The following is a 56,827-nucleotide window of genomic DNA, read 5'->3' on the forward strand; positions in this document are numbered from 1 at the left end:
AAACGTCTGGGAATGATCGCGCCGGAAACCGTGGCGCTGAAAATCATCAACCCGATGCGTTTTTGCCTGTTTATGTTCCGTCCGCTGGTGTGGTTCTTTAACGGCGGCGCCAATATCATTTTCCGCCTGTTTAAAATTCCGCTGGTGCGTAAAGACGATATCACCTCTGACGACATTTACGCCGTGGTAGAGGCCGGAGCGCTGGCCGGCGTGTTACGTAAGCAGGAACATGAGCTGATTGAGAACGTCTTCGAGCTGGAGTCGCGTACCGTGCCTTCTTCCATGACCTCGCGTGAAAACGTGGTGTGGTTTGATCTGCACGAAGATGAGAGCAGCCTGAAAGAAAAAATTGCCCGCCATCCTCATTCGAAGTTCCTGGTCTGTAATGAAGATATTGACCATATCGTGGGTTACGTCGACTCCAAAGAGTTGCTGCTGCGCGTGCTGGGTAACCAGAGCATGACGTTGAATAGCGGTTTGCAAATCCGTTCAGCGCTGATTGTTCCCGATACGCTGACACTGTCAGAAGCGCTGGAAAGCTTTAAAGCGGCCGGGGAAGACTTCGCGGTGATCATGAACGAGTATGCGCTGGTGGTCGGTATCATCACCCTCAATGACGTCATGACGACACTGATGGGCGACCTGGTCGGTCAGGGGATGGAAGAGCAGATTGTTGCTCGTGATGAAAACTCATGGCTGGTGGAGGGCGGTACACCGATTGATGATGTGATGCGCGTCCTGCATATTGATGAATTCCCGCAGTCCGGTAACTACGAAACGATAGGCGGCTTTATGATGTTTATGCTGCGTAAAATCCCCAAGCGTACCGACTTCGTGAAATTCCACGGTTTCAAGTTTGAGGTGGTGGATATCGACAGTTACCGCATTGACCAGTTGCTGGTCACACGCATTGATGCGCGGCCCACCGTGCCGGCATTGCCGAAAGATCCTGAAGAGCAAGCGTAAGGTCACTGGCGTTCCGGCTGGCTGATCTCACCCACAAAAAAGGCGCTAAAAGCGCCTTTTTTTTCAGTTAAATTCGGTCTGTAACCGCAGAACCTGCCGGTTTACTTCCGACATCACACTGTAGTGCTGCTTATCTTTGACGCGCGGGATGAGGATCTTGCCCTTATCAAATTCAAACGCGCCGACATCCTTGATATACAACCTCCCACGAAACAACGTCTTAACGTATTTCGCAACCTGTAACGGGTTATATTTTTGGAAGATTTTCATTCTGAATCGACTCCTGAAACATTAACTACGCCTCGTCGTGGCCAAGCCGGACACGAACCGGTGAAACGCAAAGTGCCATAACTATAGAACATCGTTTGCTTCCAATGTTCCTAAAATTGAATTTTTTTACTGTGTTTACAGATCATGACAGAACTCTCTGTTACCTGACCGTACACACACAGTATAAACCTTCAATTAGTGGTGAATTGTGCGATGTGTTGCAAAGATGTTATCTCGATGAGACAGCAGCATCATCCGCACATATTATTTCAGTAGTATGACTAACTGATCTGACCACTCAATGTGCTGGAGCAATCATGACTACCGTTCGTAATTTCGCGCTCACTCTCTCTCTGTTGCTACCTTTTGCTGTCGCCGCCCATAACATCAAGGCCGATCAGCGCGTTCCGCCAGTCGGCGTTGCCGATAAGGGGGAGCTGTTCTATCAGCAGGATCAGTTTAGCTACAGGAACTGGAACAGCGCCCAGTTGGTGGGAAAAGTGCGGGTTATCCAGCATATTGCTGGCCGCTCTTCGGCTAAAGAGCAAAACGCCGCACTAATCGAAGTGATCAAGGCCGAGAAATTCCCCCATGACCGTTACCAGACGACCACTATCGTTAATACTGACGACGCCATCCCCGGTACCGGCATGTTTGTGCGCAGCAGTATCGAAACGAATAAGCAGCAGTTCCCGTGGTCGCAGTTCATCGTCGACAGCAACGGGGCAGTACATCACGCCTGGAAACTGGCAAGCGGCGGTTCGGCGATTATTGTGCTGGATAAAGAGGGGCGGGTGCGCTTTGTCAAAGAAGGTGCACTGACACAGGATGAAGTGAAAAAAGTGAGGGCACTGTTGAAAGCCTTGCTGGCTTGATATCGCCATCACAGATAGCACCTGAGTACCGATTGATTTTTCGGTACTCAGGTGTGGTGCACGGGTCAAAAAATTGACACGCGGAACCCCGGATTAAGGAAGGATTCGCGGGGCGTGTAATCCAGCGTTTTCCCCTGCCAGTCTGTGACATGAGCACCCGCTGCCAGCGCTACCGCATGACCAGCCCCGGTGTCCCAGATATTGGTCGGTCCGAAGCGTGGATAGAGCTGTGCTTTGCCTTCTGCCACCAGGCAGAACTTTAGCGATGAACCAATCGCAGTGGTCTGATGCTCCCCCATCTGCGCCAGGTACTCTTTCAGTTCCTCATCAGAACTGGCATGAGAACGGCTGATCACCACCAGCGGTGGACGCGCATCCTGTATTTTAATCTGCTCTTTATGGCCGCCTTCTTCTTTCCAGGCTTTGCCATCGGCCGCAGAGTACATCACTTCCAGTACCGGCGCATAGACCACGCCCAGCACCGGTTTGCCCTGCTGGATCAGCGCAATGTTCACAGTGAATTCACCATTACGTTTAATAAACTCTTTGGTGCCATCCAGCGGATCGACAAGCCAGTATTGCTGCCAGTGCTGACGCACGTCCCAGCCAGCAGGATCTTCTTCTGACAAAATCGGGATTTCGGGAGTGAGCGCCGATAATCCGGCAACAATCACTTTATGCGCAGCAATATCCGCCGCCGTCACCGGTGAATCATCCGCTTTGCGCACCACATCCAGTGGAGCCTGCCCGTCATACACCCGCATAATCGCGTCGCCTGCTTCACGTGCCATCTGGCAAATTTGTTCTAACACTCTCCACCTCCTGATCGCCTGCCGTTACCACGGCCGCCTGAGCCAATCCTGTTAAAAGGATAGCAGTTTGCTCCGCAGGGCGTTTAACCGCAGGTCACCCCTGGGGTTAGCCATTTGTTTTCAACAGGATAACGTACCTTCTACCCGGGAACACGGTTTCCTGTTATTTTCTGCTTTTTTTCCATCCCCTCTTAACGCGGTGAGTCAAACTGGCGACGGAGTGGGTTAAATCCGCGACTTGCATCACAATTTCCTGTAATGGCACGACACAATTTCACACTATTCTGAGATGGTGACGAATGTTTAAACCGGAACATAAAGGGAGTATGCATGTTCAAATCTTGCCTTACGCTGACCGCGCTACTGGTCAGCCATTCACTGGCCGCCGCCACGGTGGATTTCCGCCTGCTGGAAACCACCGATCTGCACAGTAATATGATGGATTTCGATTACTACAAAGATCAGCCCACCGAGAAGTACGGCCTGGTGCGTACTGCTTCGCTAATCGCCAGCGCCCGTCAGCAGGTGACGAACAGCGTACTGGTCGACAACGGGGATGTGATTCAGGGCAGCCCGCTCGGTGACTATATGGCGGCAAAAGGTCTGCAGGAAGGCGACATTCATCCGGTTTATAAAGCGATGAATACCCTGAACTACAGCGTGGGCAACCTGGGTAATCACGAGTTCAACTACGGCCTCGACTATCTGAAAAAGGCGATTCACGGCGCGCGTTTTCCCTATATCAATGCCAATGTTATCGACGTTAAAACCGGTAAACCGCTGTTTACGCCCTATTTGATCAAACCCGTTGAAGTACGCGATCGCGAAGGGAAATCCCATACGCTGAAAGTCGGCTACATCGGCTTTGTCCCACCGCAGATTATGACCTGGGATAAAACCAATCTGACCGGCAAAGTGACCGTTGACGATATTACCGCCACCGCGAAAAAGTGGGTTCCTCAGATGCGAAAAGAGGGAGCCGACCTGATTGTGGCCATTCCACACTCCGGGCTCTCCAGTGAGCCTTACCACGCGATGGCCGAGAACTCCGTGTATTACTTAAGCCAGGTGCCGGGCATTGATGCGATTATGTTCGGCCATGCTCATGCGGTCTTCCCCAGTGCCGATTTTGCTGACATCAAGGGGGCTGATATTCAGCAGGGTACGCTGAATGGTATTCCGGCGGTCATGCCGGGCATGTGGGGCGATCATCTCGGGGTGATTGATCTGGTGCTGAACAATGACCGCGGAGGCTGGCAGGTGAGCAGCGCCCGGGCTGAAGCCCGCCCGGTGTATGACAAGACGGGCAAAAAGTCGCTGGCAGCTGAAGATCCCGCCCTGGTGAAGGTGCTGGCGGACGATCATGCTGCTACACGTGAGTTTGTCAGCCAGCCGATCGGGAAATCGGCAGATGTGATGGCCAGCTATCTGTCGCTGGTGCAGGACGATCCGACCGTACAAATCGTCAATAATGCCCAGCGAGCTTATACCGAACACTTTATTCAGGGCGACCCGGACCTTGCTCACCTGCCGGTGCTGGCAGCCGCTGCCCCGTTTAAAGCCGGTGGCCGTAAAAACGATCCGGCAAGCTATGTTGAAGTGGATAAAGGACAGCTGACCTTCCGCAATGCGGCCGATCTTTATCTCTATCCCAATACGCTGGTGGTGGTCAAAGCCAGCGGTGAACAGGTTAAACAGTGGCTGGAGTGTTCCGCCGGGCAGTTTAATCAGATTGATGTCCACAGCAGTAAACCGCAGTCGCTGATTAACTGGAATTTCCGTACCTATAACTTCGATGTCATTGATGGCGTGAACTATCAGATCGATGTGACACAGCCTGCGCGCTACGATGCAGAGTGCGGTCTGATCAATGAAAAGGCCTCGCGCATCCGCCACCTGACCTTTAACGGTAAAGCGATTGATCCGAAAGCAACCTTCCTGGTCGCGACCAATAATTATCGTGCCTATGGTGGAAAATTCGCCGGCACCGGGGATAAGCAGATAGCCTTTGCTTCACCGGATGAAAACCGTTCGGTGCTGGCCGCTTATATTGGCGCGCAGACAAAGGCACAAGGCGAGGTGAAACCGCAGGCAGATAATAACTGGCGGCTGGCACCGATTCACAGCAGCACGCCGCTGGATATTCGTTTTGAAACCGCACCGGGAGAGAAAGCCGCTGCGTTTATTCGCAGCCATGGACAATATCCGATGAAGCAGGTGGGAACGGATGAGATTGGGTTTGCTGTCTATCAGTTAAAACCGTAACGGTGACAGACGCCCGGTCGCATTAAGCGCCGGGCGTGTGCAGGGTATTACAGGATTTCCAGCAGTTCCACTTCAAACACCAGGGTGCTGAAAGGCGGGATGGATGCGCCGGCACCACGCTCGCCGTAAGCCAGATTGTGAGGGATCACCAGTTCCCATTTGGAACCCACCGGCATCAGCGTCAGGGCTTCAATCCAGCCAGGGATAACACCGCTGACCGGGAACTCAGCCGGCTCACCGCGCTGTACGGAGCTGTCGAACACGCTGCCGTCGATCAATTTACCGGTATAGTGGACACGTACGCGATCCTGACGGGATGGGATAGCGCCCTCGCCCTGTGCCAGCACGCTGAACTGCAGACCGCTCTCAGTGCTGCTGACGCCTTCACGCTGTGCGTTATCTTCCAGGAACTTCTGACCTTCCACTGCCATGGCCTTCTGACGTTCCTGACGGACCGCTTCAGCACGCTCGTGCACTTCACGCAGGGCGCGATGAACGACATCAACAGGAACGGATGGGGCATTCCCTTCCAGCGCATCGCGCAGACCTGCCAGCAGTGCTTCCGGCAGCAGACCCTGCAAGCCAGACTCCTGTAACTGTTGACCGACCTGTAAACCGATACCGTAACTTGCTTGCGCTTCAACGCTGTCAAAAGAAGGGGTTGTCATGGATTTTCCTTTCATCATTGATAAAACCGAAGACGAAGCATAACAGCGCAGACAACGGGCGTAAAATCCCATCTTCCACTGGTGACTTTTCGGCAGGAAACAGAAACAATAACGCTACTCACTATTCCGCACCCTGCAGGGTGCTTAAGCCTGTACTGGCTATCACTCGGGTTTCACGAGATCCCCCGCTGATAGTTCGTATTGGTTCAGCAATATGTATTCAGAGGTTTAAATGGGCCAGACTGCCCGCAGGCGCAGGAAGAAGCCGCTTTTTATTGCCAGAATGAAACAGTGGATAATGAAAAGCTCACCGTTCGCGCGAGTGTCGCGCCAGGAGGAAGAAACCATGCCAAATGCATCACGCTTATCGCCGTGGTTCAGCCGCCTCTGGCATCTGCCAGATGAGGTTCGCTGGATGGACCCGCTTCCCGCGCGCCACCGACGCGGGATTATTGCAGCTGTGCTGGTGATTTTGCTGGCCTTCCTGTGGCCCGCTCCCCAGCGCAGCGTGGCCCCGGTAACCCCGATTCAAAGCGGATCGGGTACTGACGTGCCGCTACAGGCAGAAATAACGGACACCCCTGCTCCCACTCCCGCTCCTGCCGTGACAACACCGCAGCCGGACGCTCAGGGCGAGTGGCGTGATTTCACCATTGCCTCCGGACAGACACTGGCACAGCTGTTCCGCGATAATAATCTGCCGGTGAATGATGTGTTTGCTATGGCGCAGGTGGAAGGTGACGACAAGCCGCTCAGTTCCCTACATGCGGGACAGGGGGTGAAGATACGTCAGAATGCCCAGGGCGTCGTGACCGGATTAACACTGGAGGGGACGAACGGAGAGATTCTGTTTACCCGACAGCCCGACGGGACGTTCTTAAAAGCGCAGTAGGAAACAATCCCCAAAATCGGCTGGCTATTAAAGCAGCCACATTGCAGGCAACAAACAAAAACGCCGCCCCGAGGGGCGGCGTTCTTTCATGCGATACCGAGGCGATTAAGCTTCAGGAACGATGTTTACAGTCAGTTTAGCGAAGACTTCGCTGTGAACCTGGAAGTCCACTTCGTGCTCACCGGTAGTACGCAGAACGCCGTTCGGCAGACGAACTTCGCTCTTAGACACTTCAACGCCAGCTGCAGTAACTGCATCAGCGATGTCGCGGGTACCGATGGAACCGAACAGTTTACCTTCGTCGCCTGATTTAGACGCGATGGTAACGGTGCCCAGTGCATTGATTTTCTCAGCACGTGCATTAGCTGCAGACAGAACGTCAGCCAGTTTGGCTTCCAGTTCTGCACGGCGCGCTTCGAAGAATTCAACGTTTTTCTTGGTAGCAGGAACAGCTTTGCCCTGTGGTACCAGGAAGTTACGAGCGTAGCCCGCTTTAACGTTGACCTGATCACCCAGGCTGCCCAGGTTTGCTACTTTATCAAGCAGAATAACTTGCATTACCTTATCCTCTTAAAGTCGTTAATGGACAGTTGCCGTTACTGATGACGATCAGTGTACGGCAGCAGGGACAGGTAACGCGCGCGCTTGATAGCACGAGCCAGCTGACGCTGGTATTTTGCGCGAGTACCGGTGATACGGCTCGGTACGATCTTACCGCTTTCAGTGACATAATTTTTCAGCGTTGCGATATCTTTATAATCGATCTCTTGAACGCCTTCCGCTGTGAAACGGCAGAACTTGCGACGACGGAAATAACGTGCCATTTGGCTAGTCTCCAGAATCTATCAATTCAATCTGCTCGGCATGCAGTACGAGTTTGTTCAGACCGTTGCGCCCTTGATGGCTGCAAATAAAACCCTGAACAGTAAGCTGCGTGCCGACCGTTATACTTTGAGTAATGGCCTGATGAGCTTTGCCGCTGATAATCACCGGCATTCGACACCAGGCTTGCCGGTTAAAACCGGCTTCCACCTGCTCTGAACGATGCTCAAGCACGAACTGGCAGTGTGGAATTCCTGACGGGCTGACTTTTCGCGTTGGTGCCTTGCACACAGTGCCAGACAGCGTCAGTCGGTTAGCCGTCACGGAAATTACTCTTCAGAATCCCCAGCATCTGCATCATCAGAGGTTTCGTTAGCAAAATCTTCACGACGCTCACGGCGCTCGTCTTTCGCTTTAACCATCGGAGATGCTTCAGTTACCGCGTGCTTAACGCGCATAACCATGCTGCGGATAACGGCGTCGTTGAAGCGGAAGTTAGTTTCCAGCTCATCGATCGCTTCCTGCGGAGCTTCAACGTTCAGCAGAACGTAGTGGGCTTTGTGCAGTTTATTGATCGGGTAAGCCAGCTGACGGCGGCCCCAGTCTTCCAGGCGGTGGATCGTACCTTCTGCACCAGTGATGGTCGCAGAGTAGCGCTCGATCATGCCAGGAACCTGTTCGCTCTGGTCAGGGTGAACCATAAATACGATTTCGTAATGACGCATCGAATTTGCTCCTTACGGATTATTCAGCCTCCTGTCGGGGTCAACCGCGGCCCATGGAAGCAAGGAACGTTATAAGCCGTGACCTGACAACTATCGGGTCACAACCTGAGAATGCGGCTGAAAAATTGACGCGTAATCATACTTGCGAGGGGTAACGAACACAAGGTAAAGATCGGTATTTAGCCCACTATTTCAGGCAGCACGAAAAATGGCCGACCTTCCGGGCCGATCATCTTCCCACCGATGACAAATGCTGTTTAAAAAACGTCGTCATCGCCGTTAATGCCGGGGGGGTGATACGGTGCCCGATGCCTTTCTCGGTCAGAAACGTCAGATTGCGGTTTTGCCCGCTGTCACGCAGTGCTTTTTCCAGCCGCACGCTTTCTGCCGCCGGCACCACCTCATCGGCCTCGCCGTGCCACACCAGCAGCGGCCGGCTGGCGAGCTTTTCTAACTGATGGCTGACTTCGTACTCATCCAGCGGTGCCAGCCGGGCAGCCAGCGCGTGATGCTCATCGGGTGTCTTTGCGACCAACGGTGGAAACAGTGTCTGCGCCAGCTGACTGAAATAGCCGGACCCCATCATGCAGGCTGCACTGTGCAACTGAGGATAACGCGCCAGCGCACCCAGCGCCGTCATCCCCCCCATGGATGCCCCGGCCACCGCCAGCCGCGAACCGTCCACCCACTGCTGTTGACGCAGCGCCTGTTCAAGCGCCGGAAGTTCATCGATATTACTGCGCAGGATCTCCCAGAAATGGGTTGACCGCCGTTCGGCATCACCGTCATACCGTGCACCGTGCATAGCGGCGTCGGGCAGTATGGCCCGAAATCCAGCCTGTGCCAGCGCGACAGCAAAATACGCGTAAACCTCTTTTGAAGAGGTATAGCCATGCCAGAACAGCACGGTGGGTAACGGGGTGTCCCGCTGTCCCGCCGGGAACGCATGTAAGCATTCAATACCGGCTAAACATTCTGTGTTTACTTCAATCATTCCCTCTTCCTGCCATTGTCAGTGGGCGCACGCGTCATGACGAGCGACGGTTTCGCCAGTGAATGCCGCATCGGATGCAGGCGTTCACGATCCTGTCAGTTTACCCCCTTAGTTTATGGGGTAAATTTTCCCATTATCCTGCCGTTAACCCATACCAGAACCTAACGAATAAAGGCATAACCATGAAACGTCTCTCTCTCAAGACATGGAGTCTGGGCGTAAAACTTTCGGTACTGACCTCGGTGAGCGTCGCGGTACTGTTTATCATTTTAACCCTGACACTGAGCCACAATGCAGCAAAACAGGTCCATACGCTGACGGAGGCGGATATGGAAAACCAGGTGAACGGCATTGGCGATATGGCCAGTATGTTTAACACCACTCTCAGCGAAGAAGTCAGCAACTACACGGCCTTATTCCAGAGTTTTTTACCGAAACGCTTCTCTCTGGATGAGTCCCAGCAGATCACCGTGGGTGACCAGCAGACCCCAACGCTGCGCGCCGGACTGCGTACGCTGAACCTCGACCAGGTACTGGTTGATGATTTTAAAGATCGCACCGGCGCCATTGCCACTATTTTTGTTCGCACTCAGGGCGATAAATTTATCCGTGTTTCCACCTCACTCCGAAAAGAGGATGGCGAACGGGCCATCGGCACCCAGCTTGACCCTAACAGCCCCGCCTGGCAGCCCATTCAGAAAGGTGACATTTATCGCGGTGTCGCCCTGCTGTTTGGCAAACGCTACATCACCCAGTATCAGCCGGTGCGTGATGAGACAGGCCGGGTGATTGCCATTCTGTTTGTTGGAGTGGACATCAGTAAACAGTATGCCGTGATCCGTGAAAAAGTGCTGGCGAAGCATCTCGGCGACAGTGGCAATTTCTACGTGCTGAACCGCACAGCAGGCAAGCAGCACGGCCACTATCTGTTTCACCGCACTCTGGAGGGGAAACTCCCCGAGCTGCCACAGGCGGTACAACAGCAGCTCCTGACGCAGCCCCAGGGCAAGCTGGAGGTGACTGACGACAAAGGCATGGAGAAAATTCTCGTCTGGCAGTACCTGCCGGAATGGAACTGGGTGGTCGTCGGCGACGTCGATAAAGCCAGTCTGCTGGCCCCGGTTCAGCAGACGCGTAATCTGTTCCTGCTGATTGGTGCGGCGCTGGTCGCGGTGTTCGCCATCATGTTTATCTGGATCACGCGTATCTGGCTGAGTCAGCCCCTGCAGCAGGTGATTACGCTGGCACAGCAGTATGCGGCGGGCAATCTGCTGGCAACGCTGGAGACACGGCGCCAGGATGAAGTGGGCCAGTTGATAGTGGCGATTAACGGCATTGGTGACGGGCTGGAACGTGTGGTGGCTCAGGTACGCCATGCCGCAGATGAAATTGCCAGCGGCACCGAAGCCATTGTCTCCAGTAGCAGTAATATCAGTGAGCAGATCAGCCGACAGGCCAGCAGCGTGGAGGAGACCTCCGCCAGTATGGAGCAACTGGGTGCCACGGTAGAACAAAATGCCGGCAATGTGACCCAGGCGCTGCAACTGGTTGGTGAAGCGGCAGAAGCCGTCAGCCACGGCTCGGCTACTGTCGGCCAGTCAGTGCTGACCATGTCCGATATCAAAACGGCCTCTCAGGGGATTGCCGACATCACTCAGGTGATTGAATCTATTGCCTTCCAGACCAATATCCTGGCACTGAATGCGGCAGTAGAAGCGGCGCGTGCCGGCGAAAACGGTAAAGGCTTCGCCGTGGTCGCCGCCGAAGTGCGGGCGCTGGCGCAGCGTAGTGCGCATTCCGCCAAAGAGATCGACCATTTGATTGCCGACTCTCTGCGTAAGGTCGTTCAGGGCCATGACCTCTCTGAGCAGACCCGACAGGCGATGGACAATATCACCGGGCGCATGGAGCAGGTCAAAGTACTGATGAGAGAGATTAACGTGGCTTCACATGAGCAGTCGACCGGTATCGGTCACGTGAATATCGCCATGGCGCAAATTGGCCAGGCTACCCATCAGAGCAGCGAACTGGTGATGCATTCCGAGCAGACGGCACAGGAGCTGAGTCGTAAAGGACATCACCTTAACGAGTTAGTGCAGGTGTTTAGTGTTAAGTCATAAAACTGGCTTACACTCAAAGTGGGATTTGTTTTGAGAGGATGACTATGCGTCCGATACCTGCTTTGCTGTTTGTTCTGTTACTGAGTGGCTGTAGCGTGCTGAACAGCACGCCGCAGCCCCCCCCGCCCCCTGCCGCGCAGGCAGCAGAGATCAGCCGCGCGCAGAGTAGCAATCTGCCACGGCTGGGCAGTGCCAGCGTCACTGTGCGCGGCTCCCCGGATGATGCAGAACGCGCGCTGGCAGCAAAGGCTAATGCAGCCGGTGCGCGTTACTATCAAATTCTGTTGGTCAATGAAACCGTGGCGCCCGGCATGTGGTACGCAAGCGCTATTTTCTACGGCGCATCAACTGGCACCGGTGGCCCGCAATAGCAGACGCTGACACACTTTTTGCGACAGCGTAAAGCCAGAGTCGGGGCCCAGCTGCTGGCGGCACCAGGCATCGGCTAACGGGGGTTCAAGATGGCGCAGCACCTGTTCTGCGATGACCAGGTTAACGAGCTGTGTCACCAGATAGTGCGCCTGAGCTTCCTGTGGCCTGCGCAATGCTGCTCTGAGCTGACGCCAGCGTTGATCGACGTAGCGGTTCTGCCCTTTTACGCCGTCCATCAGCCGTCCCACCCCCTCAACGGCAGCAGGCTGCTTCATCAGCACACGCAGAACATCAAGGCACATTACGTTGCCTGCCCCCTCCCAGATGCTGTTCACGGGCATCTCCCGATAGAGGCGCGGAAGTTCACTCTCTTCGCAATAACCCACACCCCCCAGCACCTCCATCGCCTGTGCCACCATGCCCGGCCCGCGTTTGCAGATGACATATTTGGCGGCGGGTGTCAGCAGGCGGCAATAGCTGCGTTGTTCTTCATCGGCGGGCTGTGACCAGGCGCTGGCGAGGTGCATCAGGAAAGCGGTTTGCCCCTCCAGCCGCAGAGCTTCAGAAGCTAACCACTGGCGCATCAGTGGCTGATCGACCAGGTTTTTTCCCTGAACCTGACGCTGGTGCGCGTGGTACAGGGCGATCGAATAGGCCCGGCGCATCAGACCATGGCTTCCCAGCGCGCAGTCAAAACGGGTATACCCTGCCATTTTCAGGATTTGCCGCACGCCCTCACCTTCCTCCCCGACAAGCCAGGCGCTGGCATTGAGGAACTCCACCTCTGCGCTGGCGTTCGCGCAGTTGCCGAGTTTGTCCTTCAGGCGCTCAATCTGCACGGCATTCCGGGTGCCGTCCGGCAGCAGACGCGGCAGGAAAAAGCACGACAGCCCTGCTGAAGCCTGCGCCAGCACCAGATGAGCATCGCTCTGCGGTACAGAGAAAAACCACTTATGGCCGATGAGGCGATACTCTTCTCCGCTTCCCCGGGATGCGACCGGTTCGGCGCGTGTGGTATTGCTGTATACATCTGTCCCGCCCTGCTTCTCGGTCATGCCCATCCCTATCAGCAGGCCGCTTTTTTGTTCACCTGGCTGCTGATGCGGATCGTAACGGTCTGACAGCAGGCCAGGCAGCCAGCGCTGAAAAGGGGCTGGCAGGTGTTGCTGTAATAACGGGATCGCTCCGAATGTCATGGTCACAGGACACAAGGTACCGGCTTCCACCTGCGCGTGCAGCAGAAAGCGGGCCGCTCGCGCCACAAACGCGCCTTCCTGTGCGCCGGCCTGCCACGGCAGGTTATGTACGCGGTTGGCGCACAGCCCCTGCATCAGCAGATGCCAGGCAGGATGAAAGCGCAGATCGTCGAGACGCTGCCCACGGGCATTGTAACGCAGCAGTTCCGGCGGATGACGGTTAGCCAGCCGCCCCAGTTCCAGTGAACCGGCGCTGCCCAGTTGCTGACCGACGGAGGCCAGACGAGCGGTATCCCATCCCGCGCCTTCACGCAGCACGGCTTCACGCAGGGGGGTATCAGAGAGAAACAGATTACTGTGATCCAGAGGGGCAGGCTGATTAAAAACGGTGTGGGTTGTCCAGTCCATTGCGGCATCTTTTGTTAAGGGGCCAGATGCAAGGATAGGACGCAGGGAGGAGAATTCCGGGGCGCAGGTCACGCCCCGGAGAATTTATTTCGCGCTGCGCTGGCGCACCGCTTCAAACAGACAGACACCGGTCGCCACCGAGACGTTAAGCGAAGAAACGCTTCCTGCCATCGGAATGCTGATCAGCTCATCACAGTGCTCACGGGTCAGGCGACGCATCCCCTCTCCTTCCGCACCCATCACCAGCGCCATCGGGCCGGTCATTTTGCTCTGGTACAGAGTATGGTCAGCCTCACCGGCCGTGCCGACAATCCATACGTTAGCCTCCTGGAGCACGCGCATGGTGCGTGCCAGGTTGGTGACGCGGATCAGCGGAATATGCTCGGCCGCACCGCTGGCCACTTTTTTAGCCGTCGCATTCAGCTGGGCTGAACGGTCTTTAGGCAAGATAATCGCGTGGACCCCGGCGGCATCGGCGCTGCGCATGCAGGCACCAAGATTGTGCGGGTCGGTCACGCCGTCCAGAATCAGCAGGAACGGACTGTCCAGGCTGGCCAGCAGGTCCGGCAGGTCGCCTTCCTGATACTGACGGCCCGGTTTCACCCGGGCGATAATGCCCTGATGCACAGCACCTTCTGATTTGCTATCCAGCACCTGCTTGCTCGCCACCTGAATGACAATGCCCTGCGCTTCCAGCGCTTTAACCAGCGTTTGCAGACGACGATCGTCACGCCCTTTCAGGATAAACACTTCCTGGAAACGCTGGGGATCGCTGTCAAGCAGCGCCTGCACGGCGTGGATACCAAAAACAATTTCACTCATGATTCAGTTACTCAACTTTCATATTCAGTAAGCGGGCTGACCGGAAAAGAAGGTCAGCCCCTAAGCTAATGATGACGAATATTACAGGCTGACCGAAGGCCAGCCTCTACGAGAAACAGGTTGCCCTGAACCGCAGGGGTCGACCCTTTTTCAGGCCGACCCTTATCGACAATGTACTGTTGCCGTTATTGTGCGGCGTCGGTTTTTTTCGCCCGCTTCGCGCGGGTGGCAGCCCCGATTTTACGGGTCTTGTCCGACGGTTTGCGGGGTTTTTTCTCTTTCGCTGCAGCAGGCGCCGCGCCGTCAGCGGCTTTCGCCGGGCGGAAAGCACTGTCCGGCTCAAAGTTGGCGCCTTTGCGCGGAGCTCGACGGCGGCTGCCGCTGTTCTTCGGCGCTGCACGCTTTTCGCGTTCGCGTTCGGTTTTCCCTTCACCACGCGGCTTACGGCTGCTTGAGATCAGCGCGAAGTCTATCTTGCGCTCGTCCATATGCACCGCATCAACCCGCACTTCCACCGTGTCACCAAGGCGATAGGTACGGCCACCGGATTCACCAATCAGGCGCTGGCCCACGGCATCAAAGCGGTAGTAATCATTATCCAGCGTCGACACGTGTACCAGCCCGTCAATAAACAGATCGGTCAGACGCACGAAGAAACCAAAGCCGGTGACGCTGGAGATCACGCCGGTAAAGGTTTCGCCTACCTGATCCTGCATGAAGTCACACTTCAGCCAGTCGGCCACATCACGGGTGGCTTCGTCCGCACGACGTTCCGTCAGGGAACAGTGCTGACCCAGTTGCAGCATCTGCGGCATCTCATAATGGTAGCCACCGGTTGGCGTGGTGTTGCCCTGCAACGTCCCCGCCTCTTTGGCCAGCAGGTACTTAATTGCACGATGCAATAACAGGTCGGGGTAGCGACGGATCGGCGAAGTAAAGTGTGCGTACGACGCCAGCGCCAGGCCGAAGTGGCCCCGGTTTTCCGGGTCGTAAACCGCCTGCTTCATGGAGCGCAGCAGCATGGTTTGCAGCATTTCGTGATCCTGACGGCCCGCAATCTGACTCAGCAGTGCAGAGTAATCCACCGGCTGCGGCTTATCGCCACCCGGCAGGGTCAGACCCAGCTCATTCAGCACCGAGCGGAAGCTCTTAATGCTTTCATCACCCGGACGGTCATGGTCGCGGAACAGGGCAGGTTCGTTGTTTTTCTCAACGTAGCGCGCTGAAGCGATGTTCGCGAGGATCATGCACTCTTCGATCAGTTTGTGGGCATCGTTACGGGAAACCTGCTCCACGCGCTCGATACGGCGATCGGCGTTGAAAATAAACTTCGCTTCATCCGTTTCAAACGAAATACCACCACGCTGCTCACGCGCTTTTTCCAGCGCCAGATACATGCGGTGCAGTTCTTCCAGATCTTTCACCAGCGGCTCGTACTGCTGACGCAGTTCCTGATGCCCCTGCAGAATGTTCCACACTTTGTTGTAAGTCAGACGCGCGAAAGAGTTCATCACCGCTTCGTAGTGCTTGTAACCTGTCAGTTTACCGGTCGAGGAGATGGTCATCTCACACACCATACACAGGCGGTCAACTTCCGGGTTCAGGGAACACAGGCCGTTAGACAGCACTTCCGGCAGCATTGGGATCACCTGGGACGGGAAGTAAACCGATGTACCACGGTTAACCGCCTCATCATCCAGCGGCGTGCCCGGGCGCACGTAATAGCTGACGTCAGCAATGGCTACCCACAGGCGCCAGCCGCCACCGCGTTTCCGCTCACAGAACACGGCGTCATCGAAGTCACGGGCATCTTCGCCATCAATGGTGACCAGCGGCAGATCGCGCAGGTCGACGCGGCCCTGTTTCGCCTCTTCCGGCACGTCTTCGCTCAGATGGGCAATCTGTTTTTCCAGCGCTTCCGGCCATTCGTGCGGAATATCATGCGTACGCAGCGCCATATCAACGGCCATGCTGGTCCCCATGTTATCGCCCAGCACTTCAACGACTTTACCCACGGCCTTGCTGCGGCGGGTCGGACGCTGAGTCAGCTCCACCACCACCACAAAGCCCATGCGCGCGCCCATCAACTCATCAGCCGGGATAAGGATGTCAAAGCTCAAACGGCTGTCATCCGGCACCACAAAGCCAACCCCTGAGTCGGTGAAATAGCGGCCAACGATCTGGGCATTACGTGGCTCAACCACGCGCACCACACGCGCTTCACGGCGGCCTTTACGATCGGCACCCATTGCCTGCGCGAGGATCATGTCCCCGTGCATGCACATTTTCATCTGTTCAGCAGAAAGATAGAGATCGTCCTTACTGCCTTCAATGCGCAGGAAACCAAAGCCGTCGCGATGGCCGATCACTTTGCCTTTAAGCAGGTCCAGACGCTCCGGCAGCGCATAGCACTGACGGCGGGTGAACACTAACTGCCCGTCACGCTCCATAGCGCGCAGACGGCGACGCAGCGCTTCAGTCTGCTCTTCTCCACTGATGGAGAGTTCTTCTGCCAGCTCTTCACGGCTGGCCGGTTTTTCACGTTTATCCAGGTGGGCAAGAATGAACTCGCGGCTTGGAATAGGGTTTTCGTACTTTTCAGCTTCTCGTTCCTGAAAGGGATCGTGTGACATCGAGGTTCCTCCGTTGTCAGTTGCTCAGTGAAGGTCGTTCACTCAGCAAAATTTGGTAGAGCGGATTGTTGTCTTCAACCAGATCGGCCAGGGTGTATTGGTCAAGCTCATGCAGAAAACTCTGCAGAGCATCATGCAGCGCTTTTTTCAGGCGGCAGGCTGAGGTGATATGACAAAAGTCACTGTGGCAGTTCACCAACTGCAGCGGTTCCAGCGCACGAACCACCTGACCAATCACGATATCTCCGGCGGGTTGCCCCAGACGGATGCCGCCATTTTTGCCGCGTACGGCAGCAATGTACCCGGCACGACTAAGGTGATTGATAATTTTGACCATATGATTACGTGACACACCGTAAGTGTCTGTCACTTCACTGATACTGGTCATCTGGCCTGCCGGTAGCGAAGCGAGATAGATCAGCGCGCGTAAGCCGTAATCGGTAAAACTGGTTAGCTGCACGATAACCTCAAAGATACAACCGCAGGTGAAGTTGTGATCCGCTCAATAATTTGTATGGTTAACAATGATAATAAACCAGCCGGGGCTAACCGGGCCATTTTATTTAAGGTGAGAACGGCAGAAGGGAACGGCAGGAAACCGGTACTGAATAAAAGCTGGCCGGGCAATGCCCGGCCTGAAACGACATTATGCGTCAAACGGGTCGCGCAGAATCATGGTTTCACTACGGTCCGGGCCGGTCGAAATAATATCAATCGGCACACCGGTCACGTCTTCAACGCGCTTGATATAGTCAAGCGCTGCCTGCGGCAGACCGTCCAGCGTTTTCACACCAAACGTGGTCTCAGACCAGCCAGGCATGGTTTCATAAATCGGTTCAATACCTTCCCAGCCTTCTGCTGCCAGCGGGGTAGTGGTCACTTCACGGCCGTCTGGCATGCGGTAAGCAACGCAGATTTTCACCTCTTTCAGGCCATCCAGCACGTCCAGTTTGGTCATGCAGAAGCCGGAGAGAGAGTTAATCTGAACGGCACGGCGCACGGCAACCGCATCCAGCCAGCCGGTACGACGACGACGACCCGTAGTGGCTCCGAACTCATTCCCCTGCTTGCACAGGAACTCACCGGTTTCATCAAACAGTTCGGTCGGGAACGGGCCTGCACCCACGCGAGTGGAGTACGCTTTGACGATCCCCAGCACGTAGTCAACATAGCGGGGACCAATGCCTGAACCCGTTGCTACGCCACCGGCGGTGGTGTTAGACGAGGTGACATACGGGTAAGTACCGTGGTCGATATCCAGCAGGGTGCCCTGTGCGCCTTCGAACATAATCAGGTCGCCACGCTTGCGCGCGCCGTCCAGCAGTTCGGAAACGTCAACCACCATCCCGGTGAGGATGTCGGCAATTGCCAGGGTATCCGCCAGCACTTTGTCGTAGTCCACTGCGTCAACTTTGTAATAGTTCACCAGCTGGAAGTTATGGTATTCCATCACTTCTTTCAGCTTCGCCGCGAAGGTTTCTTTGTTGAACAGATCGCCCACGCGCAGACCACGACGGGCCACTTTATCTTCATAAGCCGGCCCGATACCACGACCGGTGGTGCCGATGGCTTTCGCGCCGCGCGCTTTTTCACGTGCCACGTCCAGCGCGACATGATACTCAAGGATCAGCGGGCAGGCTTCGGAAATGAACAGACGCTCGCGTACCGGGAAGCCGCGATCTTCCAGACCCTTCATCTCTTTCATCAGCGCAGCCGGAGACAGCACAACACCGTTGCCGATGATGCTGGTTACGTTCTCACGCAGGATGCCAGAGGGAATTAAGTGGAGGACGGTTTTCTCACCGTTGATGACTAGCGTATGGCCAGCGTTATGGCCTCCCTGGTAGCGCACTACATATTTAGCACGTTCAGTCAGGAGGTCAACTATCTTACCTTTACCTTCGTCACCCCATTGGGTGCCCAGTACGACGACGTTCTTACCCATTTTTCAAAATCACCGATTGCTTAAAAAAGGATTCTACCATCGTCATTTCCCTCTTTCAGCAGTTTTAGCATACGATTGCGTACTTTTTTGCCAGTGAGTCGGTTGTACACCCGGGTTTGGCGGGTATTTTTGATTCAACCAGCGCCGCCACGATTAAGCATGTAGTAGATTACTGCACCGGCAACGACCAACCCACCCCCTACCCGCCGCAGCAGGCCATCCGGCATTTGTGCCATCGAAAGGATCATCCGCCGCCAGAGCTTCGGATAGAGCATCGGGCCTAACCCCTCAAATACCAGTACTAACCCCAGCGCCATCCACACCGTTCCATTCATCTCGTTCACTCACTGTCTGGTTTTAACTGAAACATAAAAAAAGGGCCGGAACAAATCCGGCCCTTTCCATTTTCCAACGGGTTAGCGCGTTGTGGTTGACGGACTCTTCATAAAGCGGAAGAAGTCGCTGTCCGGGCTTAACACCATGACATCCTGATTGCTCTTGAAGCTGTTCTCATAAGCACGCAGGCTGCGGATAAAGGCATAGAAGTCCGGATCCTGGCTGAATGCATTTGCAAACAGTTTCGCCACTTCTGCATCGCCTTCACCCTGAGTAATCAGAGCCTGACGACGCGCTTCTGCCAGTGTACGTTCCACTTCATAATCGGCCTGAGCTCTGACTTTTGCTGCTTCTTCCGCACCCTGAGCACGCTGGCTACGGGCAACGGATTCACGCTCTGCACGCATACGTGCATAGATAGCGTCAGACACTTCTGTTGGCAGGTTAATCTGCTTAATACGCACATCCACTACCTGGATACCCAACGCCGCCATACTGTTCGGGTTGATAGGCGGTTCATTGCTGTTGGTCTCGCTCTCTACGCGCTTGGCAACAGAGGCAATGGCATCATCGGCAGCTGGCGTAGCAACTTCATCATCCTGGCCTGCACTACCGGTGTTCAGGGCATCGCGGACATCGGTGGTCAGACGACCACGCGAATCTGTCACGATATCTTTCACATCCAGGCGGCCAATCTCAGAACGCAGACGGTCACTGAACTTACGTTTCAGCAGCACTTCCGCCTGAGAAATATCTCCCCCGCCAGTGGCCAGGTAGTAACGGCTGAAGTCGCTTACGCGCCATTTGATATAGGAATCAACGATCAGGTCTTTCTTCTCTTTAGTGACGAAGCGATCGGCCTGGTTGTCCATCGTCTGGATACGCGCATCAAGTGACTTTACCGACTCCAGGAATGGGATCTTAAAGTGCAGACCTGGCGCGTAGACCAGCGGTTTATTATCTGAATCACGCAGAACCTTGCCAAAGCGCATCACAATGCCACGCTGGCCTTCCTGCACAACAAACAGTGACGCGTACAGCACCACCAGCACAACAATCAATACTACGATTAATGGCTTACGCATCGCTTATTCTCTCCCTTCGCGCTGGGTATCGTTACGCTGAGCATTCACCCGGCGCTGATCCATAATGTCGTCCGGACTGAACGACGAACTGCCGCTGGCGCGTTCGTTACTGCCTGATGCCGGTGGCAGACGCAGCAGCCCACCGCTTGCATCCTGGCTGTTGGCAGACGCCCCCTGGCCACGCATCAGCTGATCCAGTGGCAGTACCATCAGGTTGCTGCCTTTATCATTAACCAGCACCTTGCGGGTATGACCCAGCACGCGTTCCATGGTTTCGATATACAGACGCTCACGGGTAATCTGTGGTGCCGCTTTGTATTCCGGCAGGATACGCGCAAAGCTATCCACTTCACCCTGTGCTTCCAGCGTCACGCGAGACTTGTAGGCACGCGCTTTTTCCAGAATCCCCTGCGCATCACCACGGGCACGTGGCAGTTTGTCGTTGGCATAGGCTTCAGCTTCACGCACCGCCTGCTCACGGTTTTCACGCGCGGCAATCGCATCATCGAAGGAGGCTTTCACATCTTCCGGTGGGCGTGCCGTCTGGAAGTTGACGTCAAGCAGAGTGATGCCCATGTCGTACGGACGAATGGTTTCTTCCAGCTCACGCTGGGTTTCACTACGCACGACGGTACGGCCTTCGGTCAGGATGCGATCCATGGTTGAACGACCGATAACGCCTCGCAGCGCGCTGTCGGTTGCCTGACGCAGGCTGTCATCAGCACTGGTCACCGCAAACAGATAGCGCTCTGGGTTTGTCACGCGGTACTGCACGTTCATTTCAACGCGCACAACGTTCTCATCCGAAGTCAGCATGGTGCCTGAAGCAGACAGCTCACGAACGGCCTCCACGTTCACCGCGCGAACCTGATCGACAAAGGTCGGCTTCCAGTTCAGACCTGGTTCAACCAGATGGCTGAATTTACCGAAGCGTGTCACCACGCCGCGTTCTGCCTCTTTGATGGTGTAGAAGCCGCTGCCCGCCCAGATCACGACCGCAGCCACAGCCACGATACCCACCAGACGCCCGGCATTGCCCGGCTTGCGCTGCGCGCCGCCGTTGCCGCTACCTGACCCGTCACCGCCGCTTTTCTTACCACCGCCCAGTCCGCCGAGCTTATTGCTCAGTTTACGGAAGATATCATCTAAATCAGGAGGCCCTTTATCACGCCCTCCCTTATTTCCCCCAGAGTTGCCGCCTTGATTATTGCTGCTTCCCCACGGGTCGCGGTCCTGTCCGTTATTCCCGGGCTGATTCCACGCCATGTTTATACTCCATTAATTGTGTGTGCGGTGGTATCCCAGGCCGGGATACACGTGTCAGGCAACTATGTAATCGACCAGCGAAGGTTCCTGCTTGCACAGGCGTCGCCAGTCAACGATCGGCATACGCACCTGTAACCCTACGCTGCCATCGTCTTCATTCCACTCTTTTTCTATCGCCTGCAATTGGTAAAAGCGGCTGCGTAGCCGCCCGGCTGCCGCTGGCAAACGCAGATCATACTGAGCAATCTCGCCAGCCAGACGCTCGGTGAGTGCCTGGAACAGCAGCGGAATCCCCTCACCGGTCTGTGCTGAAAGCCAGACGCGAATCGGCAGATTCTCTTCATCACGATCGATACGCGGAACGAAATCATCCAGCATATCGATTTTATTCATCACCAGCAGGCTGGGGATATCATCGGACTCAATTTCTTCCAGCACGACATTAACGGCATTGATGTTGTCATCAATACGCGCATCGGCAGCATCGATGACATGCAGCAGCAGTGCGGCTTCACGGGTTTCCTGCAGCGTCGCTTTAAACGCCGCCACCAGGTCATGAGGCAGATGGCGGATAAAACCGACGGTATCGGCCAGCACCACTTCACCGACGTCCACCACGTCCACACGACGCAGGGTCGGATCGAGTGTGGCGAACAGCTGGTCCGCGACATAGACCTCTGAGGTAGTGAGGCGGTTAAACAGCGTAGACTTGCCGGCGTTGGTATATCCCACCAGCGACACGGTAGGCACATCGGCCTTGTTACGCGCCTGCCTGCCCTGTTCGCGCTGCTTCGACACGCGCTCCAGTCGGGAGAGGATAAGCGTAATACGGTTGCGCAGAAGGCGACGGTCCGTCTCCAGCTGGGTTTCACCCGGGCCGCGCAGACCGATCCCACCTTTCTGACGCTCAAGGTGCGTCCAGCCGCGAACAAGGCGCGTGGCAAGATGGCGGAGCTGGGCGAGCTCAACCTGCAGTTTACCTTCATGGGTGCGGGCACGTTGGGCGAAGATATCCAGAATCAGTCCGGTGCGGTCAATGACACGGCACTCGCACAGCGCTTCAAGATTGCGCTCCTGCGCCGGACTGAGGGCATGATCGAACAGCACCACGGAGGCACCGCTCTCTTTTACCGCTTCGGCTATTTCAACAGCTTTTCCTTCACCGACAAAATATTTGGGGTGTGGCGATTTGCGGCTGCCGGTAACAACACGCAGCGCTTCTACGCCAGCAGAAGACACCAGGGTTTCAAACTCCTGTAAGTCTTCAGTATCTCTGTCTTGCGAGAAATAGATGTGCACCAGTACGGCCTGCTCACCGGCATCATAACGGTCAAACAAACTTTAGACCTCTCAATACTTTGTTAAACCTGCTGCGCGTTGGCCATACTGCGTCAAAACCAGATTCAAAATGCGCGTTCAGCTCACTAAACGGCGTTTTTTGCATGGATTCTCTTAATGACTCAAGCGCAATAAGGAAGCCAGGCGATAAATTCGTTGCCATAAAAACATTGCCAGGACGGGGAACCGGTAACAAAAAACTCCCCGTCCGGGAGGGACAGTCACACTAATTATTCAGCGTCATCACTGTCTTGCTGAGGCTGAGAAGCGGCCCCCTGGTTACTTCCGCTATGATGATAGTTGCTGCTTCCGCCACCCGCATTGTTGCTGTGGTGGGAGACCGGGCGGGACGGAACAACGGTAGAGATCGCGTGCTTATACACCATCTGGCTAACCGTGTTCTTTAAAAGAATAACAAATTGATCAAACGACTCGATCTGGCCCTGAAGTTTGATGCCGTTTACCAAATAAATCGAAACCGGAACACGTTCGCGACGCAGTGCGTTCAAGAACGGATCTTGCAATGATTGCCCCTTAGCCATTCTATCTTTTCCTTATATGCTTGTTGTTTGTAACTTAAGAACCATACGGTTCGAAATATGACGTAAAAAATTTGCGCAAGATAACGCACCAATTGTACACAATCACCCAGGCTTCGCACTAAGAACCTGTAACACGCGGGCATAGGCCGCATCAGGCTGTTCGCTGTCAAGCCAGTGAACATCTTTCCAGCCACGTAACCATGTTATCTGGCGTTTAGCCAACTGCCGGGTTGCGCAAATTCCCCGATAAACCATGTCATCGTAATCAATTTCACCGGATAAAAATGACCACATCTGGCGATAACCAACACAACGAATGGAAGGCATATCCGTATGCAAATCACCTCGTGCAAAGAGCGCCCGAGCCTCCGCTTCAAACCCTGACGTTAACATCTGATGAAACCGCTGCTCAATACGCTGATGGATTAATTCGCGATTCGCGGGTGCGATAGCGAACTGTGCAACATCGTACGGCAGTGGATCGCCCGAAGTTTTAGTCAGTTCCGTTAAAGTTTTACCCGAAATGAAAAAAACTTCCAGTGCTCGCGAGAGTCTCTGGGGATCATTCGGATGAATACGACGTCCAGCAACGGGATCAACATCACATAACTGACGGTGAAGCGCTTCCCAGCCCTCCTCACGCGCCATCTGCTCTATACGCTGACGTACCTCTGGATCGGCCGAGGGCAACGGCGATAATCCTTCCAGCAACGCCTTGTAATAAAGCATGGTGCCACCAACAAGCAACGGAATGTTACCCCGCCGGGTAATATCCGCCATTTCAGCCAGCGCATCGCGCCGAAACTCCGCAGCCGAATAGGCCTCAGAGGGATCGCGAATGTCCAGCAAACGATGAGGCGCAAGACGTCTTTCCTCTGCGGAGGGTTTGGCAGTGCCAATATCCATACCGCGATAGATCAGCGCTGAATCAACACTGATCAGCTCTACCGGTAACGCCTGGCGCAGTGCAATCGCCAGGGCGGTTTTACCGGAGGCCGTCGGCCCCATCAAAAATATTGCCTTAGGCAGGCCAGCCGTGGATTGTTCACTCATGCTTCAGGGCGTTCATCGCCGTTTCAATATCGATGTATTGCAGTAATCCAGAAGGTGGCGATTTCACTAATTGCGGGCAAAGTCGCTCGACTTCTGCCAGCAGGGTAATCGCCTGCGAGTGATTCCAGTGCTGATATTCAGAAACAGACTGACGCGCTAACCACTGCGCCGTCTGGCTTGCTGATACATCCTGCTGCCGGGCCAGATACCCTAACATTTCTGGAATCAAGTTTTGTAAATTTTGTTGGCGTAATGGTAAAGGCACGGCGCGTAACATCACATGATGAGCGTCAAACAGCAGGTCAATGCCCATCAACGCCAGCAAGTCCGACTGCCGCTGCCCCGCCTCACGCTCTGCCTTTTCCAGCTTAAGCCGGACAGGAATCAGCAATGGCTGCGGCTTCAACCCTTCACTACCGGGTTCCAGCTGCATCTGCTTCAACCAGCGTTCAGCCACTGCCAGCGCAATCAGTGCCACACCTGAGCTGCCGTCAACCAGCGCATACTGCTCCTGTATCACGGTCAGTACGCGTCCAAAACTGTGCACGTGCCCGGCAAGCGGGGCCGGTTTTTCTTCTTTTACGCGGGTTTCCGGGGGCGGCTCGTCACGAACGGCGGGTGCAGATGACACCTCTCCGGTCTTCAACAGCTGTTGATAGACCGCGCCCTCGCGTTTCTGATACTGCGGCTCCTGCCGCTGCCAGCGGTTTCCAGCCCGGCTACCCTGGTCCGTCGGCGCGGCGCGCGGCGCAGCAGGGGCCGGTTCAGAGAAGTGATTTCCCCCCGCCGCCTGACGATTCTCTGGCTGCCAGCGCTCGGCAGGCGCGGATGATACATCAGGCAGCGCTTCTGCACCGGTTTCCTGCAGTACGCTGATCACGCCCTGATAAATAAAATCATGCACCAGCCGCGACTGATGAAAACGCACCTCATGCTTTGCCGGGTGAACATTGACATCAACCTGGTGAGGATCAATTTCCAGATAAAGCACATACGCAGGCTGATGTTGATCCCCCAGTTTATCCTGATAGGCCTGACGGATAGCATGGTTAATTAAGCGATCACGCATCATCCGGCCGTTAACATAGCAGTACTGTAATTCGGTCAGTGCCTTAGAGCCCACCGGGTCAGCCACCCAGCCGCGTAAACTCAGATCCCCGTGCTGCCACTCAATGTTCAGCGCATGGGCAATAAACGCCGTACCGCAGATGGCCGCCACGCGCCGCTCACGCTGGGTGTTGTCACTGACACCACGATACTGACGCACCAGCTTGCCGTTATGGCTGAGAGAGATGGCCACATCAAATCGCGCCAGCGCGATACGCCGGATCACTTCATCAATATGGGTAAATTCGGTTTTTTCGGTGCGCATAAACTTGCGCCGTGCCGGCGTGTTGTAGAACAGATCCAACACTTCAAGCGTAGTGCCAACCGGGTGTGCTGCGGGTTTAACGGTGACGGCCTGGTCGCGTCCTTCCGCGTAGGCCTGCCAGGCTTCACTTTGTGCCTCGGTACGGGAAGTCAGGATCAGACGCGACACGGAACTGATGCTGGCCAACGCCTCACCACGAAATCCGAGGCTGATAATCGCCTCCAGGTCATCCAGCGAGGCGATTTTACTGGTTGCATGGCGGGCCAGTGCCATCGCCAGCTCATCTTTATGAATGCCACAGCCATTATCACGAATGCGGATCAGCTTCGCGCCGCCTTTCTCAATATCGATGTCAATGCGCGTAGCGCCTGCATCCAGGCTATTTTCCACCAGCTCTTTCACTACCGATGCCGGGCGTTCAACCACTTCTCCTGCAGCAATCTGGTTAGCCAGCTGTGGCGGTAATACCTGAATGGGCATGATTTGTCCTTTGAAACGGTTGGGCATGGGGCGACCGGGTATTTATCAGGGCGACCGCAAAAATGGCCGTCCCCAACATTATCCGCCCAGGGTTATGAGGTCGGAATTTTTAACGTCTGCCCCAGCATTACATTCTGCGACTTCATCTTATTTGCCTGCTGGATTGCCTGCGGGCTCACGCCGTATTTCGCAGCAATCGCCGTCAGCGAATCCCCCCGCACGACTTTGTGCCTGGCGGGTTTGCGGCTGCTCACTGCCGCCGCAGAAGCCGTTTTACTCCCGGCAGGAACCTTCAGACGCTGCCCCACCCAAACCACATCTTTTTTTAATGTGTTCATGGTACGCAGCGTTTCCATACTGACCCCATAGCTGGCGGCAATACCGGAAAGTGTCTCTCCGCGTTTCACCACATGGCGCTGAACCGCACCGGTATATTCTGTGCTGGCGGGGGCCGGGTTAGCCTGGACTTCAACCGCCGTTGCGGCCTGCAACGGTCGGTTTTCCTCCTTTGGGATGGATTGTAACGGGTGCGCCAGGAAGTAGTTGCGCAGGCCTTTATAAATCGACTCGGCAATCTTCTGCTGGTAAGCACTGCTGCCCAGCAGCCGCTCCTCCGAAGGGTTACTGATAAAACCGGTTTCCACCAGCAGAGAAGGGATATCTGGCGAGCGGAGTACGCCGAGGCTGGCATGTTCCGGCCGGCGCTTGTGCAGCGCGCCGACGCGTTGCAGCTGCGCAATCACTTTCACTGCCACATCATAGCCCACGCGCTGCGAATGCCCGAACTGCAGATCCAGCACAGCCTGGCTGAGGTACGGATCCGCCTGGCTGTTGGCCAGCAGGTCACCGGCACCGCCTAACAGTTCTGACTGTTTCTCATGCTGTTCCAGCCAGCCCGCCATTTCACTGTTCGCACGACGGTTCGACAGCACCCACACGGAAGCACCGGATGCGCTGCGGTTGGGTGCGGCATCGGCGTGAATGGACACCAGCAGATTGGCGTTTTGCTTGCGCGCCACTTCAGAGCGGCCCATGACGGAAATAAAATAGTCGCCGTCACGGGTCATCACGCCTTTAAACATCGGGTCGGCATTCAGCAGCGCTTTTAACTTGCGCGCAATCGCAATCGTCACGTTTTTTTCTTTCAGGCCCCCGCCACCAATGGCGCCCGGATCCTGTCCGCCGTGACCGGCATCAATTGCCACGATCACGGTGTCATTGCTGCTACGAGCGTTGCGTGGGCGCGCCACCTCATTACCACTGCTGACCGACGTCACCGGATTGGCATCAAACGGACTTTTTGGCGGTGCACTGACCGGACGGGAAGGTGACACGCTGCTTACCGCGGCCTGGCGGCTTGCCTGGGATGGCTGCGTGCCGGAAATGGTGAACACCACATTGTAATGACTGCCGTTACGCTGCGTAACCGCCCGGGTCTTACCCCGCTGGGTCAGCTCAAACACCAGCCGGATACTCTGGCTGTCTTTGGCGGTGCTTGACCGGATGCGCTTCACAATGTTCTCACCGCTGAAAGTCAGGGGCAGCCCCTGTACGATACCGCTCTGGCGGATATCCAGCACAACACGATCCGGGTTATGTAACGGAAAGAATGCATACACCGGTTGCCCGGCAAAGCTCAGCGTGACCCGGGCTTCGTTACTGCCATTAGAAACTTTAATATCGGATAAATTCGCCGCCACCGAGCTGAAGGAACAGCAAAACAGGGCCAGCAGGCACCAGGCTTTAAATCGCAGCATCATGCTCCATCCTGTTCAGCCATTATGCGTTGTAACATCGTTTCACCATTGGGGGTGCAGGCGCACAGGCGTGCTTCACGCGCATGTCCCTGATAAGTGAGATGCAGCTCCACATCAGGCTCTGGCAGGATGCCAGCCCCCTGCTGAGGCCACTCAACCAGGCACAGGCTGTCCGGGCCAAAATAATCACGAATGCCCATAAATTCAAGCTCTTCCGGGTCAGACAAACGGTACAGGTCAAAGTGATACACCCGGCGATCTGGCAGAACGTAAGGTTCAACCAGCGTATAAGTGGGACTTTTTACATTTCCCTGATGGCCAAGCGCCTGTAAGAAGCCGCGGCTAAAGGTGGTTTTACCTGCACCGAGGTCGCCATAAAGATAGAGGATCGCCGCGCCTTGACAGGCGCGGGCCAGGCGGGCACCCAGAGCGAGGGTTGCTGCCTCATCGGGCAATGCAATTACACAGGTCATCATTCTTTTGTATTCGAAATCTCAGGATTGACAAACAGATACAGCATCGAGAGCAGGTCGCTGGCTAACATACCGCGCGTACCGCGCTGCTGTGCCACTACGTCAGCCGCCGCTCCATGCACGACGCATCCTGCGCAGGCAGCATCGTACAGTGAGAGCTTTTGCCCTGCCAGACTGCCGATAATACCAGATAACACATCTCCCATTCCCCCACTGGCCATACCGGCGTTACCGACATCGGCAATGGCCATTTCGCCCTGCTCGCTGGCAATCAATGTACCGGCACCTTTCAGGACGACAGTACCACCATAGCGCTTTGCCAGACGGCGTACAGCCAGTAAGCGATCACTCTCAATTTCGCTGACTTTACTGTTCAGCAGCCTTGCGGCTTCACCGGGATGCGGCGTAATAATTCGATTTTGACGTTTATCGGGGCTGATTGCCAGCAGGTTAAGCGCATCGGCGTCCCAAAGCATCGTTTTCTGAGAATTTTCGACCTTTTTCAAGGCGTTCTTACCCCACGCGCCCTGACCGAGACCAGGGCCAATCACGATGACATCCGCCCATTCCAGCCCGGCATCGAGCGTCTTATCCGTCATCTCCTGTACCATAATCTCCGGACGCGCCGTCAGTAAGGGGCCAACGTTTTCAATGTGAGTGAGTACTCGCACCAAACCTGATCCGGCGCGTAATGCGGCTTCTGCTGTCATACGAATCGCTCCGGCAGTTCCGTGATCGCCGCCAATCACCAGCAGGCGGCCGTGATCGCCTTTGTGTGAGGTCGGCCGCCGTGGCGGCAGCCAGGTGGCGAGATGGCCGGCATCATAGCGGGCAATCGGCGCGACCTGACCTCGCAACCACGGATCAAGATTCAGGCTGTGGTAATGCAGCTGTCCGACATGGTCACGCGCTTTACCGGTCAGTAGCCCCGGTTTCAGGGCGATAAATGCCAGCGTATGACGCGCATTAACGGCAACACCCGGGACAGTACCGTTAGCAGCCACTAACCCTGAGGGCACATCCAGCGCAAACACCGGGGCTGAATGGCCATTCATCCGCTCAATCAGCGCATCATAAGGCGCTTCAGGGGTGCGATGAAGCCCGGTGCCGAGCAGTGCATCAACAATCACGTCAACAGAATCAGGCCAGGAAAGGCGTGCATCGTGGATTACGCCACCGGCCGCCAGCCAGTTTTCCCGCGCCTGGCGGGCTTCCTCTGGCGGGTTTTTATTCCCTTCCACAGCAATCAGCGTGACCTGCAGCCCGGCAGCCTGCACCAGGCGTGCTACGACAAAGCCATCGCCGCCATTGTTGCCGTGCCCGCACAGGATCAGCCAGTGCTGCGCCTGCGGCCAGAGCTGCCGTAGTAAGCTGAACGCTGCCTCCCCTGCGCGCTGCATCAGTTCAAACAGTGTGATACCCAGACTGTCTGCCCCCTCACGCTCCAGCCCGGCGACCGCCTCCACAGGCCAGACAGAATAGGGTAAACTGGTACGGTCTTTTTGCTGGTTCAGGTTATTCATGTCGCATCCTCTCGATTTTCATCAACTTGCCCGGGATATTAAACAGTGGGGGCTGGCGCTCGGCTTTCAGCAGGTGGGTATTTGTGATACCGACTTAACGCTGGAAGAGCCCCGTCTTCAGGCCTGGCTGGACAAACAATACCACGGTGAAATGGACTGGATGGCGCGCCACGGGATGATGCGCGCCCGCCCCCATGAACTGCTGCCCGGTACGCTGCGCGTCATCAGCGTACGGATGAATTATCTGCCTGCAAAAGCCGCCTTCGCCAGCACGCTAAAAAATCCCCGGCTGGGCTATGTCAGCCGTTACGCTCTCGGCCGCGATTATCACAAAGTATTACGCAATCGCCTGAAAAAGCTCGGCGATATGATCCGCGAACACTGTAGTGACGCCCAGTTCCGTCCCTTTGTCGACTCAGCGCCGCTGTTGGAACGGCCGCTGGCCGCGAAGGCGGGTCTGGGATGGACGGGTAAACATTCGCTGATCCTCAATCGCGAAGCCGGATCCTGGTTTTTTCTCGGCGAACTGTTGATTGATCTGCCGCTGCCGGTTGATAGTCCGGTCGAAGAGAACTGTGGACGCTGCGTTGCCTGCATCACTACCTGCCCGACAGGTGCCATCGTCGAGCCTTACACCGTCGATGCCCGCCGCTGCATCTCTTATCTCACCATCGAGTTAGAAGGTGCGATTCCGGAAGCGTTTCGTCCCTTGATCGGTAACCGCATTTACGGCTGCGACGACTGCCAGCTGATTTGCCCGTGGAACCGTTACGGGCAGCTCACGGATGAAGATGATTTCAGCCCACGCGCCATCCTGCATGCTCCCCCCCTGACAGAGCTTTTCGCCTGGGATGAAGCAAAATTCTTACGTATTACTGAAGGGTCAGCTATCCGGCGTATTGGTCATTTGCGCTGGCTGCGCAATATCGCGGTGGCGCTCGGCAACGCGCCCTGGGATGAAAACCATCTGAAAGCACTGGAAGCACGTCGCGGTGAGCATGCCATGCTGGATGAACATATTGACTGGGCGATTGCGCGCCAGCTGGCACGACGCGATGAACATACTATTGAAGTACAGAGCAGCCAGCAGAAACGCCTGGTGCGTACGATCGAGAAGGGATTGCCACGTGATGCTTAAATGCACAACAGGGTAAGTTTTCTCCCTGCGGAATCTTTTCCACATGCTGTGAATAAAAATAAAAACTCTTTGTCATTCAAGCGTCACAGAAACAGCAAGTGATCCAGATAACAATTTGAAATATTCACAATTGATTTAAAAACAACGAGTTACAAAAGATATGGAATAACAAGCTGTTTTGTCGCACGCGAAGATCAACAACATAAGCTGTGGATAAGTCTGTTTAAAAGATTTTTGAGCAGGGGAAAACAGGCTATCGCACTGCATCAGACGCTGTGGATAAAAATGAAGGTAATTGAGAAATATTTTTATTTGGAGCGGGAAACGAGACTCGAACTCGCGACCCCGACCTTGGCAAGGTCGTGCTCTACCAACTGAGCTATTCCCGCTTAGGATAAATGCTGCTTTAATGCACTAAAAAGCATGTAACTTATTGATTAATCTGATTTTTATTCCTGCTTTTCACAGGAGAGGTCGCTATTATGGACCTGTTTACGGGTGCTGGCAAGCCTTGCTTCAAAAAAAATTTTCCCGCTCAAAAAAACTGCGCACTGCGTCACTCCGTTACCCGTTATGAGACGATTCAGATCCCCGCCATTTGCAAACCTGCCCGTCAGTCAGTATGGAACTGGCGTATCAAAATGTGCCGATTCAATATCAAACCTCATAATACTGATGACGAAAAAACCATTAGTAATATAACGATATTTTTAATAAAACCACTAACAACAAAAAAATAATTAAATATCGATAGACAATAAATAAACTAATCATTTTATTATAATGGATAAATAACGATACCGATAAGCACACACCCTGATTGACATAAAGCAGTTTATATCGCTACCATTATTCGGTTAAAGCCAAATTTATTACCCGCACCACCAGGAAGAAACAAAACTTTTAAATTACCCCTCCTTTTATTAGGAAATTACTTAAATTAACGGACTATTATCGACATGAATAAGATATTCAAAGTAATTTGGAATAAAAGTGCCCAGTGCTTCGTGGTCTCTTCTGAACTGGCAAAAAGTACAGTTAAAAGTGGACGACAAAAATTAACACCAGCAAGCCAGAAAAGCTCAACGCTGTTTAGCTTTTCGCTGCTGGTCTCATCGCTACTGATGGCCATGTCCGGGTCAGCCTATGCGGTGAACGCAGCACCGCCAGCAAACAGTATTAACCCGGACTATCAGGCAGCAAACGGATTAATCAGCATTGCAGGCGGTGGCAAAGGCAACGCCCATGCAACTGATAATAAAAATGGCCAGAATGATAAGTCCAATAATGACTATGGTATTGCTATCGGAGCCGGCTCTAAAGGATTCTGGGCCAGCGTGGCCATGGGGGATACCGCCGAGGCACAGTCGCTTTACGGCACCGCCATCGGTCCCAAGGCCAACATAGACAACGCCTCGGACTATGCCGTTGCGCTGGGTAATAAGGCCAGCATAAAGACCAGTAACAACGGGGTGGTATTGGGCTCCAATGCCAGTCTTACAGGTGCCGAGAACTCGGTCGCCATAGGAAATGCAGCGTCCGTTAGTGGGGTTAAGAACTCCGTCGCCATAGGCGCAAACTCTACGGCAACCGAAGAAAATACCGTCTCCATTGGTTCTAAAGGGCATGAGCGCAAACTGGTTAACCTGGCTGACGGCGATGTTTCTGCGACGTCTAAAGAAGCGGTTAACGGCAGTCAGCTGAATACGACTAACCTGAAGATTGATGCGTTTGACGGACGAATCAATGACAATAATGCCAATATCGATCTCCTGAATCAGGGAAGTGCCGGCGTCATTCAGGTAACCAAAGATAAAACGACACTGTTTATCGGTTCTGACATTGCAGAAGAAGTAACCACGTTTGATCTGTCCACAACAAAGACTGTAGATGGTGAAGATGTCACAACCAACCGGAAAATGACGGGTCTGCTGGAGGGCATAGTCGAAAAAGATTCCACCGATGCCGTCAACGGCAATCAGCTGTTTAAAACCGAGCAGGAAGTACTGCAAAACACCGGTGATATTACCAATCTGAATACCGGTAAGGCCGGGCTGGTGCAGCTGGAAGGGCAAAATCTGTTCTTCGGCAGCGCGGCGGCCAACGCAATGGTCTTTAATGTCGGAAACCGCACGATCAGCGGTGTGAAAGCAGCCACACTCAGCGCAGACTCAACCGAAGCTGTTAACGGCAGTCAGCTGCATGACACCAATGCCCGCATTGATAAAAACTCCGATGACATTGCCAAACTGGCCGGTAACAGCAGCGGTGGGGGTGCTGGCGGCATGCTGCAAATGAGTGGTGACGGGCAGTCCCTTGTCGTCAGTGAGGCAGGGAAAGGGGCAACCTCGCTCAATTTAGACGGCCTCACCATTAACGGGATTGGCGCAGGCGAGTTAAGTGCGACTTCCACCGAGGCGGTTAATGGTTCTCAGCTGTTTGAAACCAATCAACAGGTTTCTAAAAACACTACCGATATCAGTAAATTAAGCACAGACATCAGCAGTGGTAAAACAGGCGTAACGCAGATTGATGGCGATAAAATCGTCTTCAACGATGGCGGGAAAGGCACAACCACTCTGGATGTCGGCGGGCGTAACGTTGCTAATATCAAAGAGGGTGAGCTGTCCAAAAACTCGAAAGATGCGGTTAATGGTTCTCAGCTGTTTGAGACGAATACTCACGTTGAGCAGAACACGGCAAATATTGAAATTAACCGGACAGATATTAATAAAAACAAGACGGATATTGCCAATAACTCATCAAAAATCACTGACCTTGAAAATTCCTTCTCAGGCATGAATCACTCATTCAGAAGCCTGGCGAAAGAAGTTAACAAGAATAAAAAACGGGCTGATGCCGGGATTGCCGGGGCGATGGCGATGACGGCCATTCCCCATGTGTATTCCGACGACTTCTCTTTCGGTATGTCGATGTCAGGTTACCGGGATCAGGGGGCATTAGCCGCAGGGGTGACGGTGAAAACCAGTGAACATACGGCCATGAAAGTGAACTCTTCCTGGGATACCCAAAATGGCGCTGGCGTTGCCGCAGGTTTTGCCTGGGGCTGGTAAGGCTGATTGAATAATGGCCATCGGGAGGAGTCCCGCTGGCCATAAAAGGTGACTATTTCAATGAAGACCATTATCAACGGCCTGATTATTATTATCATGAGCTCAATCATTTCTACGCTGTGCGCGCTCTACTTATCTGATAATAACAACAGCCTTTTTAAACATTATGATCCCCCTGCAGTCAATAATCAGCACGATAACACTATCGAATTACTGAAAAAATCCGCTATAGCCGGAAATATAGAGTCGCAGTTTACGCTCGGTACTATGTATTATCTGGGACGTCAGGTTCCTAAAGATGATGTTGAATCACGCTTCTGGTTTAATATTGCCTACACAAATGGCAGTCTGGAAGCCGAAGTCAATCTTGCCTCCATGTATAAATACGGTGAGGGTGGGGATAAGGACCTGAAAAAAGCACTTTCACTCTACGCCGATGCCGCACAAAAAGGGTCTCCCGTTGCTTTTTACAGTCTGGGAAAAATGTATCTGACGGGCGACGCTCTGGAGAAAAATGAGCGCTATGGGCTCTCGTTATTACAGGACTCCTGTCGTGCAGGTTACGACAAGAGCTGTCTTCTGCTGCGACAAACATCTCATCCTCATCCGGCGACACCGCAAAAATGACCCTCAGGATCATTTTTGCGGCCGGTGAACGATCAGATCTGCCAGCGTTAAGGGTTCAGCTGCTGCCAGCGCTGATAAACGTTGATCGCATTGCTGCTTTTCTGCTGGATCATCGGCAGGCGACGCTGTTCGATCGGCTTGCTGTACTCTGCATAGAAGGTATTCAGTTCAAAGTACTTGCGGTTATCCTGATAAAACGGTGCATAGTCTTCACGCGTTGTAAGGTAAATCACCTGCTTCGGACTGCAATAGTAGAGTGAGCCAAGGCACATCGGACAGGGGCTGGCGAGAATGTAAATATCGCAGTCACTGAGATTTTCTGTGCCGAGCCGCGTACAGGCCTGGCGGATAGCCAGGATTTCAGCGTGTGCGGTAGGATCGCTGGTTTGTGCCACCAGATTCGGACTTTCTGCAATAATCTCACCGTCACGCACGATCACCGTCGCAAACGGCCTTCCGCCCTCTTCCACGTTTTTCATTGCCAGATCGACAGTACGCTGCACAAAATCCATCATCATCTCCATGTCTGCTCAGAGTAGGGTTAATGGAGATAAGGCTATGGCCGGTTAGCTATAATGTAAAAGACCCATTTATAATGAATGCCATAAGCTGTAATTATAGGAACGCTCATGCTGTTACGTCATATCCACTATTTTCTGGCGGTCGCTGAGCACCGTAGCTTTACCCGCGCGGCGACAGCGTTGCACGTCTCGCAGCCGGCACTGTCACAGCAGATTAAGCAGTTAGAAGAAACCCTGGGCAGCCCGCTTTTTGACCGAAGCGGAAGAGAGATGCGTCTGACCGACGCCGGAGAAACATATCGTCATTATGCGAAGCGGGCCCTGCGCGACCTGGCGGAGGGACAGCGTGCGCTGAATGACGTGGAAAATCTACGGCGTGGAGCATTGCACATAGCCATTAACCCCACCTTCACTCACTACCTGATGGGGCCGCTGGTCGCGTCTTTTCACCACCGTTATCCCGACATTACGCTGGAAATACGGGAAATGCCTCAGGAGCAGATAGAGCAGAACCTGGCGGATGACCGCGTGGATTTAGGCATCGGATTTGACGTACCGGTGCAGACCGGCATCTCCGCTCAGACGCTGTTTACCGAAACGCTGGCGCTGGTCGTCGCCAGCCATCACCCCCAGGCCCGGCATCGCCGTCTGCCGCTTGCGGCACTGGATGAGGAGAAGCTGGTGCTGCTGACGGCTGAATTTGCCACCCGGAGGCAAATTGATCACTGCTGTCGGAAAAACAACCTGAATCCTCAGGTGTTAATGCAGGCAAACTCACTGAGTGCGGTGATTGAAATTATCCGGCGAACCAGGCTTGCCAGCCTGCTACCGGCAATGACAACCCTGGCGCATCCTGATCTGGTGTCCGTTGAACTCACGCCCCCGCTGCTGGAAAGAACGGCAGTGCTTTTACAAAGAAAGGGAGGATACCAGACCGCTGCGGCAAGGGCATTTGCCGTTCTTGCGCAGGAACAGGGAGATGATTTTCAGCAAGGACAGGCATAAAAAAAGAGCCTTTCGGCTCTTTTTTTACTGGTTCACAGAAAGACGAGTCTGTCTGAAAACGAAATTTTGGAGCGGGAAACGAGACTCGAACTCGCGACCCCGACCTTGGCAAGGTCGTGCTCTACCAACTGAGCTATTCCCGCTTGGGTGGTACTGACTACTTAAAATTTGGAGCGGGAAACGAGACTCGAACTCGCGACCCCGACCTTGGCAAGGTCGTGCTCTACCAACTGAGCTATTCCCGCTCTGGGTACCGAAGAAAATTCTTCATCGGTACGGGGTGCGAATTATACGAGTATTTTCCCCCCCCGCAACCCCCGGCATTGAAAAAATTTACTTTTTTTTGCCAAGTGTCGATTAAACCGCCGTTACGCTGATTTTTACAGCATTTCAGGGCTAAAAACAGCGCTTACTGCTTTTTCCCGCTCACCGTAAAATTACAGCTGGATAAAATGCTCGCGATAATAGGCCAGTTCGGCCACTGACTCACGGATATCATCCATCGCCTGGTGGGTCCCCTGCTTTTTAAAGCCCGGCAGGATCTCCGGTTTCCAGCGCCGTGCCAGCTCTTTCAGCGTACTGACATCCAGGTAACGGTAATGGAAGTAGGCTTCCAGCTCCGGCATATATTTGAACAGGAAGCGGCGATCCTGGCCAATGCTGTTACCACAGATCGGTGAACTGTTGGCCGGAACCCACTGTTCAAGAAAGGCAATCGTCGCCCGCACGGCAGCTTCTTCATCGATCTGGCTGGCTTTAACCCGCTCCACCAGGCCACTGTTGGTATGGGTGCGTACATTCCACTCATCCATTAATGCCAGTTGGGCATCTGACTGGTGGACAGCCATCACCGGGCCTTCGGCCAGAATATTCAGATCGGCGTCTGTAACCAGGGTGGCAATCTCAATAATCCGATCCTGCTCCGGGTCGAGCCCGGTCATCTCAAGATCAATCCAAATCAGGTTGTTAGCATTAGCAGTCATAGTACGTCTCGCGTTGGCCGAAGCGGCATAGTGTCGAATTAAGGTGTATGATAGACGTTTTGCCCTGTCAGGGCGAAATATGCAAAACCGGTGTGAGGAACAGTGACTAAAAACAAACTATCCAAAGGTCAGCAACGTCGCGTGAGTGCCAACCACGATCGTCGCCTGAAACAGCGTGCTGATAAACCTGAGCCAGATGACAATCTGTTCGGTGAAGCCCGTGATGGCGTGGTGATCAGCCGTTTTGGTATGCATGCCGATGTGGAAGATGCGGATGGTTCCGTTCACCGCTGTAACATCCGCCGCACCATTCGTTCACTGGTGACCGGTGACCGCGTGCGCTGGCGTCCAGGCGTGGAAGGGGGAGCTACCGTTAAAGGAATTGTTGAAGGCGTACATGAACGTACCTCGGTACTGACGCGTCCCGACTTCTATGACGGTGTGAAGCCTATTGCCGCCAATATCAATCAAATCGTGGTGGTGTCGGCTATTCTGCCTGAGCTCTCGCTGAACATCATTGACCGCTATCTGGTGGCGTGCGAAACACTGGGCGTTGAGCCACTGCTGGTACTGAACAAAACCGATCTGCTGGATGACAAGGGCCGTGCCTTCGTTGATGAGCAGATGGATATCTATCGCCATATTGGCTACAAGGTGCTGATGGTTTCCAGCCATCGTAAAGAGGGCCTGGTGGAACTGGAAGAGGCGCTGACCGGTCGGGTCAGTATCTTCGCCGGGCAGTCCGGGGTCGGAAAATCCAGCCTGCTCAACGCCCTGCTGGGTCTGGAGCTCAGCGCTGCCGAGATCCTCACTAATGACGTCTCCGACAACTCAGGCCTGGGACAGCACACCACCACTGCTTCCCGTCTCTATCACTTCCCGCACGGCGGGGACGTGATTGATTCCCCGGGGGTGCGGGAATTTGGTTTATGGCACCTGGAGCCGGAACAAATCACCCTGGGATTTGTCGAATTCCGTGACTACTTAGGCGGGTGCAAATTCCGTGACTGCAAACATGATACTGACCCCGGCTGCGCCATACGTGAAGCTGTCGAAAAAGGTGAGATCGACGAGTCGCGTTTTGTTAACTATCACCTGATTCTCGATACCATGTCTGAAGTCCAGGCGAAAACCCGCCGCTTTAGCACCGACAAAGACTGACAAAACGGGCCTGATAAACAGGCAGCGGGGCATTAAAAACAGCGTTCACTGCCGGGCAATAGCCTAAAACTGCGGGCGCTGCTACAATCCGCCCCCTTTATTAGCACTGTCCCCTGATTCATCACTTTGCAGAACGGCGCAGCGCGCCTCTGCAGCCTGATCCGGGGGCAGGTATATCTGATTGAGCCAGGAGGCTAACGTGTTCGATCGTATTAAACTCGGCCTGAATAACATACTGCCTAAAAAAGCCCTGACTGAACTGGCCGGCTGGGGTGCCAGCAAACGGGGTGGATGGCTGACCAAAGCCGTGATAGACGCTTTTGTCTGGTATTACAAAGTGGATATGAAAGAAGCGCAGAAACCGGACACGGCCAGCTATCGCACCTTTAACGATTTCTTCGTCCGTCCGCTGCGCGACGAAGCCCGGCCGATTGAAACTGACCCGAATCTGCTGGTTCTGCCTGCGGATGGCGCGATCAGCCAGTTAGGCCATATTGACGGCGAACAGATTTTTCAGGCCAAGGGGCATACCTATTCGCTGGAAGCGCTGCTGGCAGGCAATACCGCGATGACTGAGATGTTCCGTAACGGCGAGTTTGTCACCACTTACCTGGCACCACGTGACTACCACCGTGTTCATATGCCTTGTAACGGGATCCTGCGCGAAATGATCTACGTACCGGGCGACCTCTATTCGGTGAACCCGCTGACGGCCCAGAACATTCCCAATCTGTTTGCGCGTAACGAGCGGGTGATTTGCCTGTTTGATACCGAATTTGGTCCGATGGCACAGATTCTGGTGGGCGCCACGATTGTCGGCAGCATCGAAACCGCATGGGCGGGCACCGTAACGCCACCGCGTGAAGGGGTGATCAAACGCTGGAGCTGGCCGGGTGCAGATGCAGAGGGATCGGTCGTCCTGTTGAAAGGTCAGGAAATGGGGCGCTTTAAACTCGGCTCAACCGTGATTAACCTGTTTGCTCCTGGCAAAGTTAAGCTGGCAGAAAGCCTGACGGCTGAGAGTAAAACCCGTCTTGGCACGACCCTCGCCATCGCACTGCAAAAAGACAGTGCGGAAGACGTCCTCCATCATCCATAGCGGATAATCATGTCACGTCTGATACTCACTCTTTTGTTAGGCTGGAGCTTGCTCCAGCCGGTATATGCCGCCAGCGCACCGGATGCGTCGCAGATCAAACAACAGCTGGAAGAGGCGAAATCAGAGAAGACCTCCGCAAGTCAGACCGCCACCGTCGAGGCCCTGCAGTCCACGCTTAACTGGCTGGATGAATACCAGAAGTCCGTGGATCTTACGCAGGAATATCAGCAGGTCATCGACGATTTCCCCAAACTGTCCCGTGAATTACGCCAGCAGATCGTCACCCTGACGGACAGCAACAAGCCCCTGCGCAGTAATATGAGTGCCGCCGATCTCGATCAGGAGATCCTGCAGGTCAGCAGCCAGTTGCTGGAAGAGAGCCGTCAGGCCCAGCAGGAGCAGGATCGCGCCCGTGAGATCAGCGACTCTCTTTCCCAGTTGCCGCAGCAGCAAACCGATGCCCGCCGCGCGCTGAACGAAATAGAACGTCGCTTACAGGGACAGCCTGCCCCCAACACGCCACTCGGTCAGGCGCAGCTGGCGCAGCGTCAGGCAGAGTCTGCCGCACAAAAAGCCCGCGTGGATGAGCTGGAGCTGGCACAGCTTTCAGCCAACAACCGTCAGGAGCTGGCGCGTATGCGCGCCGAAGTCCACCAGCGTAAAGCCGCCAGCCTGGATGCCTACTTACAGGATTTACGTAACCAGCTGAACAGCCTGCGCCAGCGTGAGGCCGAAATGGCCCTGGCCCGCACCGAACAGCTGGCAGAAAACAGCGGTGATATGCCCGCCGGCATCACGGAACAGTTTCGCATTAACCGCGAACTTTCCAGCGCACTGAATCAGCAGGCGCAGCGCATGGACCTGGTGGCCTCGCAGCAGCGAACCGCCGCCAATCAGACCATCCAGGTTCGTCAGGCACTCAGCACCATTCGCGAACAGTCACAGTGGCTCGGCGTCTCCAACGTGCTGGGTGAAGCACTGCGTGCCCAGGTGGCCCGACTGCCGGATATGCCGAAGCCACAACAGCTGGATAATGAAATGGCCCAGCTGCGCGTGCAGCGCCTCTACTATGAAGACCTGCTCGAGCGCCAGAAATCACTGCGCCAGCTTCGCCAGGATGACAACAGCGACCTGACGCCTGAACAACGCCGTATCCTTGAAGCCCAGTTGAAAACCCAGCGCGAACTGCTGACCTCGCTGCTTTCCGGCTGTGATAATCTGATCCTCGGCGTCACCAAACTGAAAGTGGGCAACAGCCAGCTGGTGGATGCGCTGAATGAAGTCAAAGAAGCCACCCACCGCTACCTGTTCTGGACGGCGGATGTCAGCGCCGTCGACTTCAGCTACCCCATCAACCTCGCGCGTGACCTGCACCGCCTGCTGTCACTGGACACACTGGGTCAGCTGGGCGGCGCGATGGTGATGATGGTGACCAGCCGGGAAACCGTGCTGCCGCTGCTTGGCGCCGTGCTGCTGGTCGGCTTTAGCATCAGCTCCCGCCGCCACTTTCGCAAATTCCTTGAACGCGCCTCCAGTAAAGTCGGCAAGGTTACCCAGGATCACTTCAGTCTCACCCTGCGAACGGTGTTCTGGTCCATTCTGGTGGCACTCCCTTTGCCAGTGCTGTGGGCGGCGCTGGGCTATGGTTTACAACACGCCTGGCCCTATCCGATTGCCATTGCCATCGGTGACGGCGTGACCGCCAGCGTCCCGCTGCTCTGGGCGTTTATGGTCAGCAATACCTTTGCCCGTTCGCAGGGGCTGTTTATCGTCCATTTCCGCTGGCCGCAAACCCGTGTGGCGCGCGCAATGCGTTTCTATACGCTGTGCATCGGTCTGGTAGTACCGCTGATGATGATGCTGATTGCCTTCGATAATCTTGAAGACCGCGAATTCTCAGCCACCCTCGGCCGCCTGTGCTTTATCCTGATTTGTGGTGCCCTGAGCCTGGTGACTGTCAGCCTGAAACGGGCGGGGATCCCGCTGCACCTTGATAAAGAAGGTAACGGCGATAACTTGATTAACCGGATGCTGTGGAATGCGATGATCGCGATCCCGCTGGTCGCGGCCCTTGCCTCCTGTATCGGCTATCTGGCGGCGGCTCAGGCGCTGCTGGCGCGTCTGGAAACCTCGTTAGCGATCTGGTTCCTGCTGCTGGTGATTTACCATATTATTCGCCGCTGGATGCTGATCCAGCGGCGACGTATCGCCTTCGATCGGGCACGCCAGCGCCGGGCTGAGATCCTTGCCCAGCGCGCGCGCGGCGAAGAGGAACTCGCCGCCCAGCAAACCGCTGCCGACAGCGTGGATGTGGAAGAGCCGGTGATAGACCTGGATGCCATCAGCGCGCAGTCATTACGCCTTGTGCGTTCAATACTGACGCTGATCGCACTGGTTTCGGTGATCGTCCTGTGGTCAGAGATCCACTCCGCGTTTGGCTTTATGGAAAATATTCGCCTGTGGGATGTCAGCACCACCGTACAGGGAGTGGAAAGCCTGCAACCGATCACGCTGGGCTCGGTGGTGATTGCTATCCTGGTGCTGGTGATCACCACCCAGTTGGTGCGCAATATGCCTGCCCTGCTGGAGCTGGCGCTGTTGCAGCACCTCAGCCTGACGCCCGGCACGGGCTATGCCATCACCACCCTGACCAAATATATGCTGATCCTGATTGGCGGACTGGTCGGGTTCTCCCTGATCGGCATTGACTGGTCGAAACTGCAGTGGCTGGTGGCGGGTCTGACCGTCGGCCTGGGCTTTGGTCTGCAGGAGATCTTTGCAAACTTTATCTCCGGCCTGATCATTCTCTTCGAGAAGCCGATCCGCATCGGGGACACCGTGACCATCCGCGATCTGACCGGTAGCATCACACGCATTAATACCCGCGCCACCACCATTACCGACTGGGACCGCAAAGAGATTATCGTGCCGAACAAGGCCTTTATTACCGAGCAGTTTATTAACTGGTCGCTGTCAGACTCGGTCACCCGCGTGGTGCTGACCATCCCGGCCCCGGCCGAGGCGAACAGTGAAGAGGTAACCAACGTGCTGCTCACTGCCGCACAGCGATGCAGCTACGTGCTGGAGACACCGCCGCCAGAAGCCTTCCTGGTGGATTTGCAGCAGGGGATCCAGCTGTTTGAGTTGCGCATTCACGCTGCAGAAATGGGGCACCGCATGCCGCTGCGCCACGAGCTGCATCAGCTTATCCTGCGCGGTTATCAGGAGCACGGGCTGGAAATGCCGTTCCCACCGTTCCAGGTGCGTATGGAAACCATCGGACGCAAAACGCCTGCCAGCAACGGCGCGCCTGCGGCTCGTAATTACAAATCGGGCGGGTTGTGATGGCCCGGCACGGGTCAAAGGTGATCATTCAGCCCTGACGCCGGGATCCTGACGGGGCGCACCGACTTTTCAGTGCGCCCTGCGCGTTAACAACGATCGACGGTAAATGCAATCACATCACTGAGCTGCTCGGCCTTCAGGGCCAGCATCACAATACGATCCACGCCCAGCGCCACGCCGGAACATTCCGGCATCCCGTGAGCCAGCGCGTCGAGCAGATGAGTATCAATCGGCTGCACCGGCAGGCCGGCTGCGGCACGTTTACGGTTATCCTGCTCAAAGCGCAGGCGCTGTTCGCGGCTGTCGGTAAGCTCACGGAAACCATTGGCCAGTTCAATCCCTTTGAAATAGACCTCGAAGCGCTCTGCCACGCGATGATCTTCCGTGCTGATCTCAGCCAGCGACGCCTGGCTTGCCGGAAAGTGATAAACGAAAGCGGGTTTCTCTTTACCAATCTCAGGCTCCACGCCCAGCATAAACAGCAGCTGTAAAAGCGTGTCGCGATCTTCTTCCCGATGGGCCAGATCGCCTGCGCCCAGCTTCACGGCGGCCTCACGCAGCTGCGCTTTATCGGCCGACAGTGGGTCAATCTCCAGATGACGAATAAACGCCTGCTGGTAGGAAAGGGTTTCTGCCGGCGCACACTCCAGCACCTGCTGTAACAGATCGTCCACCTCGTTCATCAGGCGGTACATATCATAGTGTGGCCGGTACCACTCCAGCATGGTGAATTCGGGATTATGGTGCCGCCCCATCTCTTCATTACGGAAGCTGCGGCACAACTGAAAGATCGGGCCACTGCCCGCTGCCAGCAGGCGCTTCATATGGTATTCAGGGCTGGTCATCAGATAAAGATCGATGCCTGCGGCGGCGCCGGGCCCCACAAACCGCGTCTGGAACGGGAACAGATGCACGTCCGTCACCGTTGCCTGGCTCATCGCCGGGGTTTCCACTTCCAGTACGCCGCGATCGGCAAAGAAACGCCGGATTTCAGCCATAATCGCCGCACGCTTCAATAAATTGGCGATGGGTGCACAAGGCCGCCAGCTGGCCGAATCGCTCATCTTTTTTACTCCACAGTCAGTAGGGGCAGGAAGTCTACCTGTACCGGCAGCAACACACAATTCTACGTCGAAAAAACCAGCAACCTGTTTAACCACAAAAATAAAGTGGTTTTCATCTGCTACCCGCCCAAATGGCCGAACACATCAAATTAGCGTGTTTTTAACCCGCCTATACTGGGCGGCGACAGGCGAGTAGACCGACCCGCCATGCCTCTGGAAAAATTTTAAACACACCATACCTTCACTATTTCACCCCGCAGAATACGCTTTAATAGCGATGCGGTGGGAAGTATGACGGGTATAAGGGAGGAAGCTGTGCAAACCCTGAATGCCGATTTGGTCATTGTTGGTGCCGGTGGTGCCGGGCTTCGTGCCGCGATTGCCGCTGCCGAAGCCAACCCACGATTAAAAATTGCCCTGATATCCAAGGTCTATCCGATGCGCAGCCACACCGTGGCCGCCGAGGGGGGCGCCGCTGCGGTCACCCAGCAGCAGGACAGCTTTGATTCCCACTTTCACGATACCGTTGCCGGCGGCGACTGGCTGTGTGAGCAGCCGGTCGTGGACTACTTTGTCCAGCACTGTCCGCAGGAAATGGCGCAGATGGAGCTGTGGGGCTGCCCGTGGAGCCGTAAAGAAGACGGATCGATTAACGTGCGCCGTTTTGGTGGCATGAAGATCGAGCGCACCTGGTTTGCCGCCGATAAGACCGGTTTTCATATGCTGCACACCCTGTTTCAGACTTCACTGAAATACCCGCAGATCCAGCGTCTGGATGAGCATTTTGTCCTCGACCTGCTGGTAGATGATGGCGTCGCGCACGGTGTGGTGACCCTTAACATGATGGAGGGTACGCTGCTGGAGGTGCGCGCGCAGTCTGTGATCCTCGCCACCGGCGGGGCCGGACGCGTCTACCGTTATAACACTAACGGCGGCATCGTCACTGGCGACGGTATGGGCATGGCGTTTCGTCATGGTGTTCCGCTACGCGATATGGAATTTGTCCAGTATCACCCGACCGGCCTGCCGGGTTCGGGCATTCTGATGACGGAAGGCTGTCGGGGCGAAGGCGGTATCCTGGTCAATAAAGACGGCTACCGTTATCTGCAGGATTACGGCATGGGGCCGGAAACCCCGCTCGGTGAACCAAGAAATAAATATATGGAACTGGGGCCCCGCGATAAGGTTTCCCAGGCCTTCTGGCACGAGTGGCGCGCCGGGCGTACCATCGCCACCCCGCGGGGTGATGTCGTGTACCTTGACCTGCGCCATCTGGGTGAGAAAAAGCTACGGGAGCGACTGCCCTTTATCTGCGAACTGAGCAAAGCCTACGTCGGGGTCGACCCGATTACCGCCCCTATTCCGGTTCGTCCGACCGCGCACTACACCATGGGCGGCATTGAAACCAACAACCAGTGTGAAACCCGTATTCAGGGTCTGTTTGCCGTCGGCGAATGCTCATCTGTCGGGCTGCACGGCGCTAACCGCCTGGGGTCCAACTCGCTGGCCGAGCTGGTGGTCTTTGGTCGCCTGGCCGGCGAACAGGCTGCACAGCGGGCCTCCCAGCCACATCCACTGCGCGACACCGTCCTCAGCGCACAGCGCAACGATATTGAAAAACGCCTGCATGGCCTGGTGAACCAGCAGGGCAACGAAAATGCAGCCACCCTGCGCGACGAAATGGGCATGGCCATGGAAGAGGGCTGCGGCATTTACCGCACCACCGAACTGATGCAAAAAACGATCGATAAACTGGCCGAACTGAAGCAGCGTTTTTCCCGCCTGCGCGTTACCGATACCTCCAGCGTATTCAATACCGAACTGCTGTACGCTGTTGAGCTGGCCCACGGGCTGGATGTGGCGGAGTGTATGGCCCATTCGGCCATCCAGCGGAAAGAGTCTCGCGGCGCTCACCAGCGACTGGATGAAGGCTGCACTACACGCGACGACGAACACTTCCTCGCTCATACCCTGACATTCTACAACCCGCAGGGTGCCCCTGCGGTCGCCTATGATCCGGTCACGATTACCCATCTCCCGCCAGCCGCACGCGTGTATGGCGCGGCCTCTGAGGACAAAACCCCTAAGGAGCCTGCTCATGAGTGAGAGCAAACGCCGTCAGATTGATATTCTGCGTTACAACCCGGAAAGCGATCGCGTTCCGCGCAACGAGATTTTTGACGTGCCGTGGGATGAAACCACCTCGCTGCTTGATGCACTGGGTTATATCAAAGATAACCTCGCTTTTGACCTGTCGTATCGCTGGTCTTGTCGCATGGCCATCTGTGGCTCCTGCGGCATGATGGTGAATGGCATACCGAAGCTGGCCTGTAAAACCTTCCTGCGTGACTACCCGTCCGGAATGAAGATCGAGCCGCTGGCTAACTTCCCGATTGAACGCGATCTGGTGGTGGATATGACCCACTTTATTGAGAGTCTGGAAGCCATCAAACCCTGGATCATCGGCAACACGCGCAGTGCCAGTGAAGGCCCAGGGCGGCAAACGCCGGCGCAGATGGCGAAATACCATCAGTTCTCCGGCTGTATCAACTGCGGCCTGTGCTATGCCGCCTGTCCGCAGTTTGGCCTCAACCCGGAATTTATTGGCCCGGCAGCCATCACCCTCGCCCACCGCTATAACCTTGACAGCCGCGACCAGGGTAAGGCCCAGCGAATGCCGCAGCTTAACGGTATTAACGGCGTCTGGAGCTGCACGTTTGTCGGATACTGCTCGGAAGTCTGCCCTAAACACGTGGATCCGGCCGCTGCTATCCAGCAGGGCAAAGTGGAAAGCAGCAAAGACTTTTTAATCGCCACGCTCAAACCCCATTAAGGAGGCCGTCAATGACCACAAAACGTAATGCGTATATTCGTCCAGTGCGGGGGAACTGGTGGCAGTCGCTGCCGTTTTACCGTCTGTACATGCTGCGTGAAGGCACAGCCCTTCCCGCACTGTGGTTTAGCATTGAGCTGATTATCGGCCTGTTTGCGCTCAAACTGGGGCCCGATAGCTGGGCAGGTTTCGTCAGCTTCCTGCAACACCCCACCGTCCTGTTGCTGAATCTGGTGGCGCTGGTCGCCGCCCTGCATCACAGCAAAACCTGGTTCGACCTGGCCCCCAAGGCACAGATTATTATCGTCAAAGGGGAAAAGCTGCCACCGGAGCCGGTGATCAAAGGGCTGTGGCTGGCATTGATTATCCTGAGTGGTGCGGTGCTGACCGTATCACTGCTGGCCTGAGGAGTCATGATGAAAACACAACCACAACGTTCCGATGAACCAATCTTCTGGGGACTGTTTGGCGCGGGAGGCATGTGGGCTGCGCTGGTCAGCCCGGTGATCGTTCTGCTGGTTGGGCTGCTGCTGCCGCTGGGCTGGGCACCCACAGGCGCCTTCAGCTACGAGCGCATTCTAGGCTTCGCCCAGTCACTGCCTGGGAGGGTGATCATGCTGTTGATTATCGTCCTGCCGCTGTGGTGTGCGCTGCACCGCCTGCACCACAGCCTTCACGATCTCAGGCTGCACGTTCCGGCCAGTAAACAGCTGTGCTACGGGATCGCCTCGTTATTGAGCGTGGTGGCGCTGATTGCCGTTATTGCCGTCTAAAAACGCAGTACAGGCTATACTTAAGCCATTCATTGATAAAGGAATGGTTTATGTCCCTCTGGAAAATGCTCACTGCAGGCGCCGGGGCTCTGCTCTCGGTCGCCTGTTCAACCACCCCACCGCAGGGCGTTACCCCTGTGACCGGATTCAACGCCGAACGCTACCTGGGCAGCTGGTACGAGATTGCCCGTCTGGATCACCGTTTTGAACGCGGGCTTGATCACGTCACCGCCACCTACAGCAAGCGAGACGATGGCGGCCTGAAAGTAGTCAACCGGGGTTTTAATACGAAAAAACAGCGCTGGCAGGAAAGCGTGGGCAAAGCCTATTTCACCGGCCCCAGCGATCGTGCCACCCTTAAAGTGTCCTTCTTCGGGCCATTTTACGGGGGGTATAACGTGATCGCGCTGGACAGCGATTATCAGCATGCGCTGGTGTGTGGGCCTAACCGGGAGTATTTGTGGATCCTGTCCAGAACACCGCAGCTGGATGCCGGCGTGAAAGCCGATCTGGTGGCGCAAGCGCGTCGTGCCGGGTTTGCCGTGGATAAGCTAATCTGGGTTAATCAGCAATAACGACGTCGGGCCGGTGCAGCGCGCCGGCCCGTCAAAGCAGATTAATTCGTGCTTTTCTGAATTGCCTGACCACCTGCCTCAACATCTTCACCTACGCCACGCGTGGTGTTACAAGCTGAGAGTACGGAAGAGAGCACCAGAACAGAAAGAATGGCAACAATACTTTTCTTCATAGCAATTTCCTTTTAATTAGAGATAAGTACAACGCTATAAGCATAGCTGTATTTTATCCACCTGCCCGTGGTAAGCAGAAAAAAGGTCAGTTTATGAAGATATCAGGGGGGAATAACAGAAAAGATAAGGGCCTGACGGACAGGCCCCTACTGATTCGGGCTTATTTTACGCGTGAAACGTATTCGCCAGAACGGGTATCGACTTTAATCACTTCGCCAATCTGAACAAACAGTGGCACTTTCACGACTGCACCGGTAGACAGCGTTGCTGGCTTGCCGCCTGTCCCGGCAGTATCCCCTTTCAGGCCCGGATCGGTGTCGGTGATTTCCAGCTCCACGAAGTTCGGTGGCAGCACCTGGATCGGCTTACCGTTCCACAGGGTCACGATACACTCAGCATTGTCGAGCAGCCATTTGGCCGCATCGCCCACGGTCTTCTCTTCAACAGGGTGCTGTTCGAAGGTTTCCGGGTGCATAAAGTGGTAGAACTCACCGTCGTTATACAGGTAGTTCAGGTTGGTATCGACGACATCAGCGCCTTCAGCGGAGTCGGTAGATTTAAACGTTTTCTCAACGCGCGTTCCGGTCAGCAGACGGCGCATTTTAACGCGTGCGAATGCCTGGCCTTTACCTGGCTTCACAAACTCGCTGGATTCGATGGCATAAGGCTCGCCTTCGAACATGATTTTAAGACCGGGACGGAAATCGTTGCTAGAATAAGTCGCCATGAAGGCCCTCTAAATTTATAACTGGTACTTAGCCAAAAAAATGGCACACATTGTAACCCTAAATACCCCTGTGCGAGAAGAATGGTTGCATCAACTTGCCGATGTAATCACTGATCCGGATGAATTACTGCAACTTTTAGCGTTGCAACACCACCCTGAACTGGTTTCAGGCCATGACGCACGGCGTCTTTTTGCCCTGCGCGTCCCGCGGGCCTTCGCTGCACGCATGCGTAAAGGCGATCCACAGGATCCTCTGCTGCTTCAGGTGATCACCTCGCAGCAGGAGTTCGTTGATGCACCGGGTTACAGTACCGATCCGCTGGATGAGCAGAGCAGCGTGGTGCCGGGTCTGTTACATAAATATCGTAATCGTGCGCTGTTGCTGGTCAAAGGCGGCTGTGCCGTCAATTGCCGTTACTGTTTTCGCCGCCATTTTCCCTACTCTGATAACCAGGGCAATAAACGCAACTGGCAGCAAGCCCTGGAGTATATCCGACAACAGCCAGAACTGGATGAGATTATTTTCTCCGGGGGCGATCCGCTGATGGCGAAGGATCATGAACTGGACTGGTTGATTGGCGAGCTGGAGCAGATCCCACATATCAGACGCCTGCGCATCCACACCCGTCTGCCGGTGGTGATCCCCAAACGCATCACGGAAACGCTGTGTCAGCGGCTGTCTCAGTCGCGTCTGCAAACGCTGATGGTCACCCATATCAACCACGCGCAGGAGATCGATGACGATCTGCGTCACGCAATGCAAAGGCTCAAGCGGGCCGGGGTGACGCTGCTCAATCAGAGCGTATTGCTGCGCGGCATTAACGACCATGCCGTCACGCTGGCTACATTAAGTAATGCGCTCTTTGATGCCGGGATCCTGCCCTATTACCTGCACGTGCTGGATAAAGTGCAGGGTGCTGCGCATTTTTATGTCGACGACGAGCGCGCACGCGGCATTATGCGTGAACTGCTGAGCAGAGTGTCGGGCTATATGGTGCCGAAACTGGCGCGGGAAATTGGTGGGGAGCCGAGCAAAACGCCGCTGGATCTTCAGCTGCGTCAGGAGTAAATCAGGCCGGCCTGAAAATAAAAAGGGTGGGCACAAAGGCCACCCTTAGTTAGCGCTGTATGTCCCGTCAGGCGACAACGATTACGGACACTTATAGACCTGGCCGCTCATTTTGCTGTCCAGCGGTGCGAAGCTGGACCAGATGTTCTGAGTGGGGCTGGTGGCACCATAAATGACATTGCCGCCCATCTCAGCGGCGCGATTACGCAGGTCATTTGCAGCGCCGCGCAGTGAACTGCCTTCGCCACCGGAACCTGAGAACCAGTTACTTTGCGATCCCGTCACGTTGCCCAGCAACTGGCAACTGCTGGCCGGTTGCTGATCGGTAAAGGTGACGCGTTCGCCCGCAGAACTCAGCGTGTTAGAAGAAGAGCTACAGCCTGCCAGCAACAGGGCCGCCACAGAAAGTCCCAGGAAGTTAATCCGCATTATAATCCTCATTTATTATCATCAGTTTCAAGCAGGCATCATGAAAGCTTTCCAACTCTTTACCTGAGAAAACAGTGCCAACATTGTTCAGGCCCACGCTGCGCGCCCCTTACTTATACCCTTTTCAGCAACAAAAAAAAACATCCCTGCAAGGCAAAAAGAAGGGGAAAGTGTCATCATTGTTAATGTAATAGCTATCATTACCAGAAGAATATTAATTTTAATAATTTCCAATAGAAGATGACAAATAGGCATCCAGGATTTTAAAAAAAAGCTTCCTTCCTTTTTATTCGGAAAGTTCTAATTAACAATGCCAGTCATCATGACTGGCAATAAATCAATTTCATTCTTGACAAACTTAATATTTTTATGATTCTATATGCAACATATAGCTACTAACCTCGTAATGGATTACCTGTGAATGTAAGCAAGTTAATACCCTTTCGTATTATTACTATTGTCACTGCTCTTTTTATCGCTTCAAGTAATGCGACATCACAAGCATCCTTAACTTTGCAGGGGGAGATTTTACCCAGCTCCTGTGATATCACTATGGATAGCAGTGGCAAAGTGCAGCTTGGGAAAATGAATACACCTAATTTTTCCTCCGAAAAAAAAAGCATCCGCTTACCAGAAAGAAACATCATTGTTAGTATTAATTGCCCGGCAGCCACCTTATTCGGCATTCGCCCTATGGACATTGCAATAAATGCAGGCAATGTTAAGCATGATGGTTCAGGAGATAATACTGTATTCAGTCTCGGCCTGACGGCTTCCGGGCAGGCCATTGGGGGCTATTATGCCAGCATCAATAAATCGCTCTCTTCGGTTGATGGCAAACAGCCTGATAATATTATTGCCTCTCGTGATCAAGGAAATAGCTGGAATCTCGCCCAGGGTAACCTCTCTGCTAAAGGGGAAAATGTCTATTCCTGGGGAGAACAGACGCAGCCACATAGTGCACGTTCAGTTAAAGTCAGCTTAATTATTACACCGTTTTTATTCAAAAATAATTACAGTGACACGGTAAATATAGAGGGACTCAGCAGTTTTGAACTGGTTTACCTCTGATAACACCGACAATATTCCACGTCCGGTAAAGAACCTCGGCATTCACAAATCTCACCAGGATAATTGCTAATAAAGCAGCCATAAAAATCAACAAACTCATTAATCCAGGAATGTCGAAGAAGTAATGAATTCGCAACAAAGATATAACAATCTGTTTTAGGTTCCACCAAAAAGGAAAATGTATCACTTAAAATGATACAGATGCATTGAGATTCTCCATCAAATCATTAAAGGACTATATGAAATGAAAAAAACAGCCATCGTTATAGCACTTCTAAGCAGTGTCGCTGCTTCCGGTGTCGCAAATGCAGCTAACTCACAGGCAACAATGAAACTTGAAGGTAGCATTATTCCTGCTACTTGTAATATCAAAGTGAATGGCTCTACCTCCAGTACCCTGTCACTGGGGAAAATAACTGCAGCACAGTTGGAGCAGAATGGTGGCACCACCCTTCTGCCAAATAAAAACGTTAGCCTGAACATCACCTGCCCAAGCCCAACCTTTGTTGGTTTCCAGGTGATGGATCTGGGTGAAAAAGCTGGTCAGGTTGAATTAAGTGGCGTCAAAGATACAGGCCTGTTTAGTCTGGGTACCACGAAGAGCGGTGCGATTGTTGGTGGATACTTTATTGATTTTGAATCAGGAAAAATTGATGCAAAAAAAGTGACCAACTTTATTTCTTCAGCGTCATTAGACGGAAAATGGAGTAAGTTCACAGGTAAGCTCGATGCAATGAAAAAGAGCATTTACTCCTGGAGCACAGAAAGTGCAATGTCCTACCCTTCTATTGGTTTCTCACATGAAGTTGGGTTGACTATTCATCCTTACATCAATCCACTGTCAGCTTCAGACGCGGCAGACAAAATTGAACTGAGCGGTGAAGCAACTTATGACCTCGTTTATCTGTAATCATTTCTTCTTGTAATATCTCTCAGGGGATCCTTTCGGGTCCCCTCTTTTCACACCAGAGGTAATATGAAGTCTCTTACCGTAATGCACACAACCCTCGCGTTGATGTTAATCACTTTCGCCTCATCCTTGTCCGCCATTATGAAACCAGAGTCATCAATGTTACTCATTAATGAAGCCGATGGGGGGGGAAGTATTAATGTCGAAAATATGGCAACCGAAGAATCGCTGCTCTATGTTAAAATCACTGATTTACCTGACGATCCTCAGCCAAAGCTTCTGGTGACCCAACCCGTCATGCGAGTAGGTGCACAGCAAACTCAACGCGTGCGTTTTATTCTAAAAAGCGACCGACCTTTAGAAAAGGAACATTTAAAACGTGTAACTTTTGAGGGTATCAGCCCCAAAAAAGCAGAAGGGAATAACGATATCTCCCTGAATATTCGTCATAATATACCCGTGATTATCCACCCTAAAGGGCTGCCATTTATTGCCGATCCATGGAAAGAGCTTGTCTGGTCTCAGAGTGGCAGTACATTGACGGTAAAGAATCCAGGAAAATATATTGTCCGCCTTGCGCAGAATGTAAAATTACTGCCTTCAGGTTCTGCAACTCCCCTTGAAAAAAGCTATGTTCTCCCTGGCCAGACGTTAAGCATGCAGATAAAAGATGATAAGACGGCAGGACAGTTACAAAAAGTGAGTATTGAAACTCTGTCCAAGTATGGTTATGAAACCGGAACCGTTGAAATGCCTGTATCGCACTAATGTTTATGGTGAAAAGGACTTTTACCATATGTAATGATAGCCTCGCCATAAAAAAACCAGGTGCTCTGGCCGGCGGGTTATTACTCCTGATGGTCTTTGGTCATGCCAAAGGTTCCGAGCCACCTGCCTCTCATCCAGAATCAACGAAAACAACCTGGGATATCGAGGCGCTAAAGCGGCGTGGGATCATATCTGAGCAGGTGGAAAACCTTGATAAGTTGAACGAAATCCCTCCCGGAGAAAATTTAGTTGATATTAACCTTAACGGTGCGTTTAAAACCTCTTTTCAAGTTAATGTGAATGACCAAGGTATTATTTGCTTCACTCCGGCGCTTTTTGATGCTCTGGGGATCTCCGTTTCGGATAGTAATCCAAAAGAGGGGTGCTATGACTGGATTAGTGAGCAACCCGGCACCAGCGTTGCCTGGCAGAGTGAGTCACAAACACTGAGCATCGTTGTCCCACCTGATGTGCTGCAGCAGGAGAGCAACGGTGATTATGGCGGCATCGCAGGCCATATAAACTACAACTATTACTCCAGCATGAACAAAAGCGCATATCAAAAGCAACGCTACAGTTGGCTATCACTCAGCAGCGGAATTAATATTTCTAACTGGATGATCCGCAGCCAACAAAATGTTCAGGATAATCAGGGAGAAATTAGCACAACCATCAACTCCACCTATGTAGAACGCTATCTCAGTAGTCTGAATAAAATTTTTCAGGCGGGCGAAATTAGCACCAGAAACACACTTTTTCCGTTAGGCCAGTTACGTGGCTTTCAGCTTTATCCCGATGATGCCCTTGACAGCAACAGTGCAACCGGTGTCTCTGTTGACGGTATGGCCAGTACCTCTCAGGCCCGCGTTGAGGTACGCCAATATAATCAGCTGATCTACAGTACGCTGGTTGCAGCGGGTCCGTTTCATCTGCCAAATATTCCGGTGCAAAACCGCAACGCTGAACTGGACGTTACCGTATTGGAAACGAGCGGGGAGACGCAACAGTTTATTGTACCCGCCATTCAGTTAATGAACACGTCCCAGCCTGAAAACCGCGGTTTCAGCCTGTCTTTCGGTAAATTACAAGATCAGCCAAGTGATGACGCTAAGATCCCGGCCATACTCACGCTAAATAAAAACTGGCAGCCTCTGAACAGAATGTCGCTGCGTACCGGATCATTGCTGAGTGGCAAATACCAGTCTGTTGCTGCAGCAATGAATGGCCAGATTGCGTCGGTGCCCGGTCAGTCCTTTTCATTACAGGTCCTGCTGGCGCAAGACCATTACCAGCATAAGAAAAGCGCGCAGGTGCGTGTCTTCAGCAACCATGCTCTGACAAAAAATCTGTCGCTGTCGCTGGGAGCCAGTAAAAATACACCGGGTTATGCCTCAATAGAAGAAGCCAGTTTGCGGGCGAGGCGCAAAGATAAGTGGAGCTACAGTGCTGATAATTCAGAGTTAAATCTGGGGTTCAGCTGGAATAGCGAAACACTAGGTACACTTTCATTCACTCATAGTCTGACAACCAGCTATCCCGACAACGATCGCTGGCGCTACTCTATGCTTACCTGGAACCGGCGCTTCGAAAATGGGTTACAGCTCACAACCAGCGCCTCTCGGGCAAAAAGCCGCGACAGGAGCAATAAAAGCCTCAATATTAACCTGAGTTGGCCACTGGGCGAGAAACGTATCCGCCATTATTATCGTTCCTCCAATCAGAGAAATATAATGGGCAGCGATATCAATCTCCCGCTGGGCACCAGCAATAATTTGCAACTCGCCGTTGAGGAAAACAGCAAAGATCGCAATCGTTCGTTGCAAAGTTCACTCAGTAGCGACCTGCGCTACACCAATGTAAATACCAGCGTGCAGTTGGATAACCAGCACCAGCGTAACTACAGTATTAACGGTAATGGTTCACTAGTCGTACACAATAAGGGAGTGACCTTTAGCAACAGTAGCGTTCAGGATACTTATGGCATACTCAGCCTCAATCGCCCACTGGCAGGGGTGCCCGTGATTTCGCCATCAGGAACGTCCTGGACGGATTGGCGCGGAATGGCGCTCATTTCATCATTGTCGCCCTGGCATGATAATGCCATTGACGTTGACGTTGATAAGCTCCCCAAAAATGTCGATGTCAGCAACGGACATCGCACACTGCGGCCCGCACGGGGATCGGTAAAACAAGTGCAGATAAACATGTTGTCCGGAACCCGTCTGCTAATGACGATCTCTTTAGCCAATGGCCAGCTATTACCCAAGAGCAGCACGCTTTGGATTGGTAAAAGGCTAGTCGCAGAAGCGGTGGATGAAGGGCTGGCTTTTATCAACAATGCTGACAGCAAAGGCACTTTTCATGTGAAGATCGCCCAGTCAACCGATGAGTGCGACATTCAGTATCAGTTAAAGGATGCAACCGATGAGGATGCTCTCTACGAGCAGCTTAGTCTGACCTGCCAGTAGCTCAAAATGAGTAAAAAAAAGCCCGGTAAGGCTTTCACCTTACCGGGCGTTGGCTTTTTTCTGTCCTTTTAACCGCGACAGAAAAGGCAGGGGAGAATTACATCATTCCGCCCATACCGCCCATACCACCCATGCCGCCAGCACCTAAATCAGGCGCGTCGCCTTTAGGCAGGTCAGTCACCATACATTCGGTGGTGATCATCAGGCCAGCAACAGAAGCCGCGTACTGCAGTGCAGAACGGGTAACTTTGGTTGGATCCAGAATACCGAAGTCGATCATGTCGCCGTACTCTTCAGTCTGCGCGTTGTAACCGTAGTTACCTTCGCCCGCTTTCACGTTGTTGGTCACAACAGAAGGCTCTTCGCCGGCATTAGCCACGATCTGACGCAGTGGGGATTCCATCGCGCGCAGCGCCACTTTAATACCCACGTTCTGGTCTTCATTCTGGCCACGCAGTTCAGACAGCTTAGAAGCCACACGTACCAGTGCAACACCACCACCAGCAACAACACCTTCTTCTACCGCTGCACGGGTTGCATGCAGGGCATCTTCAACGCGTGCTTTTTTCTCTTTCATTTCAACTTCAGTGGCTGCGCCCACTTTCAGAACGGCAACGCCGCCTGCCAGTTTCGCTACGCGCTCCTGCAGTTTTTCACGGTCGTAATCAGATGTTGCTTCTTCGATCTGCTGACGGATCTGCGTCACGCGACCAGAGATAGCCACTTCTTCACCGGTACCATCAATGATGATCGTGGTGTCTTTGCTGATCACAACGCGTTTCGCCTGGCCCATATCTTCCAGACCCGCTTTCTCCAGCTCCATACCGATCTCTTCAGAGATCACGGTACCACCGGTCAGAACAGCGATGTCCTGCAGCATGGCTTTACGACGGTCGCCGAAACCAGGGGCTTTAACCGCAGCCACTTTCACGATACCGCGCATGGTGTTGACCACCAGCGTTGCCAGCGCTTCGCCTTCAACATCTTCTGCGATGATCAGCAG

53 protein-coding genes, 3 tRNA genes and 3 pseudogenes (2 of these 59 running past the window's edge) are annotated in these 56,827 nt (G+C 54.1%); 26 read left to right on the forward strand and 33 right to left on the reverse strand.

What is annotated here, in order from left to right:
- Window positions 1-966: the 3' portion of a polyamine export protein PaeA gene (gene paeA, locus EPE01S_RS12830; RefSeq protein ID WP_062745630.1), read on the forward strand. Its footprint begins 363 nt before the window's first position; the window shows 966 of its 1,329 coding nt (coding positions 364-1,329); the start codon falls outside the window, past its left edge; its stop codon occupies window positions 964-966.
- A 63-nt stretch (window positions 967-1,029) separates the two neighbouring features.
- Here paeA and EPE01S_RS12835 read toward each other — a convergent pair whose 3' ends face one another.
- Window positions 1,030-1,236 (reverse strand): DUF1107 domain-containing protein, encoded by a 207-nt coding sequence (locus tag EPE01S_RS12835; RefSeq protein ID WP_062745632.1) that lies wholly within the window; start codon window positions 1,234-1,236, stop codon window positions 1,030-1,032.
- A 317-nt stretch (window positions 1,237-1,553) separates the two neighbouring features.
- Here EPE01S_RS12835 and EPE01S_RS12840 point away from each other — a divergent pair, with 317 nt between their 5' ends.
- A complete protein-coding gene (locus tag EPE01S_RS12840) occupies window positions 1,554-2,111 on the forward strand; it encodes a YtfJ family protein (RefSeq protein ID WP_062745634.1) in 558 nt (185 codons plus the stop codon).
- Between the two features lie 65 nt (window positions 2,112-2,176).
- Here EPE01S_RS12840 and cysQ read toward each other — a convergent pair whose 3' ends face one another.
- Complete coding sequence (cysQ, locus tag EPE01S_RS12845) at window positions 2,177-2,923, reverse strand: 3'(2'),5'-bisphosphate nucleotidase CysQ (RefSeq protein WP_062745637.1); 747 nt, start codon at window positions 2,921-2,923, stop codon at window positions 2,177-2,179.
- A 330-nt stretch (window positions 2,924-3,253) separates the two neighbouring features.
- Here cysQ and EPE01S_RS12850 point away from each other — a divergent pair, with 330 nt between their 5' ends.
- Window positions 3,254-5,188 carry a bifunctional 2',3'-cyclic-nucleotide 2'-phosphodiesterase/3'-nucleotidase gene (locus tag EPE01S_RS12850; RefSeq protein WP_062745639.1) on the forward strand — a complete coding sequence of 645 codons (1,935 nt, stop codon included), beginning with the start codon at window positions 3,254-3,256 and terminating at the stop codon, window positions 5,186-5,188.
- 47 nt (window positions 5,189-5,235) lie between these two features.
- Here EPE01S_RS12850 and bamJ read toward each other — a convergent pair whose 3' ends face one another.
- The gene (gene bamJ / locus EPE01S_RS12855) at window positions 5,236-5,856 is read right to left on the reverse strand and encodes a BamJ family beta-barrel-assembly machinery protein (protein WP_062745641.1); all 621 of its coding nucleotides are present in this window, start codon (window positions 5,854-5,856) and stop codon (window positions 5,236-5,238) included.
- A gap of 346 nt (window positions 5,857-6,202) precedes the next feature.
- On the opposite strand from bamJ, the gene EPE01S_RS12860 reads away from it, so the two are divergent.
- Window positions 6,203-6,748 carry an OapA family protein gene (locus EPE01S_RS12860; RefSeq protein ID WP_062745786.1) on the forward strand — a complete coding sequence of 182 codons (546 nt, stop codon included), beginning with the start codon at window positions 6,203-6,205 and terminating at the stop codon, window positions 6,746-6,748.
- Window positions 6,749-6,853: 105 nt separating this feature from the next.
- Here EPE01S_RS12860 and rplI read toward each other — a convergent pair whose 3' ends face one another.
- The 5 genes from rplI to yjfP all read right to left on the reverse strand — a co-directional run bounded on the left by rplI (window position 6,854) and on the right by yjfP (window position 9,289).
- Window positions 6,854-7,306 carry a 50S ribosomal protein L9 gene (gene rplI, locus EPE01S_RS12865; RefSeq protein ID WP_062745643.1) on the reverse strand — a complete coding sequence of 151 codons (453 nt, stop codon included), beginning with the start codon at window positions 7,304-7,306 and terminating at the stop codon, window positions 6,854-6,856.
- Between the two features lie 38 nt (window positions 7,307-7,344).
- Entirely contained in the window at window positions 7,345-7,572 is a 228-nt protein-coding gene (gene rpsR / locus EPE01S_RS12870) for a 30S ribosomal protein S18 (protein WP_062745644.1), read from the reverse strand.
- A gap of 4 nt (window positions 7,573-7,576) precedes the next feature.
- Window positions 7,577-7,894: a primosomal replication protein N gene (gene priB, locus EPE01S_RS22930; RefSeq protein WP_072277455.1), complete on the reverse strand. Its 318-nt coding sequence runs from the start codon at window positions 7,892-7,894 to the stop codon at window positions 7,577-7,579.
- A gap of 5 nt (window positions 7,895-7,899) precedes the next feature.
- The gene (gene rpsF, locus EPE01S_RS12875) at window positions 7,900-8,295 is read right to left on the reverse strand and encodes a 30S ribosomal protein S6 (protein ID WP_004160104.1); all 396 of its coding nucleotides are present in this window, start codon (window positions 8,293-8,295) and stop codon (window positions 7,900-7,902) included.
- Window positions 8,296-8,524: 229 nt separating this feature from the next.
- Entirely contained in the window at window positions 8,525-9,289 is a 765-nt protein-coding gene (gene yjfP, locus EPE01S_RS12880) for an esterase (RefSeq protein ID WP_062745647.1), read from the reverse strand.
- Window positions 9,290-9,471: 182 nt separating this feature from the next.
- On the opposite strand from yjfP, the gene EPE01S_RS12885 reads away from it, so the two are divergent.
- Both EPE01S_RS12885 and bsmA read left to right on the forward strand, forming a co-directional pair.
- Complete coding sequence (locus EPE01S_RS12885; RefSeq protein WP_062745650.1) at window positions 9,472-11,409, forward strand: methyl-accepting chemotaxis protein; 1,938 nt, start codon at window positions 9,472-9,474, stop codon at window positions 11,407-11,409.
- Window positions 11,410-11,453: 44 nt separating this feature from the next.
- Window positions 11,454-11,780 (forward strand): biofilm peroxide resistance protein BsmA, encoded by a 327-nt coding sequence (bsmA, locus tag EPE01S_RS12890; protein ID WP_062745652.1) that lies wholly within the window; start codon window positions 11,454-11,456, stop codon window positions 11,778-11,780.
- Here the strand turns inward: bsmA and EPE01S_RS12895 are convergent.
- The 15 genes from EPE01S_RS12895 to nnr form a co-directional block, all read right to left on the reverse strand.
- A complete protein-coding gene (locus tag EPE01S_RS12895) occupies window positions 11,754-13,385 on the reverse strand; it encodes an isovaleryl-CoA dehydrogenase (RefSeq protein WP_062745654.1) in 1,632 nt (543 codons plus the stop codon). The two genes, bsmA and EPE01S_RS12895, sit on opposite strands and share 27 nt — an antisense overlap.
- 84 nt (window positions 13,386-13,469) lie before the next feature.
- Window positions 13,470-14,207: a 23S rRNA (guanosine(2251)-2'-O)-methyltransferase RlmB gene (rlmB, locus tag EPE01S_RS12900; RefSeq protein WP_062745656.1), complete on the reverse strand. Its 738-nt coding sequence runs from the start codon at window positions 14,205-14,207 to the stop codon at window positions 13,470-13,472.
- A gap of 185 nt (window positions 14,208-14,392) precedes the next feature.
- Window positions 14,393-16,840 carry a ribonuclease R gene (gene rnr / locus EPE01S_RS12905; protein WP_062745658.1) on the reverse strand — a complete coding sequence of 816 codons (2,448 nt, stop codon included), beginning with the start codon at window positions 16,838-16,840 and terminating at the stop codon, window positions 14,393-14,395.
- 16 nt (window positions 16,841-16,856) lie between these two features.
- Window positions 16,857-17,300, reverse strand: a complete 444-nt coding sequence (gene nsrR / locus EPE01S_RS12910; RefSeq protein ID WP_062745661.1) for a nitric oxide-sensing transcriptional repressor NsrR — start codon at window positions 17,298-17,300, stop codon at window positions 16,857-16,859.
- A 186-nt stretch (window positions 17,301-17,486) separates the two neighbouring features.
- Window positions 17,487-18,785 carry an adenylosuccinate synthase gene (locus EPE01S_RS12915; protein WP_062745663.1) on the reverse strand — a complete coding sequence of 433 codons (1,299 nt, stop codon included), beginning with the start codon at window positions 18,783-18,785 and terminating at the stop codon, window positions 17,487-17,489.
- A gap of 134 nt (window positions 18,786-18,919) precedes the next feature.
- On the reverse strand, window positions 18,920-19,120 hold the full coding sequence (locus tag EPE01S_RS12920) for a DUF2065 domain-containing protein (RefSeq protein WP_062745790.1): 201 nt from the start codon (window positions 19,118-19,120) through the stop codon (window positions 18,920-18,922).
- An 81-nt stretch (window positions 19,121-19,201) separates the two neighbouring features.
- The gene (gene hflC, locus EPE01S_RS12925) at window positions 19,202-20,206 is read right to left on the reverse strand and encodes a protease modulator HflC (protein WP_062745665.1); all 1,005 of its coding nucleotides are present in this window, start codon (window positions 20,204-20,206) and stop codon (window positions 19,202-19,204) included.
- 3 nt (window positions 20,207-20,209) lie between these two features.
- Window positions 20,210-21,472: an FtsH protease activity modulator HflK gene (gene hflK, locus EPE01S_RS12930; protein WP_062745668.1), complete on the reverse strand. Its 1,263-nt coding sequence runs from the start codon at window positions 21,470-21,472 to the stop codon at window positions 20,210-20,212.
- Window positions 21,473-21,526: 54 nt separating this feature from the next.
- The gene (gene hflX / locus EPE01S_RS12935) at window positions 21,527-22,810 is read right to left on the reverse strand and encodes a ribosome rescue GTPase HflX (protein WP_062745671.1); all 1,284 of its coding nucleotides are present in this window, start codon (window positions 22,808-22,810) and stop codon (window positions 21,527-21,529) included.
- A gap of 230 nt (window positions 22,811-23,040) precedes the next feature.
- Window positions 23,041-23,352, reverse strand: coding sequence for an RNA chaperone Hfq (gene hfq / locus EPE01S_RS12940; protein ID WP_062745674.1), 312 nt, complete (start codon window positions 23,350-23,352; stop codon window positions 23,041-23,043).
- A gap of 102 nt (window positions 23,353-23,454) precedes the next feature.
- A complete protein-coding gene (gene miaA / locus EPE01S_RS12945) occupies window positions 23,455-24,405 on the reverse strand; it encodes a tRNA (adenosine(37)-N6)-dimethylallyltransferase MiaA (protein ID WP_062745676.1) in 951 nt (316 codons plus the stop codon).
- A complete protein-coding gene (gene mutL / locus EPE01S_RS12950) occupies window positions 24,398-26,257 on the reverse strand; it encodes a DNA mismatch repair endonuclease MutL (protein WP_062745679.1) in 1,860 nt (619 codons plus the stop codon). The genes miaA and mutL overlap by 8 nt, the downstream gene beginning before the upstream one ends.
- Before the next feature lie 92 nt (window positions 26,258-26,349).
- Window positions 26,350-28,017, reverse strand: a complete 1,668-nt coding sequence (gene amiB / locus EPE01S_RS12955) for an N-acetylmuramoyl-L-alanine amidase AmiB (protein WP_157076016.1) — start codon at window positions 28,015-28,017, stop codon at window positions 26,350-26,352.
- Window positions 28,014-28,490, reverse strand: a complete 477-nt coding sequence (tsaE, locus tag EPE01S_RS12960) for a tRNA (adenosine(37)-N6)-threonylcarbamoyltransferase complex ATPase subunit type 1 TsaE (protein ID WP_062745682.1) — start codon at window positions 28,488-28,490, stop codon at window positions 28,014-28,016. Before tsaE ends, amiB begins: the two co-directional genes overlap by 4 nt.
- Complete coding sequence (gene nnr / locus EPE01S_RS12965; RefSeq protein WP_062745685.1) at window positions 28,487-30,010, reverse strand: bifunctional ADP-dependent NAD(P)H-hydrate dehydratase/NAD(P)H-hydrate epimerase; 1,524 nt, start codon at window positions 30,008-30,010, stop codon at window positions 28,487-28,489. The genes tsaE and nnr overlap by 4 nt, the downstream gene beginning before the upstream one ends.
- Here nnr and queG point away from each other — a divergent pair.
- A complete protein-coding gene (gene queG / locus EPE01S_RS12970; RefSeq protein ID WP_062745689.1) occupies window positions 30,009-31,148 on the forward strand; it encodes a tRNA epoxyqueuosine(34) reductase QueG in 1,140 nt (379 codons plus the stop codon). The two genes, nnr and queG, sit on opposite strands and share 2 nt — an antisense overlap.
- Window positions 31,149-31,461: 313 nt before the next feature.
- On the opposite strand, the gene EPE01S_RS12975 is transcribed toward queG, so the two are convergent.
- A tRNA-Gly gene (locus tag EPE01S_RS12975) sits at window positions 31,462-31,537 on the reverse strand.
- 93 nt (window positions 31,538-31,630) lie between these two features.
- Here EPE01S_RS12975 and EPE01S_RS23470 point away from each other — a divergent pair.
- The 5 genes and pseudogenes from EPE01S_RS23470 to EPE01S_RS12985 all read left to right on the forward strand — a co-directional run bounded on the left by EPE01S_RS23470 (window position 31,631) and on the right by EPE01S_RS12985 (window position 34,849).
- Complete coding sequence (locus EPE01S_RS23470; protein WP_157076017.1) at window positions 31,631-31,888, forward strand: hypothetical protein; 258 nt, start codon at window positions 31,631-31,633, stop codon at window positions 31,886-31,888.
- 219 nt (window positions 31,889-32,107) lie between these two features.
- Window positions 32,108-33,400, forward strand: a pseudogene (locus EPE01S_RS24175) (ESPR-type extended signal peptide-containing protein); the annotation flags it as partial.
- Window positions 33,401-33,529: 129 nt separating this feature from the next.
- Window positions 33,530-33,635 (forward strand): annotated as a pseudogene (locus EPE01S_RS24180) (hypothetical protein); the annotation flags it as partial.
- Between the two features lie 134 nt (window positions 33,636-33,769).
- Window positions 33,770-34,222, forward strand: a pseudogene (locus EPE01S_RS24185) (YadA C-terminal domain-containing protein); the annotation flags it as partial.
- A gap of 60 nt (window positions 34,223-34,282) precedes the next feature.
- The gene (locus EPE01S_RS12985) at window positions 34,283-34,849 is read left to right on the forward strand and encodes a tetratricopeptide repeat protein (protein ID WP_062745693.1); all 567 of its coding nucleotides are present in this window, start codon (window positions 34,283-34,285) and stop codon (window positions 34,847-34,849) included.
- A gap of 47 nt (window positions 34,850-34,896) precedes the next feature.
- Here the strand turns inward: EPE01S_RS12985 and EPE01S_RS12990 are convergent, their stop codons facing one another.
- Window positions 34,897-35,367: a nucleoside deaminase gene (locus EPE01S_RS12990; RefSeq protein WP_245006693.1), complete on the reverse strand. Its 471-nt coding sequence runs from the start codon at window positions 35,365-35,367 to the stop codon at window positions 34,897-34,899.
- A gap of 111 nt (window positions 35,368-35,478) precedes the next feature.
- On the opposite strand from EPE01S_RS12990, the gene cynR reads away from it, so the two are divergent.
- Window positions 35,479-36,375, forward strand: coding sequence for a transcriptional regulator CynR (gene cynR, locus EPE01S_RS12995; protein WP_062745697.1), 897 nt, complete (start codon window positions 35,479-35,481; stop codon window positions 36,373-36,375).
- Between the two features lie 67 nt (window positions 36,376-36,442).
- Here cynR and EPE01S_RS13000 read toward each other — a convergent pair.
- The 3 genes from EPE01S_RS13000 to orn all read right to left on the reverse strand — a co-directional run bounded on the left by EPE01S_RS13000 (window position 36,443) and on the right by orn (window position 37,358).
- Window positions 36,443-36,518, reverse strand: a tRNA-Gly gene (locus tag EPE01S_RS13000).
- A gap of 26 nt (window positions 36,519-36,544) precedes the next feature.
- Window positions 36,545-36,620: transfer RNA gene (locus tag EPE01S_RS13005), tRNA-Gly, on the reverse strand.
- Between the two features lie 192 nt (window positions 36,621-36,812).
- The gene (orn, locus tag EPE01S_RS13010) at window positions 36,813-37,358 is read right to left on the reverse strand and encodes an oligoribonuclease (RefSeq protein ID WP_062745700.1); all 546 of its coding nucleotides are present in this window, start codon (window positions 37,356-37,358) and stop codon (window positions 36,813-36,815) included.
- 102 nt (window positions 37,359-37,460) lie between these two features.
- On the opposite strand from orn, the gene rsgA reads away from it, so the two are divergent.
- From rsgA to mscM, 3 genes are all read left to right on the forward strand, one after another.
- Window positions 37,461-38,519, forward strand: coding sequence for a small ribosomal subunit biogenesis GTPase RsgA (rsgA, locus tag EPE01S_RS13015; protein WP_062745702.1), 1,059 nt, complete (start codon window positions 37,461-37,463; stop codon window positions 38,517-38,519).
- 199 nt (window positions 38,520-38,718) lie between these two features.
- A complete protein-coding gene (gene asd, locus EPE01S_RS13020; protein WP_062745704.1) occupies window positions 38,719-39,618 on the forward strand; it encodes an archaetidylserine decarboxylase in 900 nt (299 codons plus the stop codon).
- Window positions 39,619-39,627: 9 nt separating this feature from the next.
- Window positions 39,628-42,963, forward strand: coding sequence for a miniconductance mechanosensitive channel MscM (gene mscM / locus EPE01S_RS13025; protein WP_062745705.1), 3,336 nt, complete (start codon window positions 39,628-39,630; stop codon window positions 42,961-42,963).
- A gap of 86 nt (window positions 42,964-43,049) precedes the next feature.
- Here mscM and epmA read toward each other — a convergent pair whose 3' ends face one another.
- The gene (gene epmA, locus EPE01S_RS13030) at window positions 43,050-44,027 is read right to left on the reverse strand and encodes an elongation factor P--(R)-beta-lysine ligase (protein WP_062745707.1); all 978 of its coding nucleotides are present in this window, start codon (window positions 44,025-44,027) and stop codon (window positions 43,050-43,052) included.
- A gap of 315 nt (window positions 44,028-44,342) precedes the next feature.
- Here epmA and frdA point away from each other — a divergent pair, with 315 nt between their 5' ends.
- The 5 genes from frdA to EPE01S_RS13055 are packed head-to-tail and all read left to right on the forward strand — an operon-like array spanning window position 44,343 to window position 48,208.
- The gene (gene frdA, locus EPE01S_RS13035; protein WP_062745710.1) at window positions 44,343-46,133 is read left to right on the forward strand and encodes a fumarate reductase (quinol) flavoprotein subunit; all 1,791 of its coding nucleotides are present in this window, start codon (window positions 44,343-44,345) and stop codon (window positions 46,131-46,133) included.
- Window positions 46,126-46,860 carry a succinate dehydrogenase/fumarate reductase iron-sulfur subunit gene (locus EPE01S_RS13040; RefSeq protein WP_062745713.1) on the forward strand — a complete coding sequence of 245 codons (735 nt, stop codon included), beginning with the start codon at window positions 46,126-46,128 and terminating at the stop codon, window positions 46,858-46,860. Before frdA ends, EPE01S_RS13040 begins: the two co-directional genes overlap by 8 nt.
- A gap of 11 nt (window positions 46,861-46,871) precedes the next feature.
- Entirely contained in the window at window positions 46,872-47,267 is a 396-nt protein-coding gene (frdC, locus tag EPE01S_RS13045; protein ID WP_062745716.1) for a fumarate reductase subunit FrdC, read from the forward strand.
- A 6-nt stretch (window positions 47,268-47,273) separates the two neighbouring features.
- A complete protein-coding gene (gene frdD / locus EPE01S_RS13050; protein ID WP_062745719.1) occupies window positions 47,274-47,633 on the forward strand; it encodes a fumarate reductase subunit FrdD in 360 nt (119 codons plus the stop codon).
- A 50-nt stretch (window positions 47,634-47,683) separates the two neighbouring features.
- The gene (locus tag EPE01S_RS13055; RefSeq protein WP_062745728.1) at window positions 47,684-48,208 is read left to right on the forward strand and encodes a lipocalin family protein; all 525 of its coding nucleotides are present in this window, start codon (window positions 47,684-47,686) and stop codon (window positions 48,206-48,208) included.
- Window positions 48,209-48,249: 41 nt separating this feature from the next.
- Here EPE01S_RS13055 and EPE01S_RS13060 read toward each other — a convergent pair whose 3' ends face one another.
- The gene (locus EPE01S_RS13060; RefSeq protein ID WP_062745730.1) at window positions 48,250-48,381 is read right to left on the reverse strand and encodes an entericidin A/B family lipoprotein; all 132 of its coding nucleotides are present in this window, start codon (window positions 48,379-48,381) and stop codon (window positions 48,250-48,252) included.
- Window positions 48,382-48,542: 161 nt separating this feature from the next.
- Window positions 48,543-49,109, reverse strand: a complete 567-nt coding sequence (gene efp, locus EPE01S_RS13065) for an elongation factor P (protein ID WP_062745732.1) — start codon at window positions 49,107-49,109, stop codon at window positions 48,543-48,545.
- Window positions 49,110-49,149: 40 nt separating this feature from the next.
- Here efp and epmB point away from each other — a divergent pair, with 40 nt between their 5' ends.
- Window positions 49,150-50,178 carry an EF-P beta-lysylation protein EpmB gene (gene epmB, locus EPE01S_RS13070; protein WP_062745735.1) on the forward strand — a complete coding sequence of 343 codons (1,029 nt, stop codon included), beginning with the start codon at window positions 49,150-49,152 and terminating at the stop codon, window positions 50,176-50,178.
- Between the two features lie 81 nt (window positions 50,179-50,259).
- On the opposite strand, the gene EPE01S_RS13075 is transcribed toward epmB, so the two are convergent.
- A complete protein-coding gene (locus EPE01S_RS13075; protein WP_062745737.1) occupies window positions 50,260-50,607 on the reverse strand; it encodes a DUF4156 domain-containing protein in 348 nt (115 codons plus the stop codon).
- 417 nt (window positions 50,608-51,024) lie between these two features.
- Here EPE01S_RS13075 and EPE01S_RS13080 point away from each other — a divergent pair, with 417 nt between their 5' ends.
- The 4 genes from EPE01S_RS13080 to EPE01S_RS13095 all read left to right on the forward strand — a co-directional run bounded on the left by EPE01S_RS13080 (window position 51,025) and on the right by EPE01S_RS13095 (window position 55,824).
- On the forward strand, window positions 51,025-51,678 hold the full coding sequence (locus EPE01S_RS13080) for a DUF1120 domain-containing protein (RefSeq protein ID WP_157076018.1): 654 nt from the start codon (window positions 51,025-51,027) through the stop codon (window positions 51,676-51,678).
- Between the two features lie 244 nt (window positions 51,679-51,922).
- On the forward strand, window positions 51,923-52,588 hold the full coding sequence (locus tag EPE01S_RS13085) for a DUF1120 domain-containing protein (RefSeq protein ID WP_084344202.1): 666 nt from the start codon (window positions 51,923-51,925) through the stop codon (window positions 52,586-52,588).
- A 66-nt stretch (window positions 52,589-52,654) separates the two neighbouring features.
- Window positions 52,655-53,356, forward strand: a complete 702-nt coding sequence (locus EPE01S_RS13090; RefSeq protein WP_072277457.1) for a fimbria/pilus chaperone family protein — start codon at window positions 52,655-52,657, stop codon at window positions 53,354-53,356.
- Entirely contained in the window at window positions 53,356-55,824 is a 2,469-nt protein-coding gene (locus EPE01S_RS13095; protein WP_062745753.1) for a fimbria/pilus outer membrane usher protein, read from the forward strand. The genes EPE01S_RS13090 and EPE01S_RS13095 overlap by 1 nt, the downstream gene beginning before the upstream one ends.
- Before the next feature lie 97 nt (window positions 55,825-55,921).
- Here EPE01S_RS13095 and groL read toward each other — a convergent pair whose 3' ends face one another.
- Window positions 55,922-56,827 carry the 3' portion of a chaperonin GroEL gene (gene groL, locus EPE01S_RS13100; protein ID WP_062745755.1) on the reverse strand. It continues 738 nt past the right edge of the window, so 906 of the gene's 1,644 nt are visible here — the last part of the coding sequence; its start codon lies beyond the right edge, outside the window — the gene reads right to left on this strand; the stop codon is at window positions 55,922-55,924.

This window comes from Erwinia persicina NBRC 102418, from assembly GCF_001571305.1.
GTDB classification, from domain to species: Bacteria; Pseudomonadota; Gammaproteobacteria; order Enterobacterales; family Enterobacteriaceae; genus Erwinia; species Erwinia persicina.

What these genes read in the sequence shown, in the direction of transcription:
- EPE01S_RS12835 (WP_062745632.1), bottom strand. Translation starts at nt 1,236, where the DNA reads ATGAAAATCTTCCAAAAATATAACCCGTTACAGGTTGCGAAATACGTT.
- EPE01S_RS12840 (WP_062745634.1), top strand. Translation starts at nt 1,554, where the DNA reads ATGACTACCGTTCGTAATTTCGCGCTCACTCTCTCTCTGTTGCTACCT.
- EPE01S_RS12850 (WP_062745639.1), top strand. Translation starts at nt 3,254, where the DNA reads ATGTTCAAATCTTGCCTTACGCTGACCGCGCTACTGGTCAGCCATTCA.
- bamJ (WP_062745641.1), bottom strand. Translation starts at nt 5,856, where the DNA reads ATGACAACCCCTTCTTTTGACAGCGTTGAAGCGCAAGCAAGTTACGGT.
- EPE01S_RS12860 (WP_062745786.1), top strand. Translation starts at nt 6,203, where the DNA reads ATGCCAAATGCATCACGCTTATCGCCGTGGTTCAGCCGCCTCTGGCAT.
- rplI (WP_062745643.1), bottom strand. Translation starts at nt 7,306, where the DNA reads ATGCAAGTTATTCTGCTTGATAAAGTAGCAAACCTGGGCAGCCTGGGT.
- rpsR (WP_062745644.1), bottom strand. Translation starts at nt 7,572, where the DNA reads ATGGCACGTTATTTCCGTCGTCGCAAGTTCTGCCGTTTCACAGCGGAA.
- rpsF (WP_004160104.1), bottom strand. Translation starts at nt 8,295, where the DNA reads ATGCGTCATTACGAAATCGTATTTATGGTTCACCCTGACCAGAGCGAA.
- yjfP (WP_062745647.1), bottom strand. Translation starts at nt 9,289, where the DNA reads ATGATTGAAGTAAACACAGAATGTTTAGCCGGTATTGAATGCTTACAT.
- EPE01S_RS12885 (WP_062745650.1), top strand. Translation starts at nt 9,472, where the DNA reads ATGAAACGTCTCTCTCTCAAGACATGGAGTCTGGGCGTAAAACTTTCG.
- bsmA (WP_062745652.1), top strand. Translation starts at nt 11,454, where the DNA reads ATGCGTCCGATACCTGCTTTGCTGTTTGTTCTGTTACTGAGTGGCTGT.
- EPE01S_RS12895 (WP_062745654.1), bottom strand. Translation starts at nt 13,385, where the DNA reads ATGGACTGGACAACCCACACCGTTTTTAATCAGCCTGCCCCTCTGGAT.
- rlmB (WP_062745656.1), bottom strand. Translation starts at nt 14,207, where the DNA reads ATGAGTGAAATTGTTTTTGGTATCCACGCCGTGCAGGCGCTGCTTGAC.
- rnr (WP_062745658.1), bottom strand. Translation starts at nt 16,840, where the DNA reads ATGTCACACGATCCCTTTCAGGAACGAGAAGCTGAAAAGTACGAAAAC.
- EPE01S_RS12915 (WP_062745663.1), bottom strand. Translation starts at nt 18,785, where the DNA reads ATGGGTAAGAACGTCGTCGTACTGGGCACCCAATGGGGTGACGAAGGT.
- EPE01S_RS12920 (WP_062745790.1), bottom strand. Translation starts at nt 19,120, where the DNA reads ATGAATGGAACGGTGTGGATGGCGCTGGGGTTAGTACTGGTATTTGAG.
- hflC (WP_062745665.1), bottom strand. Translation starts at nt 20,206, where the DNA reads ATGCGTAAGCCATTAATCGTAGTATTGATTGTTGTGCTGGTGGTGCTG.
- hflK (WP_062745668.1), bottom strand. Translation starts at nt 21,472, where the DNA reads ATGGCGTGGAATCAGCCCGGGAATAACGGACAGGACCGCGACCCGTGG.
- hfq (WP_062745674.1), bottom strand. Translation starts at nt 23,352, where the DNA reads ATGGCTAAGGGGCAATCATTGCAAGATCCGTTCTTGAACGCACTGCGT.
- miaA (WP_062745676.1), bottom strand. Translation starts at nt 24,405, where the DNA reads ATGAGTGAACAATCCACGGCTGGCCTGCCTAAGGCAATATTTTTGATG.
- mutL (WP_062745679.1), bottom strand. Translation starts at nt 26,257, where the DNA reads ATGCCCATTCAGGTATTACCGCCACAGCTGGCTAACCAGATTGCTGCA.
- amiB (WP_157076016.1), bottom strand. Translation starts at nt 28,017, where the DNA reads ATGATGCTGCGATTTAAAGCCTGGTGCCTGCTGGCCCTGTTTTGCTGT.
- tsaE (WP_062745682.1), bottom strand. Translation starts at nt 28,490, where the DNA reads ATGATGACCTGTGTAATTGCATTGCCCGATGAGGCAGCAACCCTCGCT.
- queG (WP_062745689.1), top strand. Translation starts at nt 30,009, where the DNA reads ATGTCGCATCCTCTCGATTTTCATCAACTTGCCCGGGATATTAAACAG.
- nnr (WP_062745685.1), bottom strand. Translation starts at nt 30,010, where the DNA reads ATGAATAACCTGAACCAGCAAAAAGACCGTACCAGTTTACCCTATTCT.
- EPE01S_RS23470 (WP_157076017.1), top strand. Translation starts at nt 31,631, where the DNA reads ATGGACCTGTTTACGGGTGCTGGCAAGCCTTGCTTCAAAAAAAATTTT.
- EPE01S_RS12985 (WP_062745693.1), top strand. Translation starts at nt 34,283, where the DNA reads ATGAAGACCATTATCAACGGCCTGATTATTATTATCATGAGCTCAATC.
- EPE01S_RS12990 (WP_245006693.1), bottom strand. Translation starts at nt 35,367, where the DNA reads ATGATGATGGATTTTGTGCAGCGTACTGTCGATCTGGCAATGAAAAAC.
- cynR (WP_062745697.1), top strand. Translation starts at nt 35,479, where the DNA reads ATGCTGTTACGTCATATCCACTATTTTCTGGCGGTCGCTGAGCACCGT.
- orn (WP_062745700.1), bottom strand. Translation starts at nt 37,358, where the DNA reads ATGACTGCTAATGCTAACAACCTGATTTGGATTGATCTTGAGATGACC.
- mscM (WP_062745705.1), top strand. Translation starts at nt 39,628, where the DNA reads ATGTCACGTCTGATACTCACTCTTTTGTTAGGCTGGAGCTTGCTCCAG.
- epmA (WP_062745707.1), bottom strand. Translation starts at nt 44,027, where the DNA reads ATGAGCGATTCGGCCAGCTGGCGGCCTTGTGCACCCATCGCCAATTTA.
- EPE01S_RS13040 (WP_062745713.1), top strand. Translation starts at nt 46,126, where the DNA reads ATGAGTGAGAGCAAACGCCGTCAGATTGATATTCTGCGTTACAACCCG.
- frdC (WP_062745716.1), top strand. Translation starts at nt 46,872, where the DNA reads ATGACCACAAAACGTAATGCGTATATTCGTCCAGTGCGGGGGAACTGG.
- frdD (WP_062745719.1), top strand. Translation starts at nt 47,274, where the DNA reads ATGATGAAAACACAACCACAACGTTCCGATGAACCAATCTTCTGGGGA.
- EPE01S_RS13055 (WP_062745728.1), top strand. Translation starts at nt 47,684, where the DNA reads ATGTCCCTCTGGAAAATGCTCACTGCAGGCGCCGGGGCTCTGCTCTCG.
- EPE01S_RS13060 (WP_062745730.1), bottom strand. Translation starts at nt 48,381, where the DNA reads ATGAAGAAAAGTATTGTTGCCATTCTTTCTGTTCTGGTGCTCTCTTCC.
- efp (WP_062745732.1), bottom strand. Translation starts at nt 49,109, where the DNA reads ATGGCGACTTATTCTAGCAACGATTTCCGTCCCGGTCTTAAAATCATG.
- epmB (WP_062745735.1), top strand. Translation starts at nt 49,150, where the DNA reads ATGGCACACATTGTAACCCTAAATACCCCTGTGCGAGAAGAATGGTTG.
- EPE01S_RS13075 (WP_062745737.1), bottom strand. Translation starts at nt 50,607, where the DNA reads ATGCGGATTAACTTCCTGGGACTTTCTGTGGCGGCCCTGTTGCTGGCA.
- EPE01S_RS13085 (WP_084344202.1), top strand. Translation starts at nt 51,923, where the DNA reads ATGAAAAAAACAGCCATCGTTATAGCACTTCTAAGCAGTGTCGCTGCT.
- EPE01S_RS13090 (WP_072277457.1), top strand. Translation starts at nt 52,655, where the DNA reads ATGAAGTCTCTTACCGTAATGCACACAACCCTCGCGTTGATGTTAATC.
- EPE01S_RS13095 (WP_062745753.1), top strand. Translation starts at nt 53,356, where the DNA reads ATGTTTATGGTGAAAAGGACTTTTACCATATGTAATGATAGCCTCGCC.